The organism is Streptomyces sp. NPDC030893, assembly GCF_055571535.1.
The window spans coordinates 223,514-280,943 of the sequence record NZ_JBVIFC010000005.1 but is presented as its reverse complement, the minus strand read 5'-3'; the positions used below and the strand labels follow the sequence as shown (position 1 = coordinate 280,943).

At 72.5% G+C, this 57,430-nt stretch carries 47 protein-coding genes and 4 pseudogenes (2 of these 51 cut by a window edge); 33 read left to right on the top strand and 18 right to left on the bottom strand.

What is annotated here, in order from left to right; translation table 11 throughout:
- Both nhaA and ACZ434_RS13430 read right to left on the bottom strand, forming a co-directional pair.
- Positions 1–927 carry the start of a Na+/H+ antiporter NhaA gene (nhaA, locus tag ACZ434_RS13435; protein ID WP_468455037.1) on the bottom strand. Its footprint begins 951 nt before the window's first position, so only the first 927 of its 1,878 coding nucleotides appear in the window; the start codon lies at positions 925–927; its stop codon lies beyond the left edge, outside the window.
- 340 nt (positions 928–1,267) lie between these two features.
- Positions 1,268–1,975: a TetR/AcrR family transcriptional regulator gene (locus ACZ434_RS13430; protein WP_468455035.1), complete on the bottom strand. Its 708-nt coding sequence runs from the start codon at positions 1,973–1,975 to the stop codon at positions 1,268–1,270.
- Positions 1,976–2,288: 313 nt separating this feature from the next.
- Between ACZ434_RS13430 and ACZ434_RS13425 the strand changes: the two genes are divergently transcribed.
- From ACZ434_RS13425 to ACZ434_RS13400, 6 genes and pseudogenes are all read left to right on the top strand, one after another.
- Positions 2,289–3,509: a CaiB/BaiF CoA transferase family protein gene (locus ACZ434_RS13425; protein WP_468455033.1), complete on the top strand. Its 1,221-nt coding sequence runs from the start codon at positions 2,289–2,291 to the stop codon at positions 3,507–3,509.
- Complete coding sequence (locus ACZ434_RS13420; RefSeq protein ID WP_468455031.1) at positions 3,509–4,534, top strand: LLM class F420-dependent oxidoreductase; 1,026 nt, start codon at positions 3,509–3,511, stop codon at positions 4,532–4,534. Before ACZ434_RS13425 ends, ACZ434_RS13420 begins: the two co-directional genes overlap by 1 nt.
- 43 nt (positions 4,535–4,577) lie before the next feature.
- Positions 4,578–5,720 (top strand): acyl-CoA dehydrogenase family protein, encoded by a 1,143-nt coding sequence (locus tag ACZ434_RS13415; RefSeq protein ID WP_468455029.1) that lies wholly within the window; start codon positions 4,578–4,580, stop codon positions 5,718–5,720.
- Between the two features lie 43 nt (positions 5,721–5,763).
- Positions 5,764–6,979 (top strand): annotated as a pseudogene (locus ACZ434_RS13410) (acetyl-CoA C-acetyltransferase).
- 40 nt (positions 6,980–7,019) lie between these two features.
- On the top strand, positions 7,020–9,197 hold the full coding sequence (locus ACZ434_RS13405) for a 3-hydroxyacyl-CoA dehydrogenase NAD-binding domain-containing protein (RefSeq protein ID WP_468455027.1): 2,178 nt from the start codon (positions 7,020–7,022) through the stop codon (positions 9,195–9,197).
- Between the two features lie 70 nt (positions 9,198–9,267).
- Complete coding sequence (locus tag ACZ434_RS13400) at positions 9,268–11,088, top strand: AMP-dependent synthetase/ligase (RefSeq protein ID WP_468455025.1); 1,821 nt, start codon at positions 9,268–9,270, stop codon at positions 11,086–11,088.
- 64 nt (positions 11,089–11,152) lie between these two features.
- On the opposite strand, the gene ACZ434_RS13395 is transcribed toward ACZ434_RS13400, so the two are convergent.
- Entirely contained in the window at positions 11,153–12,292 is a 1,140-nt protein-coding gene (locus tag ACZ434_RS13395; RefSeq protein ID WP_468455023.1) for an acyl-CoA dehydrogenase family protein, read from the bottom strand.
- 88 nt (positions 12,293–12,380) lie between these two features.
- Between ACZ434_RS13395 and ACZ434_RS13390 the strand changes: the two genes are divergently transcribed.
- A complete protein-coding gene (locus ACZ434_RS13390) occupies positions 12,381–13,007 on the top strand; it encodes a TetR/AcrR family transcriptional regulator (RefSeq protein ID WP_468455021.1) in 627 nt (208 codons plus the stop codon).
- A 58-nt stretch (positions 13,008–13,065) separates the two neighbouring features.
- On the opposite strand, the gene ACZ434_RS13385 is transcribed toward ACZ434_RS13390, so the two are convergent.
- On the bottom strand, positions 13,066–14,562 hold the full coding sequence (locus ACZ434_RS13385) for an aldehyde dehydrogenase family protein (RefSeq protein WP_468455019.1): 1,497 nt from the start codon (positions 14,560–14,562) through the stop codon (positions 13,066–13,068).
- A complete protein-coding gene (locus tag ACZ434_RS13380) occupies positions 14,559–15,452 on the bottom strand; it encodes an oxygenase MpaB family protein (protein ID WP_468455018.1) in 894 nt (297 codons plus the stop codon). The genes ACZ434_RS13385 and ACZ434_RS13380 overlap by 4 nt, the downstream gene beginning before the upstream one ends.
- A gap of 325 nt (positions 15,453–15,777) precedes the next feature.
- Between ACZ434_RS13380 and ACZ434_RS13375 the strand changes: the two genes are divergently transcribed.
- Positions 15,778–16,680, top strand: coding sequence for an oxygenase MpaB family protein (locus tag ACZ434_RS13375; RefSeq protein WP_468455016.1), 903 nt, complete (start codon positions 15,778–15,780; stop codon positions 16,678–16,680).
- A 41-nt stretch (positions 16,681–16,721) separates the two neighbouring features.
- Here the strand turns inward: ACZ434_RS13375 and ACZ434_RS13370 are convergent, their stop codons facing one another.
- Both ACZ434_RS13370 and ACZ434_RS13365 read right to left on the bottom strand, forming a co-directional pair.
- Positions 16,722–17,603 (bottom strand): pyridoxamine 5'-phosphate oxidase family protein, encoded by an 882-nt coding sequence (locus tag ACZ434_RS13370; protein WP_468455014.1) that lies wholly within the window; start codon positions 17,601–17,603, stop codon positions 16,722–16,724.
- Between the two features lie 85 nt (positions 17,604–17,688).
- Positions 17,689–17,943: a DUF1049 domain-containing protein gene (locus ACZ434_RS13365; protein ID WP_468455012.1), complete on the bottom strand. Its 255-nt coding sequence runs from the start codon at positions 17,941–17,943 to the stop codon at positions 17,689–17,691.
- Positions 17,944–18,219: 276 nt separating this feature from the next.
- Here ACZ434_RS13365 and ACZ434_RS13360 point away from each other — a divergent pair, with 276 nt between their 5' ends.
- Complete coding sequence (locus ACZ434_RS13360; protein ID WP_468455010.1) at positions 18,220–19,419, top strand: oxygenase MpaB family protein; 1,200 nt, start codon at positions 18,220–18,222, stop codon at positions 19,417–19,419.
- 116 nt (positions 19,420–19,535) lie between these two features.
- Here ACZ434_RS13360 and ACZ434_RS13355 read toward each other — a convergent pair whose 3' ends face one another.
- From ACZ434_RS13355 to ACZ434_RS13345, 3 genes are all read right to left on the bottom strand, one after another.
- On the bottom strand, positions 19,536–20,732 hold the full coding sequence (locus ACZ434_RS13355) for a TetR/AcrR family transcriptional regulator (protein ID WP_468455008.1): 1,197 nt from the start codon (positions 20,730–20,732) through the stop codon (positions 19,536–19,538).
- A 73-nt stretch (positions 20,733–20,805) separates the two neighbouring features.
- A complete protein-coding gene (locus ACZ434_RS13350; protein WP_468455006.1) occupies positions 20,806–21,921 on the bottom strand; it encodes an NAD(P)-dependent alcohol dehydrogenase in 1,116 nt (371 codons plus the stop codon).
- Positions 21,918–22,412, bottom strand: a complete 495-nt coding sequence (locus ACZ434_RS13345) for a DUF4334 domain-containing protein (RefSeq protein WP_468455004.1) — start codon at positions 22,410–22,412, stop codon at positions 21,918–21,920. Before ACZ434_RS13345 ends, ACZ434_RS13350 begins: the two co-directional genes overlap by 4 nt.
- A gap of 329 nt (positions 22,413–22,741) precedes the next feature.
- On the opposite strand from ACZ434_RS13345, the gene ACZ434_RS13340 reads away from it, so the two are divergent.
- Positions 22,742–23,764: a DUF6215 domain-containing protein gene (locus tag ACZ434_RS13340; RefSeq protein ID WP_468455002.1), complete on the top strand. Its 1,023-nt coding sequence runs from the start codon at positions 22,742–22,744 to the stop codon at positions 23,762–23,764.
- 204 nt (positions 23,765–23,968) lie between these two features.
- Positions 23,969–24,274 (top strand): annotated as a pseudogene (locus ACZ434_RS13335) (ferric reductase-like transmembrane domain-containing protein); the annotation flags it as partial.
- Positions 24,275–24,428: 154 nt separating this feature from the next.
- On the opposite strand, the gene ACZ434_RS13330 reads toward ACZ434_RS13335, so the two are convergent.
- On the bottom strand, positions 24,429–25,715 hold the full coding sequence (locus tag ACZ434_RS13330; protein ID WP_468455000.1) for an MFS transporter: 1,287 nt from the start codon (positions 25,713–25,715) through the stop codon (positions 24,429–24,431).
- 391 nt (positions 25,716–26,106) lie between these two features.
- Between ACZ434_RS13330 and ACZ434_RS13325 the strand changes: the two genes are divergently transcribed.
- From ACZ434_RS13325 to ACZ434_RS13290, 8 genes and pseudogenes are all read left to right on the top strand, one after another.
- On the top strand, positions 26,107–27,159 hold the full coding sequence (locus ACZ434_RS13325; protein WP_468454998.1) for a FecCD family ABC transporter permease: 1,053 nt from the start codon (positions 26,107–26,109) through the stop codon (positions 27,157–27,159).
- Between the two features lies 1 nt (position 27,160).
- Entirely contained in the window at positions 27,161–27,934 is a 774-nt protein-coding gene (locus ACZ434_RS13320; RefSeq protein WP_468454996.1) for an ABC transporter ATP-binding protein, read from the top strand.
- A gap of 14 nt (positions 27,935–27,948) precedes the next feature.
- Positions 27,949–28,959, top strand: coding sequence for an ABC transporter substrate-binding protein (locus tag ACZ434_RS13315; protein ID WP_468454994.1), 1,011 nt, complete (start codon positions 27,949–27,951; stop codon positions 28,957–28,959).
- Between the two features lie 113 nt (positions 28,960–29,072).
- On the top strand, positions 29,073–29,831 hold the full coding sequence (locus tag ACZ434_RS13310; RefSeq protein ID WP_468454992.1) for a class I SAM-dependent methyltransferase: 759 nt from the start codon (positions 29,073–29,075) through the stop codon (positions 29,829–29,831).
- Complete coding sequence (locus ACZ434_RS13305; protein WP_468454990.1) at positions 29,828–30,637, top strand: Rossmann-like domain-containing protein; 810 nt, start codon at positions 29,828–29,830, stop codon at positions 30,635–30,637. Before ACZ434_RS13310 ends, ACZ434_RS13305 begins: the two co-directional genes overlap by 4 nt.
- On the top strand, positions 30,634–31,638 hold the full coding sequence (locus tag ACZ434_RS13300; RefSeq protein ID WP_468454988.1) for a GHMP family kinase ATP-binding protein: 1,005 nt from the start codon (positions 30,634–30,636) through the stop codon (positions 31,636–31,638). The genes ACZ434_RS13305 and ACZ434_RS13300 overlap by 4 nt, the downstream gene beginning before the upstream one ends.
- Positions 31,596–32,624, top strand: coding sequence for a pyridoxal-phosphate dependent enzyme (locus ACZ434_RS13295; protein WP_468454986.1), 1,029 nt, complete (start codon positions 31,596–31,598; stop codon positions 32,622–32,624). The genes ACZ434_RS13300 and ACZ434_RS13295 overlap by 43 nt, the downstream gene beginning before the upstream one ends.
- A gap of 362 nt (positions 32,625–32,986) precedes the next feature.
- Positions 32,987–33,357: pseudogene (locus ACZ434_RS13290) on the top strand (sigma-70 domain-containing protein); the annotation flags it as partial.
- 89 nt (positions 33,358–33,446) lie between these two features.
- On the opposite strand, the gene ACZ434_RS13285 reads toward ACZ434_RS13290, so the two are convergent.
- Positions 33,447–34,838, bottom strand: a complete 1,392-nt coding sequence (locus tag ACZ434_RS13285) for a hypothetical protein (protein WP_468455309.1) — start codon at positions 34,836–34,838, stop codon at positions 33,447–33,449.
- A gap of 506 nt (positions 34,839–35,344) precedes the next feature.
- On the opposite strand from ACZ434_RS13285, the gene panD reads away from it, so the two are divergent.
- Genes panD through ACZ434_RS13270 form a run of 3 tightly spaced genes read left to right on the top strand, consistent with a single transcriptional unit; the run spans position 35,345 to position 36,803 of the window.
- Positions 35,345–35,767 carry an aspartate 1-decarboxylase gene (gene panD, locus ACZ434_RS13280; protein ID WP_468454984.1) on the top strand — a complete coding sequence of 141 codons (423 nt, stop codon included), beginning with the start codon at positions 35,345–35,347 and terminating at the stop codon, positions 35,765–35,767.
- A 42-nt stretch (positions 35,768–35,809) separates the two neighbouring features.
- A complete protein-coding gene (locus ACZ434_RS13275) occupies positions 35,810–36,154 on the top strand; it encodes a GNAT family N-acetyltransferase (protein ID WP_468454982.1) in 345 nt (114 codons plus the stop codon).
- Between the two features lie 19 nt (positions 36,155–36,173).
- Positions 36,174–36,803 (top strand): aspartate/glutamate racemase family protein, encoded by a 630-nt coding sequence (locus tag ACZ434_RS13270; protein ID WP_468454980.1) that lies wholly within the window; start codon positions 36,174–36,176, stop codon positions 36,801–36,803.
- 641 nt (positions 36,804–37,444) lie between these two features.
- Here the strand turns inward: ACZ434_RS13270 and gndA are convergent.
- Positions 37,445–38,884: an NADP-dependent phosphogluconate dehydrogenase gene (gene gndA / locus ACZ434_RS13265; RefSeq protein ID WP_468454978.1), complete on the bottom strand. Its 1,440-nt coding sequence runs from the start codon at positions 38,882–38,884 to the stop codon at positions 37,445–37,447.
- Positions 38,885–39,251: 367 nt separating this feature from the next.
- On the opposite strand from gndA, the gene ACZ434_RS13260 reads away from it, so the two are divergent.
- On the top strand, positions 39,252–40,496 hold the full coding sequence (locus ACZ434_RS13260) for a transglycosylase family protein (protein ID WP_468454976.1): 1,245 nt from the start codon (positions 39,252–39,254) through the stop codon (positions 40,494–40,496).
- On the opposite strand, the gene ACZ434_RS13255 is transcribed toward ACZ434_RS13260, so the two are convergent.
- Complete coding sequence (locus ACZ434_RS13255; RefSeq protein ID WP_468454974.1) at positions 40,486–41,646, bottom strand: DMT family transporter; 1,161 nt, start codon at positions 41,644–41,646, stop codon at positions 40,486–40,488. The genes ACZ434_RS13260 and ACZ434_RS13255 overlap by 11 nt on opposite strands.
- 229 nt (positions 41,647–41,875) lie before the next feature.
- On the opposite strand from ACZ434_RS13255, the gene ACZ434_RS13250 reads away from it, so the two are divergent.
- From ACZ434_RS13250 to ACZ434_RS13230, 5 genes are all read left to right on the top strand, one after another.
- Complete coding sequence (locus ACZ434_RS13250; protein ID WP_468455307.1) at positions 41,876–42,613, top strand: (2Fe-2S)-binding protein; 738 nt, start codon at positions 41,876–41,878, stop codon at positions 42,611–42,613.
- Positions 42,614–42,651: 38 nt separating this feature from the next.
- Positions 42,652–43,803, top strand: a complete 1,152-nt coding sequence (glgA, locus tag ACZ434_RS13245) for a glycogen synthase (RefSeq protein ID WP_468454972.1) — start codon at positions 42,652–42,654, stop codon at positions 43,801–43,803.
- A 51-nt stretch (positions 43,804–43,854) separates the two neighbouring features.
- Positions 43,855–45,075 carry a glucose-1-phosphate adenylyltransferase gene (glgC, locus tag ACZ434_RS13240; RefSeq protein ID WP_468454970.1) on the top strand — a complete coding sequence of 407 codons (1,221 nt, stop codon included), beginning with the start codon at positions 43,855–43,857 and terminating at the stop codon, positions 45,073–45,075.
- Positions 45,076–45,348: 273 nt separating this feature from the next.
- Complete coding sequence (locus ACZ434_RS13235; protein WP_468454968.1) at positions 45,349–46,848, top strand: wax ester/triacylglycerol synthase family O-acyltransferase; 1,500 nt, start codon at positions 45,349–45,351, stop codon at positions 46,846–46,848.
- 105 nt (positions 46,849–46,953) lie between these two features.
- Positions 46,954–48,447 carry an SDR family NAD(P)-dependent oxidoreductase gene (locus ACZ434_RS13230; protein WP_468454966.1) on the top strand — a complete coding sequence of 498 codons (1,494 nt, stop codon included), beginning with the start codon at positions 46,954–46,956 and terminating at the stop codon, positions 48,445–48,447.
- On the opposite strand, the gene ACZ434_RS13225 is transcribed toward ACZ434_RS13230, so the two are convergent.
- Entirely contained in the window at positions 48,426–48,911 is a 486-nt protein-coding gene (locus ACZ434_RS13225) for a hypothetical protein (protein ID WP_468455305.1), read from the bottom strand. The genes ACZ434_RS13230 and ACZ434_RS13225 overlap by 22 nt on opposite strands.
- A 469-nt stretch (positions 48,912–49,380) precedes the next feature.
- On the opposite strand from ACZ434_RS13225, the gene ACZ434_RS13220 reads away from it, so the two are divergent.
- Positions 49,381–49,554 (top strand): hypothetical protein, encoded by a 174-nt coding sequence (locus ACZ434_RS13220; protein ID WP_468454964.1) that lies wholly within the window; start codon positions 49,381–49,383, stop codon positions 49,552–49,554.
- A gap of 50 nt (positions 49,555–49,604) precedes the next feature.
- Positions 49,605–50,087, top strand: coding sequence for a GNAT family N-acetyltransferase (locus tag ACZ434_RS13215; protein ID WP_468454962.1), 483 nt, complete (start codon positions 49,605–49,607; stop codon positions 50,085–50,087).
- Between the two features lie 15 nt (positions 50,088–50,102).
- Here ACZ434_RS13215 and ACZ434_RS13210 read toward each other — a convergent pair whose 3' ends face one another.
- Positions 50,103–50,498, bottom strand: coding sequence for a VOC family protein (locus ACZ434_RS13210; RefSeq protein WP_468454960.1), 396 nt, complete (start codon positions 50,496–50,498; stop codon positions 50,103–50,105).
- 194 nt (positions 50,499–50,692) lie between these two features.
- Positions 50,693–51,370, bottom strand: a complete 678-nt coding sequence (locus ACZ434_RS13205; protein WP_468454958.1) for a MerR family transcriptional regulator — start codon at positions 51,368–51,370, stop codon at positions 50,693–50,695.
- A gap of 11 nt (positions 51,371–51,381) precedes the next feature.
- On the opposite strand from ACZ434_RS13205, the pseudogene ACZ434_RS13200 reads away from it, so the two are divergent.
- Both ACZ434_RS13200 and ACZ434_RS13195 read left to right on the top strand, forming a co-directional pair.
- Positions 51,382–51,705, top strand: a pseudogene (locus ACZ434_RS13200) (DUF3291 domain-containing protein); the annotation flags it as partial.
- An 84-nt stretch (positions 51,706–51,789) separates the two neighbouring features.
- Positions 51,790–54,807 (top strand): alpha-mannosidase, encoded by a 3,018-nt coding sequence (locus ACZ434_RS13195; protein WP_468454956.1) that lies wholly within the window; start codon positions 51,790–51,792, stop codon positions 54,805–54,807.
- A 4-nt stretch (positions 54,808–54,811) separates the two neighbouring features.
- Here the strand turns inward: ACZ434_RS13195 and ACZ434_RS13190 are convergent, their stop codons facing one another.
- Positions 54,812–56,218, bottom strand: a complete 1,407-nt coding sequence (locus ACZ434_RS13190; RefSeq protein WP_468454954.1) for a lipase maturation factor family protein — start codon at positions 56,216–56,218, stop codon at positions 54,812–54,814.
- A gap of 146 nt (positions 56,219–56,364) precedes the next feature.
- On the opposite strand from ACZ434_RS13190, the gene ACZ434_RS13185 reads away from it, so the two are divergent.
- Positions 56,365–57,430, top strand: the 5' portion of a protein-coding gene (locus tag ACZ434_RS13185) for a SpoIIE family protein phosphatase (RefSeq protein ID WP_468454952.1). It continues 1,022 nt past the right edge of the window; 1,066 of the gene's 2,088 nt are visible here — the first part of the coding sequence; the start codon lies at positions 56,365–56,367; its stop codon lies beyond the right edge, outside the window.

Below are 57,430 nucleotides of genomic sequence, written 5' to 3'. Positions count from 1 at the left end.
GTGCAGCATGAGCTGGAGCCGCTCGTTGACCGATACGGCGCGTTGCAGGCCGATACGGGCCGACGCCCCCACGTCGGCGCGGGGCGACTGGCGGAAGGCGCGGGCGAGCCGGGTGGCGCGGTCCACGGCCTCGGACGCGGGGGGATGGGCGGGGATGAGGAGACCGCCGAGCATGCCGGCGATGGAGGCGTGGAGACCGGCCCCGAGGGTGGCGAGCCACAGCGCGAGAACGACGAGGAGGTACGGGGCCGTCCGCCAGGCACCCAGACGGGTGAGCGCGGCGAGGACCACGCAGAGAGCGAGCGCTCCCAGCAGGGGGAGCAGACGGACGGTGTCCGAGTAGACCAGGCCGATCACGCTGACGGCGACGATGTCGTCGATGACGGTGATGGCCAGCAGGAAGACCCGCAGTTGGGTCACGAACCGGGGCCCCACCACGGCGAGCGCCCCGAGCATGAACGCCGTGTCGGTGCCGATGACCACCCCCCAGCCGCCGGCGGCCCCGCTGCCCGAGGCCATCGCCAGGTAGATCCCCGCGGGAACGACCATCCCGCCGATCCCCGCGATGGCCGGCAGCATGATGCGGCGGCGGCCGGCGAGCGCGCCGACCGAGACCTCGTAGCGCACCTCCAGGCCGATGACGAAGAAGAACAGGGCCATCAGGCCGTCGCTGACCCAGTGCCCGAGATCCATGGAGAGTTCGGCGTCGCCGACCGACACGGACGCCTCGGTCGCCCAGAGCGACTCGTACCCCTCGGACCAGGGCGAGTTGGCCCACACCAGGGCCACCACCACGGCCGCCAGGAGCAGCCCCGCGCTGCCGGCCTCCGTGGACAGATAGGCGCGCACCCGGTCGGAGAGCTGGGCGGCCAGTGATTGCCTCCCTGCCTCGGTCTGGGAGGTCCGGTCGTTCTTCGTGGGCGTCACAGGGTCCCCTCGCCGTCCCGCCGGCATCGAGTCGGTGGGGCACGGACCTTCCGGCACGGCGCGTCGACGGGCGCACGGTCCGGGAAGAGTGCCCGGCGGGGAGTCAGTCCGGGGCGCGGTGCCCGGCGACGAGGACCGTCAGCGGCCGACGCGGTGTGCGATGCATGGGGTGTCCCGTCCTCTCCGGTGGTCTCCTCCGTCCGATCGTTGCCCCTGGCGCGGATCTCAGCGCCCCGGGGGAGCGGTCCGTTGCGCCGTTCAGGTCACGGGGCGCCGGGGCGGGCACGCACACGGCCGGTGCGCGGGGCTCGGGGACGCGACGCCGCCCCGTACGTCTCCTTCAGCGGCGGCCCTTCGGAGTCGCCCGTGTCTTCGAAGGCGTCCCCCTGCGGCCCGCGACGGCCGCCGCCCGGCCGTCCACCGCGCCCGGATGCCCCACCGTGCCGAGGCCGAGCAGCACATGCCGTTCGGCGATCTCCGCCGCGCCGAGCGGACCGTCGGCCCGGTACCAGTTGGCCACGCCCTGGCACATGATGAGGACGGCCCGGACCGCGTCGGCTGGGATGGGCGTGGTGAAGACGCCCCGCGCGATGCCGGCCTCGACCGTGTCGAGCAGCATGTGCTCGAGATAGTCCCGCAGCGCCACGTAGCGGGCACGGTTGTCCGGTTCGAGACTGCGGATCTCGGTGTCGAGGAACGCCAGCCCCTTGCGGTTGGCCATGTAGAGCACGATGGACTCGACCATGGCGCAGAAGCGGGGGAGCGGCTCGTCGCCCGCCTCGGCGGCGGCGGCCCGGCAGCGGTCGAGGACGTCCTTCATCGACGTCTCGAGCAGGGTGGCGAGCAGAGCCTGCTTGTTCTCGTAGTGGTAGTAGAGGGCGGGGACGGTGACGCCCACCCGGCCGGCGATGTCCCGGACCGAAGTGCCGTGATAGCCGTGCTCGTTGAAGGCCTCCATGGCATGCAGGAGGATCGGGTGCAGATCGAGCGGGCCGTAACTGCTCCAGTGGGGTGGGGCGGTGGTCTCCTGGCTTGACTGCGCGCTCAACGGTGCTCCTCCGATGGAATGCCGGGCGAGCGCCATGGTACGTCCGTGGCGCGCCGCTACACCCACCCCATTCTACTTAACGACCGATCAGGAGCGGAGGGTCCCCCTCTCCGGTCCGGCGGGGGCGGACCGGTCCTCCGGGGCGCGGTCATCGGCCAAGTGGGCCCAATTTCCCTGTCGTTACTGTCGTTCGGGAAGTTCGCGGCGCCGCGGTCATTGACCCCTCTCTCACCCCGCTCTACCTTCTTAGCGAGCGCTAAGTAGAGCCCGGTTCGGGGGTTGGCCGCCCACCCCTGCCGCGAGAGAGGGACCCATGAGCTCGACCAGCGACACCGCCGACCGCCACGACGACGCGACCGGTCGCCGGACCACCCCGCCGCCGCTGCGCGCCGGTCCGCTGACCGGCGTGCGGGTGGTGGAACTCGCCGGGATCGGCCCGGCCCCCTTCGCCGCCATGCTCCTCGGCGACCTGGGGGCCGACGTCGTACGCGTCGACCGTCCCGGAGTGCCGCCCCTCGGCATCGAACCCGCCCGCGACGTCACCAACCGCAACAAGCGGTCCGTCCTCGTCGACCTGAAATCGGCGGACGGACCCGGCACCGTACGGGACCTCGCCGCCCGCGCCGACATCCTCGTCGAGGGCTACCGGCCGGGTGTCGCGGAGCGGCTCGGCATCGGTCCCGAGGAGTGCCGGGCCGTCAACCCGGCTCTGGTCTACGGCCGGATGACCGGCTGGGGCCAGGACGGACCGCTCGCGCCCACCGCCGGGCACGACATCGGCTACATCGCCACCGCGGGCGCCCTCGGCATGATCGGCGACCCGGACGGCCCGCCCGCGATCCCCGCCAACCTGCTCGGCGACTACGCGGGCGGCTCCCTCTACCTCGTCGTCGGTGTGCTCGCCGCGCTGCTGACCGCCCGTGCCACGGGCCAGGGGCAGGTGGTGGACGCGGCGATCGTCGACGGCACAGCCCACCTCACCGCCATGATCCAGGGCATGCTCGCCGCCGGCGCCTGGCAGGACGGCCGCGGCCGCAACCTCCTCGACGGAGGCTGCCCCTACTACGCCGTCTACGAGACGGCCGACGGCGGCTGGATGGCGGTCGGCGCGCTGGAGCCCCAGTTCTACGCCGAGTTCGTGAAGCTCCTCGGCATCGACACCGACGACCTGCCCGACCGCTTGGACCCGCGCGGCTGGCCGGAGCTTCGCGCCCGGCTGGCCGCGCGTTTCAGGACCGCGGACCGCGATGCCTGGACCGCCGTCTTCGAAGGCACGGACGCCTGCGTGGCGCCCGTCCTCTCCCTCGGGGAGGCCGCCCGCCATCCCCACCTCGCCCACCGCGGCACCTTCACCGAGGAGCGCGGCATCGTCCAGCCGGGAGTGGCCCCCCGCTTCTCCACGACCCCCGGCACCCTGCGCCGCCCGCCCGCCCCGCCCGGCGCCCACCAGCACGAGGTGGCCGAGGACTGGCGGGTCCCCGCCCTGACCGCCGCCCCGCACCCCACCGGCACCCACCCCGAGGACGGACGCTGATGGAACTGTCCACGCCCCTGCAGTACGCGGGCGACCCGCGCAGGGCCGCCGACGAGGCCGCCGCACTGGAGTCCGCGGGGCTCGACGCGATCTGGGTCGCCGAGGCCTACGGCTTCGACTCACCGACCGTCATGGGATACCTCGCCGCCCGCACCGAACGGCTGCGCATCGGCTCCGCCATCCTCAACGTCTACTCCCGCACCCCCGCCCTGATCGCCCAGACCGCCGCCGGACTGGACGCCCTCACCGGCGGACGCGCCCTGCTCGGCATCGGCGCCTCCGGCCCGCAGGTCGTCGAGGGCTGGCACGGCCGGCGCTACGACAAGCCGCTCGGCCGCACCCGGGAGACCATCGGCCTCGCCCGGCGCATCTGGCGCCGCGAGGTCATCGAGCACCACGGCATCACCGACATGCCGCTCCCCGCGGAGAAGGGCGGCACACTCGGCAAACCCCTCAAGCTCCTCACCCACCCCGTCCGCGACACCATCCCCGTGTACGTGGCGGCCCTCGGCCCCGCGAACGTGCGGATGACCGCCGAGATCGCCGACGGCTGGCTGCCGTTCCTCTACGCGCCCGAGCACGCGGCCAAGGTCTGGAGCGGCCCCCTCGCCGAGGGCACCGCCCGGCGCGACCCGTCGCTGGGCCCGCTGTCCGTCGTGGCGGGCGGACCGCTCGCCGTCGGGGACGGCGCCGAGGAGGTCCGCGACCTGATGCGTCCGCTCGTCGCCCTGTACGTGGGCGGCATGGGCGCCCCCGGCCGCAACTTCTACTACGACCTGGTCTGCCAGTACGGCTACGAGGCCGAGGCCGCCGCCGTCCAGGAGCACTACCTGGCGGGCCGCAAACGGGAGGCCGAGGCCGCCGTCCCGGCCGAACTCTGCGAACTCCTCTGCCTGGCGGGCCCGGAGGGCTACGTACGGGACCGCATCGAGGTGTTCCGCGAGGCGGGCGTGACCATGCTCAACGTCACACCCGTCGGCCCCGACCCGGCCCGGCTCGTCGAGAAGGTCCGCAACTGGCTCTAGCCGGCGGCCCGTTGCCCAGTACAACCACCGACGCGGAGACGACATGCAGCGAGACATCTACACCGCGGACCACGAGGCGTTCCGCGACACCGTGCGCACCTTCCTGGAGAAGGAGGTGCTGCCGCACCACGACCGCTGGGAGCGGGAAGGGGTCGTGAGCCGGGAGGTGTGGCGCGCGGCCGGCCGGCAGGGCCTGCTGGGTCTCGCCGTCGACCCCGAGTACGGCGGCGGAGGCACCGACGACTTCCGCCACAGCGCCGTGCTCATCGAGGAGTTCGCCCGCGCCGGCGCGTCCGGCCTGGCACTCAGCCTGCACAACGACATCGTCGGCCCGTACCTGACCCGCCTCGCCACCGAGGAACAGAAGCGCCGCTGGCTGCCCGGCTTCACCTCCGGCGAGACGATCACGGCCGTCGCGATGACCGAACCCGGGGCGGGCTCCGACCTCCAGGGCATCCGGACCACGGCCACCGACCAGGGCGACCACTATCTCCTCAACGGCGCCAAGACCTTCATCTCCAACGGCATCCTGGCGGACCTGGTCGTCGTCGTGGCCCGCACCACCCCCGAGGGCGGCAGCTCCGGGCAGAGCCTGCTCGTCGTGGAACGCGGCATGGACGGCTTCGAACGGGGCCGCAACCTCGACAAGATCGGCCAGAAGGCGCAGGACACCGCCGAGTTGTTCTTCGACGACGTGAGGGTGCCGAAGGAGAACCTGCTCGGCGGGGAGAACCAGGCGTTCGCCGCGCTCATGGCCAACCTGGCACAGGAGCGGCTGGCCATCGCCGTGGGCGCCGCGGCAGCGGCCGAGCACATCCTCGAACTCACCGTGGACTACGTGAAGGAGCGCGAGGCCTTCGGCCGTCCGCTCGCCCGGCTCCAGCACATCCGGTTCGAGATCGCCGAGATGGCCACCGAATGCGCCGTCACCCGCAGCTTCGTCGACCGCTGCATCACCGAACACAGCGCGGGACGGCTGGACGCCGCCCATGCCTCGATGGCCAAGTGGTGGGCCACCGAACTGCAGAAGCGGGTCGTCGACCGGTGCCTCCAACTGCACGGCGGCTACGGCTACATGACGGAGTACCGGGTCGCCAGGGCGTTCCTCGACGGCCGCATCCAGACGATCTACGGCGGCACCACGGAAATCATGAAGGAGATCATCGGCCGCTCGGTCCTCGGCTGACCCACCCCTCGCGCCGCACATCCTCCCAGTGAAAGGCCTCCTCGTGAGCACCGAAGCGTATGTGTACGACGCGATCCGCACTCCGCGCGGGCGCGGCAAGGCGAACGGCGCCCTGCACGGGACCAAGCCCATCGATCTGGTCGTCGGGCTGATCCACGAGCTCCGTGACCGTTTCCCGGACCTGGATCCGGCGGCCGTGGACGACATCGTGCTCGGTGTCGTCGGCCCGGTCGGCGACCAGGGCTCCGACATCGCCCGCATCGCCGCGATGGCGGCCGGACTTCCGGACACGGTGGCGGGGGTGCAGGAGAACCGCTTCTGCGCCTCCGGTCTGGAAGCCGTCAACATGGCGGCGGCCAAGGTCCGTTCGGGATGGGAGGACCTGGTCTTCGCCGGGGGCGTGGAGTCCATGTCCCGTGTCCCGATGGGCAGCGACGGCGGGGCCTGGTCCATGGACCCGCTGACCAACCACGACACGGGTTTCGCTCCGCAGGGCATCGGTGCGGACCTCATCGCGACCATCGAGGGGTTCTCCCGGCGGGACGTGGACGAGTACGCGGCCCTGTCGCAGGAGCGGGCGGCGACCGCCTGGAAGGAGAACCGCTTCGAGCGGTCGGTCGTCCCGGTGCGGGACCGCAGCGGTCTGGTCGTCCTGGACCACGACGAGCACCTGCGTCCGGGCACCACCGCCGACTCGCTGGGCAAACTGAAGCCGTCCTTCGCGGACATCGGCGAACTCGGCGGTTTCGACGCCGTGGCGCTGCAGAAGTACCACTGGGTGGAGAGGATCGACCACGTCCACCACGCGGGCAACTCCTCCGGCATCGTGGACGGCGCCGCCCTGGTCGCCATCGGCTCCCAGGGAGGCCGGCGAGCGCGGCGGGCTGACGCCGCGTGCGCGGATCGTCTCCGCGGCCGTGTCCGGGTCCGAGCCGACCATCATGCTCACCGGCCCGGCCCCGGCGGCCCGCAAGGCGCTCGCGAAGGCGGGGCTGACCATCGACGACATCGACCTGGTCGAGATCAACGAGGCGTTCGCGGCGGTCGTGCTGCGTTTCGTGAAGGACATGGGTCTGTCGCTGGACAAGGTCAACGTCAACGGCGGTGCGATCGCGCTGGGGCACCCGCTGGGTGCGACCGGCGCGATGATCCTGGGCACGCTCGTCGACGAACTCGAACGCCAGGACAAGCGCTACGGCCTGGCCACGCTGTGCGTCGGCGGTGGCATGGGCATCGCCACCATCGTCGAACGCCTCTGACCGCCCCCAGCGACCCGCCACCTCTAACGGAGACTCCCTCATGACCGAGAGCACCACCATCCGCTGGGAACAGGACGCCGACCAGGTCGTCACGCTGGTCCTGGACGATCCCGGTCAGTCCGTGAACACCATGAACGCGGCGTTCATCGACTCCCTCGACGCGGTCGTCGACCGCCTGGAGGGCCGCCGCGACACCCTCAGGGGCGTCATCGTGGCCTCCGCGAAGAAGACCTTCTTCGCCGGGGGAGACCTGCGCGACCTGAGCGCGGTCACCCCCGAGACCGCCGACCGCTCCTTCGAGGCGGGCATGCGCGTCAAACGCGCCCTGCGCAGGCTGGAGACGCTGGGCGTGCCCGTCGTGGCCGCCCTCAACGGCACCGCGCTGGGCGGCGGTTACGAGATCGCGCTCGCCTGCCACCACCGCGTTCTGCTGGACCGCCCCACCGCCCGGGTGGGACTGCCCGAGGTGACCTTGGGCCTGCTCCCCGGCGGGGGCGGAGTGACCCGCACGGTACGGATGTTCGGGATCGCCGACGCGCTGCAGAAGGTGCTCCTGGAGGGCAAGCAGTACGCGCCGGCGCCCGCGCTCGCCGCCGGCCTGGTCGACGAGATCGCCGCCGACTCGGCCGAACTGCTCGACAAGGCACGGGCGTTCATCGACGCCCACCCCGAGTCCGCCCAGCCCTGGGACCGGCCCGGCCACCGCATCCCCGGCGGCACCCCGGCCCACCCCGCGTTCGCCGCCCACCTCCCCGCCTTCCCCGCCACGCTCCGCAGGAAGCTGGCCGGCGCGCCCTACCCGGCCCCGCGCAACATCCTCGCCGCCGCCGTCGAAGGCGCCCAGGTCGACATCGACACCGCGTTCGTCATCGAGGCCCGCTACCTCACCGACCTGGTGACCGGGCAGACCACGAAGAACATGATCCAGGCGTTCTTCTACGACCTGCGGGCCGTCGACGCGGGCGCCAACCGCCCGCGGGACCTGCCGGCCCGCACCGTGACCAAGGTCGCCGTCCTCGGCGCCGGGATGATGGGCGCCGGTATCGCGTACTCCTGTGCCAGGGCCGGGATCGACGTGGTCCTCAAGGACGTGACCGTCGAGGCGGCCGAGCGGGGCAAGGCGTACTCGGCGCGGCTGCTGGACCGGGCGGTGGCCGCGGGCCGGGCCACCGACGCCGAGCGGACCGCTCACCTCGACCGGATCACGGTCACCGCCGACGCCCATGACCTGGCGGGCTGCGACGCCGTGATCGAGGCGGTCTTCGAGGACCCCGGCCTCAAGGCGAAGGTGCTGAAGGAGGCCGAGAGCGCGGTCGCCGCCGACGCCCTGCTCTGCTCCAACACCTCCACCCTGCCCATCACCTCGCTCGCCGGTGAGGTGAGCCGTCCCGAGGACTTCATCGGGCTGCACTTCTTCTCGCCGGTGGACCGGATGCGGCTGGTGGAGATCGTCAAGGGCGAGCGGACCGGCGACGAGGCGCTGGCCCGCGCCTTCGACCTGGTGCGGCAGATCAGGAAGACCCCGATCGTCGTCAACGACTCGCGCGGCTTCTTCACCTCCCGCGTCATCGGCCGCTTCATGGACGAGGGCGTCGCCATGGTCGGCGAGGGCTACGACCCGGCCACCGTGGAACAGGCCGCCGCCCAGGCGGGCTACCCCGCGAAGGTGCTCTCCCTCATGGACGAGCTGACCCTCACCCTGCCGCGCAGGATCCGCAACGAGACGAAGCGGGCCGTCGAGGAGGCCGGCGGCACCTGGACCGCACACCCCGCCGAGGCCGTCGTCGACCGCATGATCGACGAGTTCGGCCGCCCGGGCCGCAGCGGCGGCGCCGGCTTCTACGAGTACGGCGAGGACGGCCGGCGGACCCGGCTCTGGCCCGGACTGCGGGAGCACTTCGCCGACCCGGCGCTGCGCGAGGCCGACCTGACGGAGCTCAAGGAGCGGATGCTCTTCGTCGAGGCCCTCGACTCCGTGCGCTGCCTGGAGGAGGGGGTGCTGGTCTCCGTCGCGGACGCCAACATCGGTTCCCTCCTCGGCATCGGCTTCCCGGCCTGGACCGGCGGCGTCCTGCAGTACATCAACGGCTACGAGGGCGGCCTGCCCGGATTCGTCGCCCGGGCGCGTGAACTCGCCGCACGCCACGGGGACCGCTTCACCCCGCCCCCGTCGCTGCTGCGCAGGGCCGAGCGCGGCGAGACCTTCACCGACGACTGACACCGCCCACCCGAACCCCCTCGCCACCCCCCGCTCCGACCCCGACCGTCCAGCACGCCAGGAGGCCGTCATGACACCAGCCCCGCGCACCGACGGGGAACCAGCGGTACCGTCCACGCTGCCGCTGCTCGTGGAACACAACGCCCGCACCCACCCGGACCTGCCCGCCCTGTCCTGGCGCACACCGGACGGCAGCGGATGGACCACCCTCGACTGGGCGCGGGTGAAGGAGCACACCACCCTCCTCGCGGCCGGGTACGCGGCACTCGGCGTCGGCCGCGGCGACCACGTCCTGCTGATGATGGCCAACCGCTGCGAGCACTGGCTGTCCGATCTGGCCCTGGTCCGTCTCGGCGCCGTGCCCGTCAGCGTCTACGGCACCTCGGCGCCCGAGCAGATCACCCACATCGCCCGCAACTGCCGGGCCGCCCTGGCCGTCGTCGAGGGCGCCGCGCAGGTGGAGCTGTGGGCGCCGCTGCTGGACGACGCGGCGACCCCGCTGGCCCGGCTTGTCGTCGTGGAACCGGGCGAGGAGGGACCGCACCTGCCCTACGCGGCGCTGACCCGCGACCCGGTCCCCGAGTCGTTCGAGAAGTCGCTGGACACGGCCGGCCCCGACGACCCGCTGACCGTCGTCTACACCTCGGGCACCACCGGGGAGCCCAAGGGCGTGGTCCTCACCCACCGGCAGGTGCTCGCCAACGCCGTCGCGCTCGACGCGGCGGTGGAACTCCCGCCGCACGTCGAGCACATCTGCTACCTGCCGTTCGCCCACATCGCGGAACGCATGCTGGGCATCTACCTGCCCTGTCACCGCGCCTCGCACGTCTACCTGTGCGCCGATCCCACCGCCGTGGCCCAGGCGGTGCGCGAGCTGCGGCCCCGGCAGTTCTTCGGAGTGCCGAGGATCTGGGAGAAACTGGCCGTGGCCGTCCGCGCCGGGCTGGACCGGCTGCCCGAGGAGCAGCGGCAGGGCGTGGAGAAGGCCATGGAGGTGGCGCGCGAGCACGTCGGGTACCGGGAGCGGGGGCAGACACCGCCCGCCGAACTGGAAGCCATGTACACCCAGTTGCGGGAGAAGGTGCTCCAGCCGGTGCTGGCCGCGGGCGGACTCGACCGGGTGACCTGGACCGCCAGCGCCTCCGCTCCCATGCCGCTGGACGTGGTGAGGTTCTGGTCCGGTCTCGGTGTGGTGATCATGGATGCCTGGGGTCTGACCGAGACGACCGGCGTGGCCACCACCAACAGCCCGCGCACCGGTTTCCGGCTCGGCTCGGTCGGCCGGCCGGTCTCGTCCGTCGAGGTGCGGATCGCCGGGGACGGCGAGATCGAGGTGCGGGGCGCCTCCGTCTTCTCCGGATACCTCCAGCCGGACGGCTCCGTACGGTCGGTGCTGGACGAGGACGGCTGGCTCGCCACGGGCGACATCGGCCGGGTCGACGAGGACGGCTATGTGTGGCTCACCGACCGCAAGAAGGAGATGATCATCACCTCGACCGGGAAGAACGTCTCCCCGGCGCTGGTGGAGAACACCCTCAAGGAACACCCGCTGATCGGGCAGGCGTTGGTGCACGGCGACAACCGGTCCTACCTGGTCGCCCTGCTGGTGCTCGACGCGGAGGCCGCCCCCGCCTGGGCCGCCGCCCGGGGCATCGACGCCGGGAACGACCTGGCGGCCCTGGCCGCCCACCCCGGCGTACGCGAGGAGGTCGACCGCGCGGTCGCCGCGGCCAACACCCGGCTCAACCGCACCGAACAGGTCAAGCGGTACCGGCTGCTGGCCCGCGAGTGGGGTCCCGCGACCGGGGAGCTGACACCGTCCCTGAAGATGCGCCGCCGCGTCATCCGCGACCGGCACGCCGCCGAACTGACGGAGCTGTACGACGAGTAGGCGCTCCTCGCAACCGACGGCCGCCCCACGGAATCCCGTGGGGCGGCCGTCGCCGTACCGGCGTCTACAGCCCGTAGCTCCGGCCGATGATGTCGCGCTGGATCTCACTGGTGCCGCCGTACACGGTGGAGACCACCGCGGCCCGCAGATGGCGCTCCATGCCGTACTCGGTCGCGTAGCCGTAGCCGCCCATCATCTGCATGCACTCCAGGGCGACCCGCTTGGCGGTCTCGGTGGCCTTGAGCTTGGCCATCGACGCCTCCCGGGGGAACAGCCGGTCCGGTTCGGCGTCGCAGTCCGCCGCCACCTCACGCACCAGCAGCCGGGTGCACTCGATCTCCGTGGCGAGGTCGGCCACCCGGTGCCGCAGCGCCTGGAAACTCCCCACGGGCCGGCCGAACTGCTCGCGTTCGCCGATGTAGGCGACCGCGTCGTCGAACGCCCTGCGCGCCAGGCCCAGCATGTTGGCGGCCAGGAACAGCCGCTCGTGGTTCAGCCCGGCCATCAACTGCTTCCAGCCCGCGTCGACTTGCCCCACCACCGCGTCGGCGGGCAGCCGTACGCCGGTGAAGAACACGTCGTTGACCTCCCTGCCGCCCATGGTCTCGATGCCGCGGATCTCCACGCCCGGGGTGTCCGCCGGCACATGGAACATGGTGAGACCCTTGTGCTTGTCGGCGCCGGTCCGGGCCACCAGCAGGATGCTGTCGGCGAGGTGGGCGTTGGAGATCCACGTCTTCTGGCCGTCGACCAGCCAGCCGCCGTCCGGCTGCCGTTCGGCGCGGCAGCGCAGCGCGCCCACGTCCGAACCGGCGCCGGGCTCCGACATGGCGATGGCGAGCACACTGCCGCGCGCCACACCACCGAGCACCTCCCGCCGCTGCGCCTCGGAACCGAACGCCTCATAGGCCTTGGCGGTGATGACGGTGGTGACGAAGCCGCCCGCGGGCACCATGCCGTAGGAGGTCTCCTCCAGGAACACGCACGCGTCGCCCAGGCCGCCGCCCGCGCCGCCGTACTCCTCCGGGAGGCAGACCCCGAGCCAGCCCAGGTCGGCGAGCATGCCGTAGATCTTGGGGTTGTGCGGCTCCCGGCCGTCCCGGGTCAGCGCGGCGCGCTGTTCCCGGGTGCCGCACTCGCGCCGGGCGAAGTCCCGGACCGCGGCTGCGAAGTCCGACTGCTCCGCGGTGAGACGACTTCCCATGAGGGCCCTCCGAAGATGTGGGATACAGATGTATGGGCTATGTTTCACTGTTTCTCGGTGGAGGGGGGCCGGTACGGTGAAAGACACCATGAAGACTTCTGGCAACGAATCCCCGCTCGCCCGTGCCCTCGCCCGGCCGGAGACGGAGGAACGGCTGGCGCGGCAGATCCTCGACGCCGCCCTGGAGCAGTTCACGACCTTCGGCCTGCGCCGTTCCTCGGTGGACGACGTGGCCAAACGGGCCGGGGTCTCGCGGGTCACGGTGTACCGGCGCTTCCGCAACAAGGAGGGACTGGTCGAGGCGTGCCTGCTGCGCGAGGTCAGCCGCTTCTTCCGGGAACTGGACGACGCGGTCGCCCCCCTGCCGACCATGCAGGACAGGGTCGTCGAGGGATTCGTCGTCGCCCTGCGGCACACCAGGGCCCACCCGCTCTTCGGGGGCCTGCTGCGGCTGGAACCCGAGGTGGTCCTGCCGTACCTGACCGTCGGCGGCGGCCCCGCCCTCACCGTCACCACCGACTACCTGACCTCCCACCTGAGGCGGGCCCGGCACAGCGAGGGCCGCCCGGAGTCCGACCCGCGGCCGGTGGCGGAGCTGATGGTGCGGGTCGCCGTCTCCTTCCTCCTCAACCCGGCCGGCTGCATCGAGCTCGACGACGAGGAGCAGTCGAGGGCCTTCGCCCGCCGCTACCTCGCCCCGCTGCTCGACGCCTGACCGGGGGCCCCGGGGCCCCCGGACGCCACCGTGCCGCGCGGGTCCGCCCGGCCGGCCCTCAGTGACGGGCGTGCAGCCGTCGCATGAGCGCCACCGCGCGCGCCTTCGCCGCGGGCGGGGCGGTGAACGACGTCAGATCGACCGGGGGAGCGAACCGCCGGACCGTGACCGACTGCGGCGCGGTGAACGCCCGCAGCCCCTCCGCGCCGTGGATCCGGCCGAATCCCGAGTCCCCCGACCCGCCGAACGGCAGGGCCGGAACCGAGGCGAAGCCGAGCACCGCGTTCACCGACACCGCCCCCGCGCGCAGCCGCGCCGCGATCGCCGCACCCGCGCGGCGGCTGCCGCAGAACACCGCCGCGCCCAGCGCGTAACGGGAGGCGTTGGCACGCCGCACCGCCTCGTCGACGTCCGCCACGGCGTTGATCGCCACGGTCGGCCCGAAGGTCTCCTCGGTCATCGCGGGGGAGTCCTCCGGTACGTCGACCAGGACCACCGGCGCCACGAACGGCCCGTCCGGCGGCTCCGGCGCGCCCAGCGGCGCCCGCGCACCAGCCGCCAGGGCGGCTTCGACGTGCCGGCGCACCACCTGGTCCTGGCCCGGCATCGTCATCGGGCCGTAGGCCGCGTCCGGACCGCTCCACGGCCGCAGCGAGCGGGCCCGCTCCACCACCCGGTCGACCAGCTCCGCGTGCACGGTGCCGACGGCGTAGACCCGCTCCACGCCCGCGCAGGTCTGGCCCGCGTTGCCCAGCGCCCCCCACACGATCGCGTCGGCGGCGGCGTCCAGGTCCGCGTCCGCGGTGACGAGGACGGCGTCCTTGCCGCCGCACTCGGCCAGGAACGGGGTGAGCGAGCGGGCGCACTCCTCCATCACCTTGCGCGCGGTCCCCGGCGAGCCGGTGAACGCGAGCTTGTCGACCCCGGACGCGGCCAGCGCGGCGCCCGTCTCCGCGGCACCGGTGACCACGGTGAACAGCCCGGCGAACTCGGGCACCGCCCGGTCGAAGAGCGTGGCGAGCAGCGCTCCGGTGCCCGGGGTGTACTCGGACGGCTTGAACACCACCGCGTTGCCCGCCGCCAGCGCGTACCCGATCGAACCCATGGGTGTGTAGACGGGGTAGTTCCACGGGCCGATCACCCCGACCACACCGAGCGGCCGGTGGACCACGGAGGCCGACTGGTTCGCCGCGGGCAGCCCGGTGCGCACCCGGCGCCGGCGCAGGATCCGCCCGGCGTTGCGCGCGGCCCACGCCAAGTGCTCCAGGGTCAGGAGCAGTTCCAGCTCGGCGTCCCCCAGCGGCTTGCCCGTCTCGGCCGCGACGGACCGGGCCACCGTGTCGAGCTCCGTCGCCAACGTCCGCTTCCACCTGAGCAGATGGGCGCGGCGACGGGCGGCCGGGAGCGCCGCCCAGCGCACACCGGCCGCCCGCCCCCGCTCGACCGCCCGCGCGACGTCCTGCGGCCCGTGGACCGGATGGGTGGCGATCGGGCTGCCGGTGGCCGGGTCCCGGGTCGTGAACGTCTCCGTCGCCGAGTGGGTGGTGTCGGTCATCGTTTCTCCAGCGGTGAGGTTTCGTCGGCGAGCGGTTCGAGAGGTCTGCCGTGTGCCCAGTGCGGGCCCAGGTCGTCCAACGTCCAGCCGAACGGATAGCTACGGGGCCTGGGCCGGTACCCCCACCACGAGGGCCGGGCCGGTAACAGGCGTACGAGGGCGGCCCGGGCCCGCAGGACGCGGTGGGCCGCCGCACGCGCCGCACGCGGCTGCGGCTCGAACCCCAGGGCCGCGAGCAGGGGTTCGTCGAGCAGGGCCAGAATGAACCGCACGGCGAGCGGGCGCAGCGGTCGCGGGTACCACTCGGCGATGACGCGCAAAGTGGCCGCGGCCACCCGCCGGTTGGCGGGATCGGGGGCGAACATCTCCTTCTCGTAGGAGTCCAGGAGGTGTTCAAAGCCGGCGTAGTCGGCGGGCAGGTCGCTGATGCCCATCATCGCGCCCATCCGCCGCCCCACCAGGGCGAGGCTCTCGGTCTCCTGCCAGGACAGGCGGCGCCAGCCGTAGCGGTCGATCCACCGCTTCGGCCCGACCACGGTGGTGGCCAGCACGTACAGGTAGTCCTCGTTCGGTATGCGGTAGCGGCCGTGGATCCGGTTGAGGTGCCGGGCGGCCGCCCGCCCGTGCGGCGAGTCCATGCCGTCGCGGACCATCTCATGGGCGAACAGGACCGTGTCGTCGTACCGCTTCTGGCCGGCGCGCTCGAACTCCTGGGTGCGGTCGAGCAGCCGGGAGATGCGGGGGACCCCGTAGTCGCGCAGGAACGCGGTGGACAGGCCCTGGAGGTAGTCCCAGGGGAACTCGTACCGGGTGAGCAGGGCGAAGATCTCCTCATGGTCCTGCTGCGGGTCCATGGTCCGGATCTGGCGGAGCCGGGTGTAGCGGCCCATCGGTGCTGCCTCCTCATCGGGACGGGGTGCGCGGGCCGGCGTCCGGGCGGCGGCCGGCGGGACCCGCTTGGCGTCGCCGCCGGCGGCGACGGACGATGGGAAGGAGGGGGCGCCGCGCCGGGCGGGCTCCGGGGCGGAGACCCCGGACCTGCTGCCGGACGTCCCTCATGCGCGTTCCTTCACGTCGAAAGCCGTCGCTCGGGGCGGGATACGGGCCCTGCGGACGTGCGGGCCCGGACCGTCGGGAGAGTCGAAGATACAAAAACTATTGACTTGTTTCACCGGGTGCGTCAATAGTCCGGACACGACGGAGAACGGAGTCCTCATGAGCGGCACACCGCACACGTCCGGTGTCCCGGCCGGTCCCGGCGGCGGGGCGGGGCCCCGCCCGGGCGCGGACCGCACCGCCCCCGTCCCGTTCGCACCGGGCGCCATCCTCTGGGACATCGCCGGTGACGTCCGGCTGCTGTTCTCCCTGCCCGCCGCCCTCGTCCTCCAGGTCGCCCACCCCGCGGTGGGCGCCGGCGTCGACGAGCACTCCGTGTTCCGCACCGACCCCTGGGGCCGGGGCCGGCGCTCGCTGGACTCGCTCCAGCTCTGGGTCTACGGGGGCGAACAGGCCCTGGAGGAGGGCCGCAGGCTCCGCACACTGCACAAGAGCATCAGCGGCACCGACACCCGGGGCCGCGCCTACCACGCGCTCGCCCCCGCCTCCTACGCCTGGGTGCACGCCACCGCCTACCCGGTCTTCCTGAGGGCGGCCCAGTACCTCTCCCGCCCGTTCGACGAGTCCGGCGCGCGCCGCCTCTACGAGGAGCACCTCGCCCTCGGGCGGATCCTCGGCATCGCCCCGCGCGACATGCCAAGGACCCCGGAGGAGTTCTGGCCGTACTTCGACGCGATGGTCCGGGACGAACTGGAGAGGACGGCCGTCGTCTCGGAACTGCTCGACCCCCGGCGGTCCGTACCGCCACCGCCCGGCGCCGGCCCGCTGCTGCGCCGGCTCTGGCCGGTGCTCCGCCCGCCCGCGGCCCGGCTGAACGTCTTCGTCGCGACCGGCCTGCTCCCGCCCGCCGTACGGGACCGGCTGGGCCTGGACTGGACGGAACGCGACGAACGCAGACTGCGCCGCTTCGGCGCCGTCGTCCGCACCGTGGTCCCGCTGCTGCCCGAGCGCCTGCGCTACCTGCCCAGGGCTTACGCGGCCCGCCGCGCCGCCCGCGCCTGAGGACTCGGCCGGCGGCCTGCGAGCGCGGGCCGCCGGTCCGCTCACCGTTCGGCCGGGGTGATGCGGCGTCCCGTGAGACGCGCGGGCCGGATCGACACCCACATCCCGCGCTCGCCCCCGGCCCACGGTGTGCTGTGGGCGCGCTCGGCCAGCCGCCGCGCCTCGCAGGGCTCCGTGACGGCCCGCGCGGGGCCTACGGCCAGCACGCTCCAGCCCTGGCTCATGGCCTCGTCCAGGTGGTCGACCTCGAAGGCGACCTCGGCTCCCGCCGCGGCCGCCGGGACCGAGCCCGGAGCGGTCCGGAAGGCGATCGCGTCGTCGACGACCTCGTAGTTGACCGGCACCACGGCGGGTCCCTCGGCCGTGGTGACCGAGACCCGTCCGACCCCGTGGGTGGAGAGCAGGGTCCGGCATTCGTCGGGCTCCAGGTCGCGCAGCCGGGGGTGCGCCAGTGCCGTGCCCTGCCCGGGCGGCAGATCGACACCACCGCCGCGCAACGCCTGGACGCTGGTGTGCAGCGCCTCGGCCAGCCGGATCAGAGTCGCCGTGCTGGGGGCGCCGGGCTGCTCCTCGAGGTAGGCGAGGTAGTCCGGTGCCATCCTGGCGCGCCGGGCCGTCTCCTCCCGGCTCAGGCCCATCCGTTCGCGTTCGGCGGCCACGCGCCGACCGATGTCGCCGGGATCGGGCGGATCGGCGGGCGGGTGCGCGCCCCCGCCCGCGTCGCTTCCGGGTTCGCCTCCGGGATGCCTGACGTGGGCGTCGGGCCCGGGGAAGACGAGCGTCACGTCGTGCGTGTCCGACCAGCGCACGTCGTACGGGGGTGTGCCGTCGTCGTGGCGCAGCCCGACGATCTCGCCGTCGCGCCTGGTCGCGCCGGTGGTGGGACTCTCGATGACGAGGTGGTCGCCGAGGTGGGCTCGCATGACCGCCGCCCCTTTCCTTCAGGTGATCCGCCGCCTGCCCGGGACGGGTACCCCGATCCACCGCACGGCCCGGCCGGCCGTTCCCCTACCGGCGGGCGCGCCGGCGGGCGACGAGCAGGCCGAGGGCCGTGCCCACCAGGAGCGTGACCGTGAGGACGCTCCACAGCGGGAGCGTGACGGTCGGGACCCACAGTCTCATGGTCACCGACGCGGTGTTGGCGGCGATGAACCAGATGGCCAGACCGGCGAGCAGTACGAAACCGATGGTGCGCAGCCTGACGTTCCGCCCCTTGACCGACACGGTCGGCGGATCGTAGGCGTGAGCCGTTCTCCGTGCCATGTAGGTCATTGTCGGACGAACCGCCCGTGACCGCGACAGGAGCCCGCGGTCAACGCGCACCCCGGCGGCCGGCTCCGCCCCCGCGATGCCGCCGTACCGCGGACCGGCAAGGGTGTCGAGCCCCTCGGTCACGACCATTGCCGACGGCAACGCACCCCGCTATGTTAATCCGAAATCACATGTGCGTGGCGGGGTTCCTCGCGCCTTGGTCGCACAAATGGCAAGTCTGCGAGAGCACCTGAAACCATCTGGCCCATCAGGGAAGCAGGTAAGTCAATGCAAAACCTCAGCAGGCGAAAGGCCCTGTCGCTGGGTGTCGCGCTCGGTCTCGTGGGCGTGGCGAACCCCGTCCAGGCGTGGGCGTCACCGGGCCCGGGGACCAGAGCCGCCACCGGGACCGGTCCGGAGTGGATCTGGGACGACGCGGCGGACCCCCTGATGGCCTCGATGCTCGACAACGGCCACGTGCCGGCGATCAACACCGCGTGGGGATCGTGGGTGAACAACAACGACCCGCTGCCCGGCGGCATGCCGGCCGAATTCACCGCGTACCTGCGGCAGGTGAACCGACTCCCGTCCTGGGCCGACCAGGCCAAGCTGACCCGCGCCGCCGACTTCAACCGGCGCCGGGACACGTACCTCTTCATGCTGTACGGCCTCGGCAGCGGCATCATGAGCACGGTGATCCCGCGCGAGGCCAAGAGCGTCTACTGGTCGGCGGGCGGCGCCGACATGAAGGACCGCGCGGCCAAGACGTTCACCTTCGGCTACGACCTGTCCGAGCTGGGAGCCTTCAAGCCGTCGGGGCAGTTCGTCGTCACCGCGAACAAGACGCGCGTGGTGCACGCCGCGGTGCGTCACCTGCTGCCGCAGTCGCCGCACTGGCGGGCGGTCGCCGACGAGACCATCCCGATCAGCGCCGCCGACATCCTGGTCACCTTCCACAGCCTGGGCACCTACGTGCACCGCAAGCTGCTCGACTGGAGGATCCCGTACTCGGCGGCGGACCAGGAGGCGTTCCTGCACTCCTGGCAGGTCGCCATTCACCTGCTCGGTGTGCCCTACGAGCACATCCCCAAGACCTGGGCGGCCGCCGAGAAGCAGTCGGCGCAGGTGCTCACCCCGATCCTCAGCCCCTCCACCGAGGGCATCAGGCTGGCCGAGGAACTGCTCGGCCTGACCGCGGAGATCGACTTGGGCGTCACGCGCGGGTTCCTGAACGAGTTCGTGCGCTACGTCCTCAGCGACGAGGTCGGCGACTGGCTGGGACTGAAGCGCGACTACGCGGCGGCGGCCCTGGTCCGTACCGCGTGGCCGGCGTTCATCCTGTTCCGTGAGGGGCTGTCGCCCGTCATGCCCGGCACCTTCTACATGTTCGACCAGTTCATTCGTGCCCTGGCCATGCTGTTCCTCAACAAGGGCTCCTCCGGGACCACCACGCCCATCACGATTCCCACCGGCAACAGGCCCGGCTGAGCCGTCGATCCGCACCCGGACGCGTACCCGCCCCGCGGCGGACGGACTGAGGGGCGGAAGTCGAAGCGCCCGTCACACAAGGCACTTCACGCCATGCCGCCTCGGCCGTCCGCCGCTCACAGCCCCAGGGCGCCCACGACCAGCGCGGTCACGGCCTCACGACGGCCGGGGCCGTCCTCCCAGCGCAGTCTGCGTCCCGCCTCGACCACCACGCCGAACCCCGCGTGCACCAGCACCCGGGCCTGACGCGGGTCCAGCTCCGGGCGGGCCAGCCGCAACTGCTGCTCCCAGACGGCGATGTGCTCACGCTGCGCGAGCACCACGGGCCGCCGCAGACCGGGCGGCAGCCCGGCGAGCTCGGCCTCGGCGACACTGTTGAGCTCGGTGTACTCGAAGCAGTACGCCACATACGTCGCCGCCAGCGCGACGAGCGCGTCGTACGGCCCGGACACCTCCCGCAGATTCCGCTCCACCCCCTGGGCCAGCAGTCCCGCCGCCTGGAGGCAGGCCGCCGCCAGGATGTCGATCTTTCCGGGGTAGTGACGGTAGAGCGCGGACGGGGTCAGGCCCACCGCCGTGGCGATCTGCCCGTTGGTGACGTTGGCGAACCCGTCCCGGGCGAACAGCGGGACGGAGGCGGCGAGGATCTCCGCGCGCCGGGTGCGCGGCACCGGCCGGCCGGGCAGCTCGACGGGATGCGTACCGAGCCGGCCCGCCGCCGGGTCCGTCCCGGCCACCCCCAGCGCGGAGGCCAGCAGCAGCTTCTCGGCCCGGCGCTGGGCGATGGAGGTGTGATGCATCGTGATGGACCCGATCACGCCGAGGGCCGCCGTGGCCCGCAGCCGCTCGTCGGCCAGTGGGTGCTCACGCTGCACCGCCTCGTCGACCCGCTCGACGAGCCGGCCGAACTTCACCCCGAGACACCGCCGGTCCTCACGGTCGAGGTACCGGGCCTCCCACCGGTACACGCCGCCCGACGCGCGATGAGCGACGGTGACCCGGGTGACGGCGCTGAGCACCTCCGTCAGGGCCGCCTCGGACGGCACCTCGTCGAGGGTGGCGACCAGTCCGTCCACCATGAGATGGGCGCACGCGGCGAACAGCGCGTACTTGTTCGGGAAGTGCCGGTACAGAGCGGTCGCGGTGATGCCCACCCCGGCGGCGACCTCCTCCATGGACGCATTGTGGTAGCCGCGCTCGCTGAAGACCCGCCCGGCCGCGGCGAGGATCAGCTGCTTGCGGTTACGGGGCCGGGTGGCCGGGGCCGGATCGGCGGTCGCGGCCGAACGGGCGGACGGGGAGGCGGGGGCCATGCGCGTCAGTCAATCACAGGCCCCGGAAGGCCGGACGCCCTCGGCCGGGACCGCGCGGGAGGTGACTCCGGGATCACTTCCCGGATGCCTCCCCGTCCCCGGTGAAGGTGAGGACCGGCTTGACCACACTGCCGTCCCCCATGGCGGCCACGGCCGCGCCGATCTCCTCGAAGGGGAACGTGGTGACAAGCCGGTCGAGCGGGAGCAGGCCGCGCCCGTACAGGCCGATCAGCTCGGGGACGAAGCGGCCGGGATCGGAGTCGCCTTCGAGCACGCCGTGGACACGGACGCCCTTGGCGAGCAGGCCCATCACGTCGAACGTGACCTCCCCGCCGAGTCCGAGGAGGGCGAGTTCACCGCGCGGGTGCAACGCGCCGACGGCCCGGCGGGCCATGTCCGCACGCCCGGTGGTCTCGACGACGTGGTGCGCACCACCGCCGGTGAGGTCGCGCAGCGCCGCCACCAGGCCGTCCCCCGGTGCCAGGGCAGCCTTGGCGCCGAGTTCGGTGGCCAGGGCGCGGCGGGAGGCGACCGGGTCGACGGCCACCACCGGGTCGCAGCCCACGGCCACCGCGGCCATCAGCGCGCTCAGCCCGACGCCGCCCGCGCCCAGGACGACCAGCGAGGAGCCCGGCTCGGGGCGCAGACGGTTGAGCACGGTGCCCGCGCCCGTCTGCCCGCTGCATCCCAACGGCGCGGCGACCGCGGCCGGCAGATCGGACGGCACCACGACCACACCGCGTTCGTGGACGACGGCGTACGTGGCGAAGCTGGACTGGCCGAAGAAGCCGGCGTGGAGCGGCTCTCCGCCGACGGAGAGCGGACTGGTGCCGTCGGCGCGTCCACCGGAGAAGTTCAGCGCCTGTGCGGAGCGGCAGTAGGCCGGATGACCCGCCCCGCACTGCTCGCAGGCGCCGCAACTGGCGAAGGTGAGGCAGACCCGGTCACCCGGCGCGACGCCGGTCACCTCCGCGCCGACCGCCTCCACGGTCCCGGCACCCTCGTGGCCGAAGACCATCGGGGTGAGCCGGCGCGGCCAGGTGTCCCGCATCCCCAGGTCGGTGTGACAGATACCGACCGCGGTCATCCGCACCAGCACCTCGCGCGGCCTCGGATCCCCGAGGTCCGCCTCCCGGACGGTGAACGGGGCGCCGGGCGCCTCGGTGACAGCGGCGCGAACGCGCCTCACGAGCCCTCTCCGGCGCGGTCCCCGGGGACGCGCTCGAGGAAGAAGTAGTAGAAGGGGCCCTCGGCGGGTACGCCCTTGGCGCGCATGATCCCCATCAGCGTGGTGTCGTCCACCTGCTTGAGGTGGTCGAAGACGGGCTGTCCGTCGTAGACCATGGTGGCCGTCACCTCACCGCGGAACTCGACGCTCCACAGGCTGGCCTCGCCCTTGCCGAGCTCGACGTTGGAGTACAACTCACCGTTCGCGTCACGGCACATCAGAGGCTTGGCGTCGTGCACGCCGGCGAACGTCTTGCCGTACCAGCCGGCCTTCTCCAGCATCCCGTCGAGGGGGTGGCCGGTGGTGAACTCGCCCCCCTTCCACTGACCGAGTATGTCCTCGGGCCGGACGGTGGCCAACACCGCCCAGATCTCGTCCAGTTGAGAGGGGTCGACGGGGCCGTCCCTCCCCTGCAACTCCCGGAACAGAGCGCGGGCCTCGGTCACGTCCATACGGGGTGTCCTCTCGTCGGTGCCGACACGACTGGTGCTGCGCCGGGCCCGGGCCGAGCGGCCCCCTCCCTCGCGCTTAGCGATCGTTCAGGAGAACCCGACATCCGGCACCCGACCCGAAGTCACTCTCCCGGTATCGATCCACAAAAACAAGTGTCAGTACAAGAGTTGACCGCCCGAGCGCCACCACCTTTCCGCGATGTCGAGGCATCAAGGTTCGTTGAGCGCCCGCTAAGGGAGGGAGCCGCCCTTCATCACGGTTGAGTTCCGAGCCGGAACTATGGCTTCCATCACAGCCAGTAGTAATCTTGTCCTGGTGTGATCGCCGGATGCTCGGTTTCCTCGTCCGTCTCCTGCCCTTCTGGGTCCGTGAGCCCCTGCTCATCGTGGTCGGGTCCGTCTTCGGCGTGCGCATCATGTATCTCGCCGTGCGCGACGGGGAGTGGGTGCCGGCCGTGATCGGCACGGTCTTCCTGGTGTTCACCGCGGTGCGCGTCCGCGCGGTCCTCCGTGCCCTGCGCGCACGCCGGACCCCGAACCCGGCGGCCCCCGAGGGCGGGACGGTGTCCGACACCGCTGCCCAGCCCCAGCCCCAGCCCCAGCCTCCGGCTCCGGCGCGGCAGCGTCCGGCCCCGGCCGCTGCGGAGAAGGAACCCAACGCGTGGGGTCAGGCCCTCGCGGCCGTGGCCGTGTTCGCGGCACTCGGGGCCGCTGTGTGGCTGGGACCGCGATTCCTGCCCGCCGACACCACCGGCGCACCGCGGGCCGTCTCGTGCCCGAGCGGGGAAGGCGAGGAGCTGCCGAGCGCCTACACCGAGACGCCCCAGGTGGTGACCGGAGACGAGCTGTGCAAGGCGCTCAACGGCTCCGACCTGGCCCGACTCCTCGGAACGCCCACGGAGACCGCGACCGCGGCGTCCGGCACCAGCAACACCGCGCCGCTGACCGACGGGAAGGTCGCCCAGCCGGAGGCCAAGGTCGAGTTCGACACGTACACCGTGCACGTCTCGGTCACGTACAACGAACTGTCGATCGCCCAGTACGTGAAACTGATGGAGTTCGGGGACGAGACGGACGTCAGGACCCTCTCGGTCCACGGCCGCCCCGCGGTCCTCTTCTCGGACCACACCATGAAGATCGAGATCGACCTCGGAAGCGGCGGATCCGGCGGACCCGTCCAGCAGGGCCCCCAGGCCAGAACGCTCACCGTGGCCCTCGACGGGAAGGACCGCGGCGGCTACTACGACATCACCGTGTGGAGCACATCCGGAACCGGCGCCCTCCCGGCCGACAGCGTCCTCCTCGACATCGCCGGGAGGATGCTCCCGGCGATCCCCGAACGGACCGCGTGACGAGGCTCCCGAGCCCACTCACTCCGCGGTCCGCCGGGTCGGCACGCCCACCGTCGTGAGCCGGCGGTGGGCGTGCCGGCCCGGTTGCCGCAGCGAATCCGGCCGGATGGCGACTCCGGTGATCGCCGCCCCGTCAGCCAGACCTGTTGCGCCACTGCGGCGCTGGTCGTCACGGCGCTCGTGTTCGCGTTCCTGTGGGCGCGCATGGAGCCGGGTGCTTAGGACACGGTCGCGGTCATGCCGTTCATGGACGATGCCGGTACCTACTGGATGTACGTGCTCAGCCGGGCCTTCGGCTGGTCGGGGCTGCTGTGGGCCCGGGGCACGGTCGTGCTCGGCCTGTTGCTGTCGGGGCCGCGGTCCGCCCGACTGCCGGTCTCCCGACCGGTGTTGGAGCGCTGACACCGCACCACGAGCCTGACGACGATGGCACTGATGTGCGCGCACGCGCTGATGGTCGCGGCGGAACTCGTCCGCTACGAGACGAAGGTGGACTGGGCCGAGCGGCTGGGCGGGCCGAGGGGAGACGGACTGACCGCTCCGTGCCGCGTCGTCTGTCCCGCACCGCTGCTGCGGCAGCCCCACAGGGACCGGCGCCGGCCACGCGGCCCGGACCGGCGGACGCGGGCCGCCGCGCCAGGGGATGACTTCTTCGCCGCGGCCGTCAGTGGGCGTCACTGGACCGTCGTACGGTCGAGAAGGTGCGGGCGGTGGGGACGAGGGCGGCGGTGGCGGGTGCCGCGAAGCAGACGAACGCGCAACCCGCCAGGACCGCCGTGGCGCCGAAGGCGTCGATGGCGGGGGCGATGACGGCGAGTCCGACCGGGGCGAGACCGTAGGAGAGCAGGAAGTCCAGTGAGGAGACACGGGCCAGCTTGTCCGGGGCGACCTCGCGCTGGGCGGCGGTGAACCACGGCACGTTGAAGAGTTCGATGCCCATGCCGGCGACGGCGTAGGCGGCCATCACGGCGACCGGGTGCACGGGGAACACCAGGCTGAGCGGGGCGAAGCCGTAGCAGGCCAGGCCGGCGAGGGCGGCCCGGCCGGGGGAGCGCGGGCGCCAGCGCGCGATGAGCAGCGCACCGCCCAGCGCCCCGGCGGTGTAGGCGGTCATCGCGCCGGCGAGGACCACCTCGGTCCCGTACTCGTCCCTGCTGACCATGGGCAGGGCGACGCCGGTCGCGGAGTAGCCGGTGGCTATGACGGCCGTCAGCGCGCCCAGACCGGCGAGGAACCAGGGGTGCCTGCGTGCCTCGCGGACGCCCTCCGCGAACTCGGCGACGAAGGACATCCGGCCCGCACCGGCCGAAGGCTCCGACGTGTTCTCCACAGCCGCCCCGGGCCGTGCGCCGCGTCCGGGAACGCAGGCCGCGACGAGCCAGAGCAGCCCGATGCCCACCAGCAGTGCCCACGTGTCCAGGAAGACGGCGAGCAGCGCGGCCAGAGAGGGGCCCACGAGCGTGGTGACCCGCACCGCCAGGGTCATGGCGGCGTTGGCCTGCTGCCTGCGGCCGGCGTCGACCACCTCGGCGGTGAGGGCCTGGTAGGCGGGTCGGCAGGCGCCCTGGCCGGCTCCCGCCACCGCGGCTGCGGCCGCCATCAGCAGCACCGAACGTTCCAGTCCGGCGGCGATCACCGGTGCCGCGGCTCCGGCGGCCAGCCCCGCCCACAGCACGACGCCCCGGCGGGAGTGCCGGTCGGCGAGCACCCCGGCCACGGGAACCGCGGCGAGGAAACCGACGGTGCGCGCTGCGAGCAGCAGGCCGAGGTCGGTGGCGGCCAGGGTCCGGTCGAAGACGGCGAGGCCGAGGACGAAGGGCAGGGCCCAGGTGGCCAGGCCCGATGCGGTGGCGCCCGTCCAGAGGCGGAGGAACGCCAGGTCGAGCAGGACCGAGGGCTGATCCGGGGGAGGGGGCCCGGTGGCGGTGGAAGGGGCGGAGGGGGTGGGCACGAGGGAGTACTCCAGTCCTGTCAGTGGCGGCGGTCGGACGCGAACCGGCTGCAACACCCTTGTCCCAACAGTCGGGTTGTGCGACGGGACCGGCCGGGTCGAGCGGCGGGGGCGGCGCCGGCAACACACTATCGCAGTGATAATCATTTCCATTAAGGTGCTGCCGGTCGCCCTCGGTGGCGGGCGCCGCGACCCCGTGCTGCCAGTCGCTCCGCACTGCCTGCCGGGCCGGAGGGTGTGCTAGGTTCCTGAACATGAACATGATTTTCATTAGCGAGGGAAAGTGAAGGTACCGCACAAGCCGGCGCCCGCGGGCCCTGCGTCCTCGCCGCGCACGGGCGCGGACGCGGCCGGCCCGGACGGGGCGTCGGCGCCCCGGCCCGGGAAGCCAGTGCGAGCTCAATCCGCGTCCCGCAAGGGGCTGTTGCTCGGCTGCGCGGTGTCGGCCGCCGTCCTGCTCGTGTCCGTCGTCGTCGCCATCGGGCTCGGGCCCGCGGTCGTCACCCCGGGTGAGACCGCCCGCCATCTGTGGGCGGCTCTCAGTGGAGGGCGCATCGGCCACGACGAAGTGACGACCTATCAGATCATCTGGCAGATCCGTACGCCGCGCGTGCTGCTCGCGGCACTGGTGGGGGCCGGCCTGAGCGCGGTCGGAGTGGCCATTCAGGCCATGGTGCGCAACGCCTTGGCCGATCCCTTCGTCCTCGGGGTCTCCTCGGGCGCCTCCGTGGGTGCCGTCGGGGTCACGGTCACCGGTGGGCTCGCGGTACTCGGCATCCACGCCGTCTCCGTCGGCGCCTTCATCGGTGCACTCGTCGCCTCGCTCCTGGTGTACGCCGCCTCCTCCAGCCGGGGCGCGCTGGCCCCGCTGCGCCTCGTGCTGACGGGCGTGGCCATGTCGCTGGGTTTTCAGGCTGTCATGAGCCTGATCATCTACTTCGCTCCGGACAGCGAGGCGACGAGCATGGTCCTGTACTGGACCATGGGCAGTTTCGGTGCCGCGACCTGGGGCGCGCTGCCCGTCGTCGCCACCGTCGTGTCGGCCGGAATCGCGGTTCTGTACCGGTACGGGCGGGCGCTGGACGTGCTCTCCCTCGGGGACGAGACCGCCGCGAGCCTCGGCTTCGATCCCGACCGGTACCGCAAGGTGCTGCTGGTGCTCGTCTCGCTGGTGACGGGCGTCATGGTCGCCGTCAGTGGCGCCATCGCCTTCGTCGGACTGGTGATGCCGCATGTGGTGCGGATGGTCGTCGGTGCCACGCACGCCCGCGTGCTCGCTGTGGCCCCACTGGTCGGGGCGATCTTCATGGTGTGGGTCGACCTGACGGCACGGACCCTGGTCGCCCCGCGTGAGCTGCCCCTCGGGGTCATCACCGCGCTGGTGGGAGTGCCCGTCTTCATCGCCCTGATGCGGCGCAGGGGTTACACCTTCGGAGGGCGCTGACGTGGACCTGGAACTCGATGAACTCTCCGTGGTGACGGACGGCAGGAGCCTCGTGCGCGAGCTGTCCCTGACGGTGCCGGACGGCCAGGTCGTGGGGCTCGTGGGGCCCAACGGAAGCGGCAAGTCCACCGCGCTGCGATGCGTGTACCGGGCGCTGCGCCCCAGCTCCGGAACCGTCCGGGTGGGTGAGCAGGACCTGACCCGGCTACCGATGCGCCACAGCGCACGGACCATCGCGGCCATGACCCAGGACGGCGGCGTCGACTTCGACTTCACGGTCGAGGAGGTCGTCGCGCTCGGACGCGCGCCCCATCTGCCCGGCAACCGGACGCTCAGTGGCCGGGAACGCGCGTTGTGCGAGCGGGCGATGGACCGGCTCGACATCCGGCACCTCGCGCACCGGGGCGTTCTGACGCTGTCGGGTGGCGAGCGCCGGCGCGTCCTGCTGGCCCGCGCGCTCGTGCAGGAACCGGAGATCCTCGTCCTGGACGAGCCGACCAACCACCTGGACGTCCGCCACCAGGTCGACCTGCTCTCGCTCCTGCGTGCCTCCGGACTCACCGTCCTGGTCGTCCTGCACGACCTCAACCTCGCCGCGGCGGCCTGCGACCGGCTCGGCGTGCTCTCCCGAGGCCGCCTGGTCGCCTCCGGCGCGCCCGCGGACGTGCTGACGACGGAACTCGTCGGTGACGTCTTCGGTGTCCGGGCCAGCGTCGTCCCCCACCCGCTGACGGGTGGTCCCCAGCTCCTGTATTCGCTCGACTCCACCCGCTGAAAGGCTGTTCACGCATGCGTACAACCCGAAACCTCACCACGGCCCGCCGGCCCGCCGCTCTCGGCTCCGCCCTGGCGGCGGCCCTGGTGCTCGGCGGGTGTGGTGCCGAGGTCACCTCGGACGCCAAGGAGTCCGGCAAGGTCACCGTCAAGCGCTGCGGCGAACCGGTGGAGTACACGGTGCCCGAGCGGGCCGTCGCCTACGAAGGGGGCAGCGCGGACAAGTTGTTCGCCCTCGGTCTGACCGAGCACGTGCACGGCTATGTGATGCCGCCCGCGAACCCGCCGGTGAGCGAATCCCCGTGGGCGTCCGAGTACGCGAAGGTGACGATGCTCAGCGACGACCTCCTGAACAAGGAGGTCGTGGTCGAGGCCAAGTCCGACTTCGTGGTGGCCGGCTGGAACTCCGGCTTCAAGGACGAGCGGGGCATCACCCCCGAGATCCTGGACAAGCTCGGCATCCAGAGCTTCATGCACACCGAGAGCTGCTTCAACTATCCCGGCCACCCCGAGAAGAAGACCCCCTTCGAGGCCCTTTACACCGACCTCGAACGACTGGGCAGGATCTTCCGGGTCGAGGAGAAGGCCACGGAAGTCGTCGACGGGTTGAGGAAGCGCGTGGCGGAGGTCAAGGCGAAGGCCCCGGGCGGCGACCCGGTGCCCGTCTTCCTCTACGACTCCGGTACCGACCAGCCGTTCACCGCGGGCAACCAGGTACCTCCCCACGACATCATCGAGACGGCAGGCGGCAAGAACGCCTTCGCCGGCCTCGACGAGCGCTGGACCCAGGTCAACTGGGAATCCGTGGCCGAAGCCGAGCCCGAGGTCGTCGTCATCCTCGACTACGGTGACCTGCCCGCCGAGAAGAAGATCGACTTCCTGAAGAAGTCCCCCCACACCAGGGAACTTCCGGCCGTGAAGAGGAACAACTTCTTCGTCCTCGACTACAACGAGGGCATCAGCGGCCCCCGCAACATCGACGGCCTGGAGAAGTTCGCCGCCTACCTGCGCGAACTCAAGGGCTGATTCCTCGCACGCCACGGCCTGTCGACAGGCATCTGTCGGCAGGCCCGAACGCCGCCGGACCGTCCTGCGGCGTGACCGCGCGCCATCCCGTCGTGTGACAAGAAAAGGACCCCATGGACATCGACCGTGCCTCGACCGGCCGGGCTCTTCTGGAGCAGTTGCCCCCACCGCTGCCCGCCGACCTGATCATCTCACTCAACCAGCCCCGGGCCGACCTGCACACCACCCGCCTCTACGAGTGGAACGACTGGACGTTCGACGTCCCGCCCGGCGTCTTCATCCCCGGCTGGACCAGCCGCCTGATCCACGAGCGGCTGCTCGACGGCCGTATCGAAACCCGCGGACTGCGGTACGCCGCCATGGGCGTCGGCCTGGGCGTCGAGGCCGTCGCGGCGGGTGTCCGGGGCGCCCGGGAGATCCACGCGCTCGACGTCCACCCGGAGAGCGTGGCCGCCACCACCGGCCACTACCGGCGCCTGGTCGGCGAGCGCCCGGACACCACGTTCCTCCCCGCGGTGAGTGACGTCTTCGACGCTCTGGCCGACGACGTCCAGCTGGACGTCGTCACCTTCAACCCGCCCGCCGTCAGCCAGACCGTCAGCGACGACCCCGACGTCGTACGCAACGTGTGCGTGGGCGCCCCGCTGCTGGCGAAGTTCTTCGCCCAGGTCACGGAGAAGGACCTGCTGGCCCCCCGCGGCGAGATCCACGTCATCGCCTCCAACACCGCGGATCTGCGCGCCCTGGTCCAGCACGCCCTGGACCACGGGCTCAGTCCCCGGATCGACCACCTCCACGACTGGCAGGACGGCGTGCTGACCTTCCTCTTCCGCATCACCCACGACACGCCCCGCACCGGAGGACAGCGATGAGGAACACCGGGGAACTCCTGGCCGCCGTTCTGGCCGGCGAGCACGGCCCCCGCCCCGCCGACCTCGTCGCCACCAGTGTCTTCTGGGTGCACCACGGCACCCGGCTGGCGGGCGGGAACACCACCTACCTCAATCAGTACGTCCTCGTCCGCCTGGGCGACTCCTTCGGCGGCTGCGCCTTCGAGCCGGGCGAGGCCGACCCGTCCCTGTGCCGCGACGCCTCCGGCAGCCCCGTCGACACACTGCTGTGCGAGGCGCCGGGGCCGCTGCGGATCGCCGCGCTCGACGCCTACCTCGGCTCCGTCCGCCCGCACCGGGAGGCGAGGGAGGCCGAACCGGTCACCCTGCCGGCCGGGACACCCGAGACCCGGGCACTGGCCCGGGACGCGGCCGTCGCCGGGCTCCTCGACATCGACGCCGGGGCCAGGGTCGGTCTGATCGGAGTGGTCCACCCGCTCGTCGCGGCCATCCGCGAGCGCGGCGGTGAACCCCTGCTCTGCGACTTCAACCTGACCACCACCCAGTGGGGCGACCCGGTCACCGACGACATGCACGAGGTCCTCGACACCGCCGACGTCGTCGTGGCCACGGGCATGACACTCGGCAACGGGAGCTTCGACACCGTCCTGGCCCGCTGCGGCGAACGCGGCGTGCCGCTGGTGGTCTACGCCCAGACCGGCAGCGCCGTGGCGCGCGCCTTCCTCGGACGGGGCGTGACCGCCCTGGCCGCGGAGCCCTTCCCCTTCTCCCAGTTCAGCGCCGAACCCACCACCCTGTACCGCTACCGGGTGGCGGCCGGCGTATGACGGCCGCCACCCGCCGACCGGGGGCGCCCGCCCATGACACGGAGGGCACCGGACGCGCCGCCTGCCACCACGGCGAAATCCTCCAGGGCGTCTTCCCCGACCAGCGGCGTCGCCCCGTCCACGCACTGGTCACGCTGCCGATGCACGGACCGGGCAGCACCGCCCGTTTCACGCCCCGGCCGGGCACGTCGCCGGACGAGGTGACGGTGACGCCCGCCGGCCGGACCAAGGCACGGGCGGCGGCCGTCCTCGCGGCACGGGAGTGCGCCGCACGCCGCGGCACGGAGCCCTGCGGCGGGGAACTGGCCCTCACCGGGAACCTCCCCATCGGCCTCGGCATGGGATCCTCCACCAGCGACGTCATCGCCACCGTGCGGGCCGTCGCCGACTCCTGGGGCGTGCCGCTGTCCACGCGGACGATCGCCCGGATCGCGGTGCGCGCCGAAGGCGCCAGCGACCCCCTGATGCACGGTCCCCGCCCCCTGCTCTTCGCGCAGCGCGAGGGCCGTGTCCTCGAAGTGCTGGGCCCCGCGCTACCGCCCGCCGTGGTGGTCGGATGCGCGCTCGGCGGCGGCGCACCGGTCGACACCCTCGCCCTCCCCACCCTCCACCACGACGACGACCTCGCCGCCTACGCACACCTGCGCCGCATGCTCCGCAGGGCGGTGACCGACGCCGACCCCGCCCTGCTCGGCCGGGTCAGCACCGCCAGCGCCCGCCTGCGCCAACGCGTCCTGAGGCACCGGGAGTTCCCCTCCCTCACCGGCATCGCCGACAGCACGGGCGCCGTCGGTGTGCAGATCGCCCACAGCGGCAACGTCGCCGGCATCCTCTTCGACCCCCGCGCGCCCGGCCTGCGCCACACGCTGCGCCGGTGCACCCGTGCCCTGGAGCGCGAAGGCATCGCACCGACCCGGACCTTCACCACCTTTCCGTCCCCCATCAGTGAGGAGTTCCCGTGGACGACCACATCTCGGAAGCCATCGGCCGCCCGGACCTGATACGCCTCGACGACGGCCTCCTCTGCCTCCGCTTCGAGACCATGAAGGTCGTCTCCGCCCTGGCCGCCGTACGCCATCTGCTCGACACCGGAGCCGTACGACGCGGGGACACCCTTGTCGACAGCTCCAGCGGCATCTACGCCTACGCACTCGCCCTGGCCTGCCACCGCTACGGCATGCGCTGCCACATCGTCGGCTCCACCACCGTCGACCGGACCCTGCGCACCCAACTCGACGTACTCGGTGCTCACCTGGAGCAGATGCCGCCCAGCAGCAGCCTCAAGCTCGACCAGAACCGCCGTGTCGCCCGCGTCCGCCAGATCCTGCGGGAGCACCCGGACCACCACTGGATGCGCCAGTACCACGACGACATCCACTACCTCGGCTACGAAGCCGTCGCCGAACAGCTGCACGACCGGACCGGTGGCGACTCCCTCACCCTCGTCGGCGGCGTGGGCTCCGGGGCCTCCACCGGCGCCCTCACCCACTATCTGAGGAAACGCTCCGTCGATGTACGGCTCGTGGGCGTCCAGCCGTACGGAAGTGTCACCTTCGGCAGCGCGCACGTCGCCGACCCGGAGATCATCATCGCCGGGATCGGCAGCTCCATCCCCTTCGGCAACGTCCGCCACGACCTCTACGACACCCTGCACTGGCTCGCCTTCGACGCCGCCCTCGCCGGCAGCGTCGACCTGCTGCGCCGCCACGCCGTCTTCGCGGGCCTGTCCACCGGAGCCGCCTACCTCGCCGCCCAGTGGGAACGCCGCGAAGAGCCCCGTCGCACCGCCCTGTTCATCGCCGCCGACACCGGCCACCGCTACGCCGACACCGTATTCGCCCGCCACCGGGAGGCCGCCCGGATCGAGGACCTGGCCCCTCGGGCGGTGAGCGGCACGGACGAACTGTCCCTCCCCTGGTCCCGCATGAGCTGGGACGGGTCACCCGCGCCGGAAGGAGCACTCCTCACGGGAACGACCACCGCATGATGCTCCACGGGGCCTGCGGGTCGCAGCCCTGCCGATGCACAGTGAACAACGCCCTTGACCTGCACAAAGCAGGCAGGGAGCCGTCTTCCGGGAGTCCAAACATGCTGCGCACCATGTTCCAGTCCAAGATCTAGCGTTTGGGTGTTTCCGCAGGTCAGTTTCTGTAACGGTCAGGGGAAGCAGGTCGGGGAGGGCGGGGGCGACACGCAGGATGACATGATCGAGCGCTCGACACAGATCTATGCGGAGAAGAAGCGCACGGCGCCTTCTGTGGCGGAAGCGCGCCGGGAGGCGAGGCAGCAGACGGGCTGTGATTACGCGAAGCAGTGGCTGCCCCGTCAACGCCGGATGACTGCGGGACGCGTTTCGACCCGGACCGGGGCGTGGGGTTCCCCGCGTACGCGACCCCAACGGCCGTGGGCGAGATCAAGCGGCACTTCCGGGACAAGGGCTCGGCGGTGCGCGTGCCGCGCCGGCTCCCGGAGCTGCGGCTGGCCCTGACCAAGGCCACGGTGGAACTCTCGCAGACGCACGGTGGCTCGTTCACGGTCCACGAGCTCGCCGAGCGGCTGTCGATCTCGCAGGAGGAGGTCCTGGAGGGCCCGGAGCCAGCCAACGCGTACTCCACGCTGTCCCAGCCGAAGATCGCGCAGGAGCCGGCCTCTCACGGATGCACGTTTCCCGGTTGCTGGCTCGCACACTGGCGCGGCTGTGCGAGCGGCTTCTCATCGAGGGACAAGCACCCTGGAAGGGGCGGCCCGGGCCGGCGGGAGCAGGCCCCGCCGGCCCGCCGGCCTTGAGGAGGCAGCCGGGTGGGGTGGTTCAGTTCACGGTGAAGAAGTAGTCATAGGGCGCCAGCTGAAGGCCCGAGCGGGTCGTCGCGTAGACCGTGAGGTCATGCCAGCCATCCGTGGTCGGGGTCCACTCGATGCTCGCGTTGTGATCAGTGCCGGCCGGGACGGTCACCTCCGGGTCACCGTTGTTGAAGGTGTAGGTGTAGCTCACGACATCCTTCACCTTGGGCGTAAACGTGAAGGTGCCCGGCACGCCGACGCCACCGCCCGAGCCGTCTTCCGGGTAGGTGTCGGAGGAAACGGTGGGTGCGGTGTCGTAACTGACACCCCACCACGCCCCGTCGCTGATCCAGCCGTTGGCACTCTTGCTGGTCACCTGGAGGTTCTCGCCGTAGAGGCCGTCCAGCGTGAGCTCCACAGTTGCTGTGCCGTCCGATCGCGCAGTGATGTCGAAGGTCCTGTCGCTCTGACCGCCGATGGTCTTGACGGAGTAGCTCACGACGGGACTCTTCGCCTGCAGCTCCGGATCGGGACGGAGTGTGAATTCGGTCGGCTGACCGAACTCGGGTTCCGGGACCGCCGGTGAGATACTGGGCGCCGTGGACTTGACGTTGAAGTCGTACCGGGCGATCTCCGACCAGTTGTAGGCGCGATCCAGGCTGCGCACCCACAGCGTCATCGGACCGGAGCCGGCTGGCGGCACCAGACTGAGTGTGGCCGAACCGCCGAGCGTGTCAGCGCGCACGCGGTACTTTGTGTCGGTGTACGGGTCGACGGGCTGCGGAATGCCGTAATCACCGATGCTTGTGCCGATCACCGGTAGGACCGACTGCCAGGAGAACACAAAGCCCTCGACGTCGGTGGCGCCGTTCGCGTTCAGCGTGAACTCGACCGGCTCGCCGCCTTCGTTCCACGTCTCGGCAGCGTAGTTCGACGAGGTGATGGTCGGGGCATTCGTCGGCCTGCTGTTGTCGATGGTTACGTAGCACGGTGCCGACCAGTCCGAGACCGCGTTCCCGACCACTGTCTGCGCCTGCCACGCGTAGCTTTGCCCGTCGGTGAGCGCGCTGGCCGGCAGAGTGGCGGGAGCCTCGAATCCGGGAGTGGCGTATTCGCGGGTGACCGTGGTGATTTCCGAGGGATCGGCTACCGGCCAGACCTGGTACCGCACGCTGACGCGGGAGCCTTCCGTATTCTCCGTGACCCCGGGGATGCCTTCGACGACCAGGCCTTCGCGGGCCGACCGGTATGAAGGCCGGTCCGCGTCTGTCGCGCAGTGCCTGTACCCGTTGAACAGGTGAGTCGGTGGGGTGAGCGTCCCATCAACCGCATGAGCCGGGGTCGCGACGCCAGCGAGCGTCAGGCCAAGGGCGGCCCCTAAAGAGGTGAGAACCGTGCGTGGTCTCGCGCCAAGGAACATGGTCAAGTGATCCCTCCTTCTGAACGCCCGCAACGACACCCTGATGGGCACAGATGTGCGAGCGGCGAGGGGATCATACTGGTGCGTTACAGGTCAGCGCCTGGGAATTGACCGCCCGGGGGGGGTGACCGCCGAGCTGGCTGCCCGGATGGCGGTCCAGGGCGGCCAGTGTTCTGGAACCGGACGAAGTCCCGGCTGCCGGGTGTGTTGAACGACCTCCAGGTCGATGCGGAGGATGGTTCCGTGCTCGACGGAGTGCTTGACTGCCGGATCGTCGGACAAGTCAGCATCTGGTCAGCATGAGCCCCCGCACACCCCGAGACAGGTACTTGGCGGGCGATAGTGCGACAGCCTCATTTTCCGCGGAAGTGCAGGTGAGGAGCCTTCTTGCCCGAGTGGGATCGACGTTCCTGGGAATCTTCGAGTCCGAGGAGTGCCGGTGTACAGTGAACAACGCCCTTGACCTGCACAAAGCAGGCAGGGAGCCGTCTTCCGGGAGTCCAAACATGCTGCGCACCATGTTCAAGTCCAAGATCCACCGCGCCACCGTCACCCAGGCCGACCTGCACTACGTCGGTTCGGTGACCATCGACGCCGATCTGCTCGACGCCGCCGATCTGCTGCCCGGTGAGCTCGTGCACATCGTCGACATCACCAACGGGGTCCGGCTCGAGACGTACGTCATCGAGGGGGAGCGGGGGTCCGGTGTGATCGGGATCAACGGGGCCGCCGCCCATCTCGTGCACCCCGGTAATCTGGTGATCGTCATCAGTTACGCTCAGGTCACCGACGCCGAGGCGCGGGCGCTGGAACCCCGGGTGGTGCATGTGGACGCCGACAACCGCATCGTCGCCCTGGGTGCCGACCCGTCCGAGCCGGTGCCGGGGTCGGACCAGGAGCGCAGCCCGCAGGCCGTGAGCCCGGCCTGAGCTGCGCGGAGCGAGGCGACCGAGGCGGGAGTGTGAGGTGCCGTGACTGACATCGAGATCCGTGACGACCGGGCTGCGGGCCGGCTCGAAGCCGTGGCGGACGGTGAGGTCGTCGGGCGGATCGAGTACTTCGAGCTCGACGCCCCCGAGCGCGCGCTCGTGCCGGTGCACACCGTCGTGGAGCCCGACCACGAGGGCAAGGGCATCGCGGGCTCCCTCGCCCGGGAGCTGTACGGCCTCGCCGCCCGCGAGGACAGCGCCGTCGCCCCGCTCTGCCCGTACGTCGTCAAGTGGGCCGAACGCCATCCCGACCGGGCCCCCGCGGCCGCTCCGGAGCTGATCCGCGCGGCGAAGGAGTGGCTGGCGGCGCATCCCGGACGGTTCTGAGGGCGGGGAACGTCGTCTCGTGCTCGCGCTTCTGCACACCTCGCCGGTCCATGTGCCGGTCTTCGACGCCCTGCGCGACGAGGACCACCCCGGGCTCCGGCTGCAGCACGTCGTCGCCGGGGATCTGCTGGAACGCGCCCGTGCCGCCGGTCCCGCCGCCGTCGCCGCGGACGTACGGGCGCGGGTGCGGGAGGCCGTCAACGCCGGTGCGCGGGCCGTGCTGTGCACCTGCTCGACCATCGGCGGGGCCGCCGAGGCGGCCGGCGCCGAGACCGGCGTTCCCGTGCTGCGGGTCGACCGGCCGATGGCGGGCGCGGCCGTGGCCGCAGGGCCGCGTGTGGTCGTGCTCGCCGCGCTGGAGAGCACCCTGCGGCCGACCGTCGCCCTGATCGAGGAGGAGGCCGGCCGGGCCGGACTGCCCGTCGAGGTGCGGACCGTGCTGGTCGAGGGCGCCTGGGAGCGCTTCGAGGCGGGCGATCCGGAGGCGTACGTACGCCGGGTCGCCGACGCGGCCGACACGGTCACCGGCGCCGACGTGATCGTCCTCGCCCAGGCCTCCATGGCCCCGGCCGAACGGCTCACCACCACCTCGCTCCCCGTGCTGTCCAGTCCCCGGCCGGGACTGTCGGCGGCGGCGGGCCTCCTGTGACGGGACGAGGGGCGGCAGCCCGGCCGCTCCCGGCGGATGCGCCGCCCGGCCCCGCGGCGTCATGCGGGCGGGTGACTGGAGCCGTGGCCGCCGGGTAGGCGGGGGAGTAGTCCAGAGCCGACGTCGACCGACAGGCCGGAGGACACGCGCCATGACGAACCCGTACCCGGATCCCGTCCCGCCGGGCCCCACCCCCGGACCGGCCCCGGGCCCGGACCCCTCGCACCCCGAGCCCTTCCCCGACCCGGTGCCGTCCCCGGAACCGCCTCCCGGTCCGGGCCCCGCGCCCACACCTCCGCCGCCCGGGCCGGGGCCGGAACCGGCGCCCCCGGGGCCCGGCCCCCAGCCGCCCCCGCCGCACCCGGGCCCGCCCGAGCCGTCCCCGTCACCGATCCCGCCGGGCCCGGAACCGGTACCGAACCCGGAACCCGGCCCGCCACTGCGCTGACGGACGGCTGTGCGATGACGGGGGCTGCGGCAGGGGCTGTGACGGGGGTCCGTGGAGGTGCGACCGCGAAGCCGTCCGGGTCGCCGATCTCCGTACCCGTGCCGAACGCCGGGCCCGGCCGTCCGGCGCACGCCGCACGCCGCGGCAGGAGGGCGGTGGACGAACCTCGGGCCGTCCACCGCCCCGCGCGGTGTTACGCCGTCAGCTCCGACCGGTCCCCGCCCCACAGCGTGTGGAACGAGCCGTCGCGGTCCGTGCGCCGGTAGGTGTGCGCGCCGAAGTAGTCGCGCTGGCCCTGGGTGAGCGCGGCCGGCAGGCGCTCCGCGCGCAGGGCGTCGTAGTAGGCGAGGGCGGCGGCGAAACCGGGCGTCGGCACGCCCTGACGGGTCGCCGCGATCAGGACCTCGCGCCAGTCGTCCTGCGCGTCGGCGATCTCCTGTGCGAACGTCTCGTCGGACAGCAGGCTCGGCAGGTCGGCGCGGGCGTCGTAGGCGGCGCGGATGCGGTCCAGGAAGGCCGCCCGGATGATGCAGCCGCCGCGCCAGATCGCGGAGACCGCGCCGAGGTCGATGTCCCAGCCGTACTCCTGGCTGCCCGCGGCGACCTCGTGGAAGCCCTGGGTGTACGACACGATCTTCGACGCGTACAGCGCCTGCTCCACCCGGTCCGCGAACGCCGCCGCCTCCGACTCGCTCATCGGCGTGGCCTTCGGGCCGGCCAGCCCGCGCGAGGCCTCACGCAGCGCCGCGTGGCCGGACAGGGAGCGCGCGAACACCGCCTCGGCGATGCCGGACACCGGCACGCCCAGGTCGAGCGCGATCTGCACGGTCCAGCGGCCGGTGCCCTTCTGCTCCGCCTGGTCCACGACCACGTCCACGAACGGCTTCCCCGTCGTCGCGTCCACGTGCGACAGCACCTCGGCCGTGATCTCGATCAGGTAGGAGTCCAGCCGGCCGGTGTTCCAGGTCCGGAAGATCTCCGCGATCTGCGCGGGGGAGTACCCGGCGACATCGCGCAGCAGCTGGTACGCCTCACCGATCAGCTGCATGTCGGCGTACTCGATGCCGTTGTGCACCATCTTCACGAAGTGCCCGGCGCCGTCCGGGCCCACGTGCGTCACACACGGGGCGCCGTCGGCGGCCTTGGCGGAGATCTTCTCCAGCATCGGGCCCAGCGAGTCGTACGACTCCCTCGGGCCGCCCGGCATGATGCTCGGCCCGTTCAGCGCCCCCTCCTCGCCGCCGGAGACGCCCATGCCGACGAAGTGGATGCCCTGCTCGCGCAGCGCCTTCTCCCGGCGGCGGGTGTCGGCGAAGTGCGCGTTGCCCCCGTCGATGATCATGTCGCCGGGCTCCAGCAGCGGTGCGAACTCCTCGATCACCGCGTCCGTCGGCTCACCTGCCTTCACCATCACGACCAGCCGCCGCGGCCGCTCCAGCGCCGCCACGAACTCCTTGGCCGTCTCGGCCGCCACGAAGCTGCCCTCGCTCCCGAACTCCTCCACCAGCGCATGGGTGCGCGCCGCCGTCCGGTTGTGCACGGCGACCGTGTAGCCGTTGCGGGCGAAGTTGCGCGCGAGGTTGCGGCCCATGACCGCGAGTCCCGTGACGCCGATCTGCGCTGAACTGCTCATTGGGTGGCTCCTAGTGACCTCGGTATCGGTACTGCCGGTGCGCCGGCGCTGCCGGACGATGTCCGCCAGTCCTGCCGCCGACCATCCTGACGTGCCGCCTTTGCGCGCGCACGCGCGGTTCAGCAGTCGAGATTGCTCAGGCACATACGCGCGGACGCCCCTCACCCACTCAGCGGGCGCACGCACAGGCGTGCCCCCGCGGCCGGGGGCATCCGCCCGCGCACGCTCCGCACAGGGCGCCAACGGGGGCGCAACGGGCGAAAAGTACCGGCCACTTGGCGCATCCGTGCGGCCGATAGGCGCCTTGTCACGGCCAGTTCGCAGCGCTTACTTTTGCCCCTCCTGACGCATTGTCGAGGGGGATTCCATGGCCGTGCGCGGCCGGCACCGCCGGTATCAGCCGAACAGGATCAACCGGGCCTCGCTCACCGTCACCGCCGGCGGTGCCGGGATGGCGCTCCCGCTCATGGGCACCGGCGCCGCCCAGGCCGCCGACGTGGAGACCTGGGACAAGGTCGCCGCCTGCGAGTCCACCAGCAACTGGGACATCAACACGGGCAACGGGTACTACGGCGGGCTCCAGTTCAGCCAGTCCACCTGGGAGGAGTTCGGCGGGACCCGGTACGCGCCGCGTGCGGATCTGGCCACCAAGGACCAGCAGATCGCCATCGCCGAGAAGGTCCTCGACGGACAGGGGCCCGGCGCCTGGCCGGTCTGCTCGGTACGGGCCGGACTGACCCGGGGCGGCGACACCCCCGACATCCGGCCGGCCGCCGCCCAGAAGACCGGCGGCGAGACGAGCGGTGACAAGAAGACGGGCGGCAGGACGGGTGCACAGAACCGGCCCTCCGTCGAGGACGTCAAACCGCACACCACACCGCAGTCCCGCGCGGGCCGCGCCGAGATGTACACCGTGGTCCGCGGCGACACCCTCTCCGGCATCGCGGAGGGCGAGCGGCTGCGCGGCGGCTGGCGGGGGCTGTACGACGCCAACCGCTCGACCATCGGCGCCGACCCCGACCTGATCGTGCCCGGCCAGCGCCTCTCCCTGCCCGACGGGACGGCCAAGGCGCCCGCGGCACCGGAGAAGAGGAAACAGGCCGCACCGGCCGGGAAGCAGCCGGACAAGAAGCCGGCAAACAAGACAGAGAAGAAGCCGGCCAAGAAGCGCACCGAGGACCGCGCCGACCGCTCCGCCCAGACCGGCGCCGAACGGGTCGCGCCCGTCAGCGCCGCCCTCGGCACGCCGTACCACAAGGCGGGGTCCGCCTGGTCGAAGGGCTATCACACCGGCGTGGACTTCCCCGTCCCCACCGGTACGTCCGTGAAGTCGGTCGGGGCCGGCACGGTCGTCAGCGCCGGCTGGGAGGGGTCGTTCGGCTACCAGGTCGTGGTCCGGCACACCGACGGACGCTTCAGCCAGTACGCGCACCTGTCGGCGATCTCCGTGAAGAACGGCCAGTCCGTCACCGCGGGCCAGCGCATCGGACGTTCCGGCTCGACCGGAAACAGCTCGGGCCCGCATCTGCACTTCGAGGTGCGGACGGGGCCCGGTTTCGGATCGGACATCGACCCGGTCGCCTACCTGCGGGCGGGCGGCGTCAGGATGTGACACGCGCCCGGTGCCGGTCCACGACCGGCACCGGCACGTACGGCCCGCCGTAGAAGGGCGCGTACGGCACCAGCGGCACCAGGGCACGCTCCGCGTCGTCGTCCGGCCGCCCGTCCGCCGGGGCGGGCGCGGGCAGGGCCGGAAGGCGTACGTCCTCGGGGAGCGTGAGCTCGGCGAGCAGCAGCTCGGCGGGGTCCGCCGCACGCCGGTCGGCGGGCTGCGCCGCGTCCCGGGCCGCGGGTACCGGCACCGACCCGGAGCGCACGGCGTCCACGGCCGTAGCGCCGGAGCGCACCGCGTCGGCCGCCTCCTGCTGCTCGCGCGCCAGCCGCTCCGTCGTGAGCAGGATCAGTCCGCCCGCCGCCACCACGCCGCAGCTCAGCGCGAGCGCCGTGCCCGTCGTGCCGTAGCGGAACGTCTCGCCGAACATCGTGATGCCGACCGCGGCCGCCACCACCGGGTTCACCACCGTCAGCGTGGCCAGCGGGGCCGCGAGCCCCGCGCCCCGGTACGAGGCCTGGGACAGCAGCATGCCGGCGGTGGCCAGGACGCCGATCACTGCGAGGGACGGCACGTTCGCCGCCGAGACGCCGCCGGTCCAGTCGACCGCGACCGTCTTGGTGAAGACGGAGGACATACCGAACGCGACACCGGACGCGGTGGCCAGCAGGATGCTGCGGACCGCGGGATGCCGGTGCACGGCCCGGGCCGCGGCCATCAGCGCCACGATCGCCCCGGCCGTCCCCAGCGCCGCCGCCACCCGCTGCGCGCTGTCCAGCGACTGCGCGTCGGCCGACCCGACCAGCGAGAGCAGACCCGCGAGGCCCGCCGTCGCCATGACGGCGCCCCGCCACGCCGTCGCCCCCGCCCTGCGGCCCACGAACAGCGCGGCCATGGGCAGCGCGAACACGATGGTCAGCGCGCCCAGCGGCTGCACGAGGCTCAGCGGGCCGTAGGCGAGCGCGACCACGTGGAGCAGTCCGCCGAGGCCGTTGAGTCCGACCGCCGCCCACCAGCCCGGCCGGCGCAGCGGTGCGTACTGCTGTGCGCCGGGTGAGGACACCGCGACCTGCTCCTGCACGATCGCTCCACCGGCGTACGCCACGGCAGAGACGAACGACAGCAGCACGGACAACGCGAGGGCGCTCATGGGCTGCTCCTCTGCGTGAGGCCCGGGCGGTGGGCCCGGCGCGGCGAACGGTCGGCTTCCATGACCAACACGATGCCGTGTCGGACTGTTCCCGTCGTCGTCCCTGAGCACCCAATGAGTCCTACTGCCGATGGAGTACGAGGACACCGCCGTCATCCCCTGGGTGGGTGCCCCACGGACGGAGGCCCCCTGGCGGGCACCGCCGGGGGACTTGGTACTACTGCACCTCGTGGACCTCGACCCCCGCCTCACCGCCCTCCACCGGCTCGGTGGCTTCTTCGTACTGCGCACGGCAGGAGCGCCCGGCCGGCCCCTGCCCACCCTCGCCCAGGCATACGGCCCCGGACGCCCGGACGTTCAGGACGACGCCCTCGCCGCGCGGGTGCGCGGGGTCGCCGGCGCGCTGCGCACTCCCGAGGAGCGGGTCGCCGCCTCCGTGGCCCAGCAGGGGCTCGCCGCGCGCCTGTGGTCCGTGGCCCTCGGCTCCGCCGCCCTGTACGGCGCCGTCCCCGACCTCGCCCCGCACCTCATCGGCTGGGACCCCGGAGCCGGCGCCCCCGACGACCTGTGGCTGACCGAGGTGCGGCCGCTGCCCGGCGACGCGGAAACGCTCGCGGACCTGGTACTGCGCGGCCACCTCGAACCGCTCGCCGCCGCCCTGCGCTCCCGCCACCGCCTCGCACCCGGCCTGCTGCGCGGCAACGCCGCCTCCGCGCTCGCGGGCGCCGCCCGCGAACTGGACCGCTGGGGGCGCGGCCACGGCCGTACGGACGTCGCCGCCCGGGCCGGCTCCCTGGCCCGGGAACTCCTCACGGACCCGTCGCTCGCCGGGACCGGAACCCTCGCCGGTACCGGCTTCCGGCGGCGCAGCTGCTGTCTGTACTACCGGGTGCCCGGCGGGGGCGTCTGCGGCGACTGTTGCTTCGTACGGCCGCCCCGCTCTTCCCCACGCGCCCCATCCGGGTGACCATGAGAACAACGTCCGCGCAGACAGGGGGTTCACGGGTGCGAGTGGGACTGCTGACCCGGGAATACCCCCCGGACGTCTACGGCGGCGCGGGAGTCCATGTGGAGTTCCTCGCCCGGGAGCTGCGACCCCTCGTCGACCTGGAGGTGCACTGCTGGGGCGAGGGCCGCACCGACGGCGTCCTGCGCCACCGGCCCTGGTCCGCGCTCGACGGCGCCAACGACGCGCTGCGCACCTTCTCCGTGGACCTCGCCATGGCCGCCGCCCTGGAGGGCCGCGAACTCGTCCACTCCCACACCTGGTACGCCTGCCTCGGCGGCCACCTCGCCAAGCTGCTGCACGGCGTCCCGCACGTGGTGACCGCCCACTCACTGGAGCCCCTGCGCCCCTGGAAGGCCGAGCAGCTCGGCGGCGGTTACGCCCTGTCGAGCTGGGCCGAGCGCACCGCGGTCGAGGCCGCCGACGCGGTGATCGCCGTCTCCGGTGCCATGCGCGAGGACATCCTCGGCTGCTACCCGGCCCTCGACCCCGCCCGGGTGCACGTCGTGCACAACGGCATCGACACGAGCCTGTACCGCCCCGACCCCACCGCCGACGCCCTGGACCGGATCGGCCTGGACCGCTCCCGTCCCTACGTGCTGTTCGTCGGCCGGATCACCCGGCAGAAGGGTGTTCCCCAGCTGCTGCGCGCGGTGCGCGGCATCGATCCGGCCGCGCAGGTCGTGCTCTGCGCGGGCGCTCCGGACACGCCGGAGATCGACCGCGAGTTCCGCGAGCTGTACGAGGAGCTGAGCCGGGTCCGCGAGGGGGTGCACTGGATTCCGCAGATGCTGCCCCGCCCGGAGGTGATCCAGCTGCTCACCCATGCCGCCGTGTTCGTGTGCCCGTCGGTGTACGAGCCGCTCGGCATCGTCAACCTGGAGGCCATGGCGTGCGGCACCGCGGTGGTCGCCTCCCGCGTCGGCGGGATCCCGGAGGTCGTGGCGGACGGCTCCACGGGGGTACTCGTGGACGCGGACGACGACTTCGAGGCGGGCCTCGCGCGCGCACTCGACTCGGTGCTCGGCGACCCGGCCACGGCACGGCGCATGGGCGAGGCGGGACGGGAACGCGCGGTCGCGGAGTTCGGCTGGGACGCCGTGGCCCGGCGCACCGCCGGTCTCTACGAGGAGGTCCTCGAACAGGCTTAGTCCCGCCCGGCCGGGGCAGCCTTGGGAAAATTCGGCGTGAGGGGAGCGGCCATGCGTCGTGGAGGTCCTTCGGTCCTGGGAATCGTGCTGGCGGGCGGCGAGGGCAAGCGCCTGATGCCCCTCACGGCGGACCGCGCCAAACCGGCGGTCACCTTCGGCGGCACCTACCGGCTGGTCGACTTCGTGCTGTCGAACCTGGTCAACGGTGACATCCTGCGCGTCTGCGTGCTCACGCAGTACAAGTCGCACTCCCTGGACCGGCACATCACCACCACCTGGCGGATGTCGAGCCTGCTCGGCAACTACGTCACCCCGGTCCCCGCCCAGCAGCGCCTCGGCCCGCGCTGGTACCTCGGCAGCGCCGACGCCATCCTCCAGTCGCTGAACCTGGTCCACGACGAGCAGCCGGAGTACGTGGCCGTGTTCGGCGCCGACCACGTGTACCGCATGGACCCGCGCCAGATGCTCGCCCAGCACATCGAGAGCGGCGCCGGGGTCACGGTCGCCGGCATCCGGGTGCCCCGCTCGGAGTCCTCCGCCTTCGGCGTGATCACCCCGGGCTCGGACGGCCGGACCGTGGACCGCTTCCTGGAGAAGCCCTCCGACCCTCCCGGCCTCGCCGACGACCCCGAGTGCGTGTTCGCCTCCATGGGCAACTACCTCTTCACCACCAAGGCGCTCGTCGAGGCCCTCCACCGCGACGCCGAGGACGAGAACTCGGTGCACGACATGGGCGGTTCGATCCTTCCCCAGCTCACCGAGCGGGGCGAGGCCCACCTGTACGACTTCAGCTCCAACCACGTACCCGGCGAGACCAGCCGCGACCAGGGCTACTGGCGGGACGTGGGCACACTGGACGCCTACTACGAGGCGCACATGGACCTGATCGCGGAGCGGCCCGCCTTCAACCTCTACAACCGGCAGTGGCCCATCTACACGCACTCCGGCCAGCTCTCGCCGGCCCGTTTCAACGCGGGCGGCATGGCGAGCGAGTCGATCATCAGCGCCGGCTGCCTGATCCGGGGCCAGGTCACGCGGTCCGTTCTGTCACCGGGCGTGGTGATCGACCCGGGCGCGGTGGTGCAGGGATCGGTGCTGCACGACAACGTGCACGTGGGGAGGGGCGCGGTGGTGCGGGGGGCGGTGCTCGACAAGAACGTCGAGGTGCCGCCGGGCGCGACGATCGGCGTCAACCCGGAGCGGGACGCGGAGCTGTACACGGTGTCCAAGGGCGGCGTGATCGCGCTCGGCAAGGGACAGCGGGTGCCGTAGTGCCGTAGGCCCCGGCCGGCCGAAGGAGGATCCGGGCGGTGCGGGGTCCCCGGGCGGGCCGCGCCCGTCCGGGTGGCATCCGTCACCCCGGGAGGCGCCGGTCACCCTCGTCCGCCCCCGTGTCCCTCCCGTTCCGCCCGTTCCGGCGCACTCGCGGGGCGGGCGGAGAGGTCACATGATGTTAACCATGTGTAGCGAGATCGTACTTGACCGTAATCGGCCGGGAGCGATTGACTGCTGATCCGTTCCCGTCGTCGACGCGAGGCCCCGCCCATGACCGCAGACCCGCTCGCCCCTCTCGACCTGGCGTTCTGGAACATCGAGTCCGCCGGTCACCCGATGCACCTCGCGGCGCTCGGGGTCTTCTCCGCCGGCTCGCCCTCCGCGGCGGCCCACGCGGCGGATCTGCTGGCCTCCCGGGCCGCCGCCGTGCCCGGGCTGCGGATGCGCATCCGGGACACGTGGCAGCCGCTCGGCCCGCGGCCGGCACGGTCCGCGCCGCCGGACATGCCGCCGGACACGCCGCCGGACACGCCGCCGGACACGCCGCCGGACACGCCGCCGGGCCCCGGCGAACGGGCCGGCGCCGGGCCCCGGCAGCAGCTCACCGCCCTGCTGCGGCAGCCGCTCGCCGCGGCGGTGCGCCGCTCGCTCGCCTTCGGCGGCGCCTCCCGCGAACCCGACCCCGGATTCGACCCCCTCGACCACGTCCGGCTGCACCCGCCGTCCGACGGCTTCCACACCGCCGCCGGAGGGCTCATGGGCCGCCCGCTGGAGCGCACCCGGCCGCCCTGGGAGGCCCATGTGCTGCCGGGGGCGGACGGCAGGTCCTTCGCCGTCCTGTTCAAGTTCCACCACGCCCTCGCCGACGGGCTGCGCGCCCTCACCCTGGCCGCCGCGCTGATGGACCCGATGGACCTGCCCACACCCCGGCCCCGCCCCACCGACCCCCCGCGCGGACTGCTCCCCGGCGTGCGCGAGGTGCCCGGCCTGGTCCGCGACGCCCTGTCCGACGCGGGCCGGGCCCTGGACATCGGCGCCGCCGTCGCCCGCTCCACCCTCGACATGCGCTCCTCGCCCGCGCTGGCCTGCGCGCCCAGCGGCACCCGCCGCACCGCCGGCGCGGTGATCGACCTCGACGACGTGCACCGCATCCGCAAGAGCGCGGGCGGCACCGTCAACGACGTCACGATCGCGGTCGTCGCCGGCGCGCTGCGCCGCTGGCTCGACGAGCGCGGGGACGGCAGCGAGGGCGTCGCCCCGCGCGCCCTCATCCCCGTCTCCCGGCGCCGGCCGCGCACCGCCCACCCGCAGGGCAACCGGCTCTCCGGATACCTGGTGCGGCTCCCCGTGGACGAGCGGGACCCGCTCGCCCGGCTCACCCAGGTGCGTACCGCCATGGACCGCAACAAGGACGCCGGACCGCACCGGGGCGCGGGCGCCGTCGCCCTGCTCGCCGAGCACGTGCCGCCGCTCGGCCACCGGCTCGGCGGGCCGCTGCTGGGCCAGGCGGCCCGGCTCTGGTTCGACGTCCTGGTCACCAGCGTGCCGCTGCCCGGGTTCGGCCTGCGGCTCGGCGGCGACGCGCTCGGCGCCGTCTTCCCGCTCGCGCCGCTGGCCCCCGGCCACTCCCTCGCCGTCGCGGTCTCCACCTACCGGGGGCGCGTCCACTACGGCCTGGTCGCCGACGGCGCGGCCGTCCCGGACCTCGACCGCCTGGCCCACGCGCTGACCGAGGAGGTGGCGGCGCTGACCGCCGTCTGCGATCACTGAGGAACGGATTTGCCGCCCCCGCCGGGGGCTGAAGTAAAATCCGCCGTTCGACAGCGGATGCGAACGGAGCGCCGCGAGAGAACAGAGCGGGAAGCGGCAGCGGCGATGACGGTGACACAGGACGGCCCCGGGGCCACGGACGCGGTGGCATACGGGCCCGGCATCGACCCGGAGCGGCTCGCCGTCTGCCTCGGCGTGCTGGAGGAACTCGACAAGCTCGACGTCGACCACCCGGACGCGATCCTGGTCCGCCGGGCCACCTCGCACATCTACCGCACGGTCAAGCAGCGCCGCCGCCAGGAGCGCCGGGCCGCCAAGACCGCCCACGACAAGGCCGTCACCGAGGCCACCGCCACCGGCTCCGCCGAGCGCATCGACGACGAGACCGAGGGCATCCTGCCCTCCTCGCGGGTGGAGCCGGGAAGGATCGCGGGGATACTCCAGCGCCCGCGCTCCTGCTACACGTGCAAGACCCGCTACGTCGAGGTCGACTACTTCTACCACCAGCTCTGCCCGGCGTGCGCCGCCGAGAACCGCGCCCGGCGCGACGCCCGCGCCGACCTCACCGGCAAGCGGGCCCTGCTCACCGGCGGACGCGCCAAGATCGGCATGTACATCGCGCTGCGGCTGCTGCGCGACGGCGCCCACACCACGATCACCACGCGTTTCCCCAAGGACGCCATCCGCCGCTTCAAGGCCATGGACGACTCCGCGGAGTGGATGCACCGCCTGGAGGTCGTCGGCATCGACCTGCGCGACCCCGGCCAGGCCGTCTCGCTCGCCGAGCGGGTCGCCGAGCAGGGCCCGCTCGACGTCCTGATCAACAACGCCACCCAGACCGTGCGCCGTCTGCCGTCCGCGTACGCCGCGCTCGTCGAGGGCGAGAGCGCCCCGCTGCCGGCCGGTGAGCTGCCCGCCCACCACGTCATCGGCGCCTTCAACTCCGGCGCGGTCGACGGACTGACCGCGCTGCCCGTCGGCACCGGGGGCCTCGACGCGCAGAAGGTGGCCGACCTGGCCCTGGTCGCGGGCAACGCCAGCCTGGTCCGGCACCGTGACGGCACCGCCATCGACGCGGGCGGCCTGCTCCCCGACGTCGTCGACTCCAACACCTGGGTGCAGACCATCGAGCAGATCTCCCCGGTGGAGCTGCTGGAGACCCAGCTGTGCAACTACACGGCGCCGTTCATCCTCATCAGCACGCTGCGTCCGGCCATGGCCGAGGCCGCCCGCCGGGCGTCCACCGGACGCGCGTACGTCGTCAACGTCTCCGCGATGGAAGGCGTGTTCGACCGCGGCTACAAGGGCGCCGGGCACCCCAACACCAACGCGGCCAAGGCGGCCATGAACATGGTGACGCGGACCAGCGCGCAGGAGATGTTCGACACCGACCGCATCCTGATGACCTCGGTCGACACCGGCTGGATCACCGACGAGCGGCCCCACTTCGACAAGCTGCGCCTCGCCGAGGCCGGTTTCCACGCCCCGCTCGACCTGGTCGACGGCGCGGCCCGGGTCTACGACCCGATCGTGCGCGGTGAGGCGGGCGAGGACCTGTACGGCGTCTTCCTGAAGGACTACGCGCCCGGCCGGTGGTGAGGGCGGCGGCCGAAGGGCCGCCGGCCGACCGTGCTCAGCCGTGCGTTGCGCGCCGCGAGCAGTTCCAGCACGGTACGCCAGTCCTCCAGCACGCCGGCGTCGAAGCAGGCGGTGCGGGCGTCCTCGTCGGCCGTGCGCAGGGCGAGGAGGTCGTCCCCGGCGGGCAGGCCGTGCCGGGGCCGGCCGCGGACCAGTCCCGCGACGCGCTCGCCGAGCAGCGCCCGTACCGCCTCCGCCGCGCGGTCGGCCCCGGCCGCCGGTCCGCCGGGCCCCAGCAGCCCGCCGACGGGCCGCACCAGTCCGGCCACCTGGAGCTCCTTGTCCGCGGGCCGGACCCGGCGCAGCAGCGCCGCGGTCCGCAGGGCGTGCCCGCAGGCGTCGACCGGGGCGCCGCCGCGGCCGTCCCGGATGCCGGGGCCGGCGTGCAGCAGATCCATCAGCTCCTCGACGGTGCGCAGTTCCATGCGCCGGTCCTCCCGGGAGACAGCCGTTGCCGTGCGGCAGCAGACCATGGCGAGTTTGCGGGCCGGCCAACGGGACCTGAACTGCGTCATGACCGGCTTGCCTTGTCGAAAACGTCGACGCCCATATAGTCCGAATGGGTGAATGGAGAAGCCCTCGTCATGCTGAAACAGCCGCATATGGGGCTTGATTGCGCGCACCCCGCCGCATGATTGTCACCGGTGGTTTCGAGCCCCATCGAGCGGGGGGCCGCTCATTTGGTTACCCTGAGGCGGACGGACAGCAGCAAGGGTTCTACCCGCACCCATGGTCCGTCCGGGACCAGCCGGTTCACAACGGCCTGCTCTTCCCCGAGTTTCCGGCGCCACCGCGTCCGAACGGCTTTCGACTCAGACCCGAGCGGACGTCAGACGCCAGGCGCAGGGCCGACGCAGTACGTCCCTAGGGTGACCGACACATAAGGAGTGCGCGGTGACACCGGAGCAGACGCAGCGCGAACAACGCCCCGACGAACGCCCAGAGCGTTCCCGCCGCAGGCCCGGGGAGCTCGGCAGTCTCGACGTGTGGGCCCGCTCGGCCCCGATCCGCCTCGCCGGCTACGAGGACGACCTCGCCGAGCCGCACATTCTGCCCAGCGTCGACTGACCCGGGACCACGCGCCCGGCCGGCCCCGCCGCCGTGCCACACTCGCACCCATGCTGATCAGGGAAGCGTCGCCCGACGACTGGCCGCGCATCTGGCCGTTCTGGCACCGCATCGTCGCCGCCGGCGAGACCTACGCCTGGGACCCGGGCACCTCCGAGGAGGATGCCCGGGCCCTGTGGATGAACCCCGCCAAACAGGTGTACGTCGTGGAGGACGGCACCGGAGCCGTCGTCGCCTCCGCCTATGTCACCCCCAACTACGGGGGTCCCGCCGCGCGGATCGCCAACGCCGGATTCATGGTCGACCCCGACCGGGCCGGCCGGGGCACCGGACGCCTCCTCGCCGGGCACGTCCTGGCCGAGGCGCGGAACGCCGGCTACCGGGGCATGGTGTTCAACGCCGTCGTCGAGACCAACCCGGCCGTGAAACTGTGGACTTCACTCGGCTTCACGATCCTGGGCACGGTGCCCGGGGCGTTCGACCACCCCCGGTACGGGCCGGTCGGACTGCACATCATGCACAAGGCGCTGTGACCGTGGCGCCGGGCCTCAGGGCCGGGCGTACGGGCGGGTCATGATCTCCATGTTGTGGCCGTCCGGGTCGTCGAAGTAGGCGCCGCGTCCGCCGAAGAGATCGTTGACCCGGCCCGGCTCGGTGTGGCCGGGATCCGCGTAGTAGGTGACGCCGGCCGTCTCCAGACGCGTGATCATGGCGTCGAACCGCTCCTCCGGCACGAGGAACGCGTAGTGCTGGGACTGGATCGGCTCGTCCCGCATCTCGTAGTAGTCGAGGGTCACGCCGTTCCCCAGGTCGAGCGGGAGGAACGGACCGAACGGGGCGCCGGCCTCCAGCCCCAGGATCCCGGCGAGGAAGTCGGCGGAGGTCCGCCGGTCACGGGCGTGGACGACGGTGTGGTTCAGCTCGATGTGCGGTGCTTCGGGCATGGGTGGATGCGTCTCCGGTTCTGGATTCCGTCGAGGGGCCGCGCGGGAAGGCGCGGCGGGGAGGGGAACGCGGAGAAGGGGGGCGGGCCGCGGGCCCGCGCGGGCGGGGGCGTGCCCCGCACCGGCCTCACACCGAGGCCGGGTTCGCCTTACGTGTATGGCCCATGGCCGACCCGGCAGTCACCCGGCCGACTCTATGCCGTCCCGCCCGGCCGGGGCAATGTCCGTACGGCCGCCCAGGGTTGTCCGCCGCCGGTGTGGCGCGCGGTCGACTCGTTCTCCTGGGCGAGCCGGCGCAGGGCCGTCAGGGCCGGTTCCAGCAGGAAGGTCAGGAGCACCGCCTGTTCGGCCTTCTCCATCGGGTCCGCGATCGTCTCGATGCGGTCCAGGTCGTGCCGGGCCGTCCGTTCCGCGAGTTCGGCGTAGGGGAGCAGCGTCCGCCAGTCGTACTCGATGTCCAGCTCGCGCAGGGTCCGCAGGGTCCGGTCGATGATCTGCCGGGCCGGGTTGGAGCCGGACACCGACCAGCCCATGGCGTCGACGAGGGCGGCGGCCCCGGGGTTCGCCCCTGCCCCGGCCGTGTCCGGCGCGTCGCCGTCCGGCGGCCGGATGCCGAAGGCGATGCCGAGGACCTCGTGCGGGTCGCTCCGGCGCTCGGTCATGGCGTCCAGGACCTGCTTGGCCTCCGCCACGGACAGTCCGCGCACCCCGATGAGCACGCGGATCAGCCGCAGCCTGCGCAGATGGGTCTCGTCGTATTCGGCCTGGGCCGCCGCGGTGGCTCGCCCGGGCGGCAGCAGGCCCTCGCGCAGGTAGTACTTGATCGTGGCGTTGGGCACCCCGCTGCGGCGGCCGAGTTCCGAGATTCTCACATGCTTCTCCGCTCCCCCGCTTCTTCCTCAAGTCGCTCTCCGCCTGGGGCCGGGTCCGCAAGGCGCCCGGAGCGCTCGGCGCCTCCCTGGAGGCCAAGCCCTTCGGCAAGGTCTTCCACACGCTGTCCGCGTGGGAGAGCCGGGAGGCCCTCTACACCTACGCGCGCACCGAACCGCACAAGAGCGTCATGACCGGACTGCGCTCGACGATGCGCGACTCGACGTTCACCTTCTGGGAGGTGCCCGTCGACCGGCTGCCGGTCGACTGGGCCGAGGCCGAACGGCGCCTCGACGCCCAGGCGGCCGCCCCGGACGGTCACGGCACCGCGCACTGAACGGCTCCCTGGTTCGAACGGGCGGGAGCCGGGGGAGGGGTACCCCTGGTGACCCCGCCCGCCCTCGACCCCGGAGCGCCCCGCATGCATGACGACCGCACCCTGGTCGAAGCCCGCCTCGAGCGCGTCCTCGACGAGCGTATCCGCCCCGCCGTGTACCCCGAGTCCGTCCCCCTGGAGGTCGCGGTGTGGCATGCCCCCGGGGAGCCGGTGCCCGTCGCCGAGGGACTCGCGGCGGAACCCGAACCGGTGCGGGTGGGCACCCGCTGGGGCGCGCCCTGGGGCACCAGCTGGTTCCGGGTCACCGGAACCGTCCCCGACGCCTGGGCCGGCAGGACCGTCGAGGCCATCCTCGACCTCGGCTTCGACGAGACCATGCCCGGCTTCCAGTGCGAAGGACTGGTCCACCGGCCCGACGGCACTCCGGTGAAGGGTCTCAACCCGCGCAACCAGTGGGTGAGGATCGCGGCGCCCGCCCGGGGCGGGGAGGAGGTGCGCCTGCACGTCGAGGCCGCCTCCAACCCCGTCGTCCTCGGCCACCGCCGCCCCTTCCTGCCGACCCGGCTCGGCGACAAGGACACCGCGGGCGGCGAACCGCAGTACACCCTCGCCCGCATGGACCTCGCCGTCTTCGACGAGGCCGTGTGGCAGCTCGTCATCGACCTGGAGGTGCTCGGCGAGCTGATGGCCGAGCTGCACGCCGACTCGCCCCGCCGCTGGGAGATCCGGCGCGCCGTCGACCGGGCGCTGGACGCCGTCGACCTCCAGGACGTCAACGGCACCGCGGCCAGGGCCCGTTCCCGCCTCACCGAGGTGCTCTCCGCGCCCGCCGTCCCCTCCGCCCACCGCATCAGCGCCGTCGGACACGCGCACATCGACTCGGCGTGGCTGTGGCCGTTGCGCGAGACCGTCCGCAAGGTCGCCCGGACGGCCGCGAACATGACCGCCCTGCTCGACGACGAGCCCGGGTTCGTCTTCGCCATGTCGCAGGCCCAGCAGTGGGCGTGGATGAAGGAACACCGGCCCGAGGTGTGGGCGAGGGTGAGGAAGGCGGTCGCCGGGGGACGGTTCGTACCGGCCGGCGGCATGTGGGTGGAGTCGGACACCAACATGCCCGGCTCGGAGGCGATGGCCCGCCAGTTCGTGCACGGCAAGCGGTTCTTCCTCGACGAGTTCGGCATCGAGAACGACGAGGTGTGGCTGCCGGACACCTTCGGATTCGCCGCCGGACTGCCCCAGATCATCAAGGCCGCGGGCGCCAAGTACCTGCTGACGCAGAAGATCTCCTGGTCGCGCACGAACACCTTCCCGCACCACACCTTCCGCTGGGAGGGCGTCGACGGCACCCGGATCTTCACCCACTTCCCGCCCGTCGACACCTACAACTGCTCCATGACGGGCGGCCAGATCGCCCACGCCGTCCGCAACTTCAAGGACAAGGGAGCGGCCCGCCACTCCCTCGCCCCGACCGGCTGGGGCGACGGTGGCGGCGGCACCACCCGCGAGATGGTCGCCAAGGCGGCCCGGCTGCGCGACCTCGAGGGCTCGGCGACGGTGACCTGGGAGACACCGTCCGCGTTCTTCGCCAAGGCCGAGGCCGAGTATCCCGAACCGCCCGTCTGGGTCGGCGAGCTCTACCTCGAACTGCACCGGGCCACCCTCACCAGCCAGGCCGGCACCAAACAGGGCAACCGCCGCAGCGAGCACCTGCTGCGCGAGGCCGAACTGTGGGCGGCCACCGCGGCCGTGCGCACCGGATTCTCCTACCCCTACGAGGAGTTGGACCGGATCTGGAAGACGGTGCTGCTGCACCAGTTCCACGACATCCTGCCCGGCTCCTCCATCGCCTGGGTGCACCGCGAGGCCCGCGCCACCTACGCCCGGATCGCCGGGGAACTGAACGGCATCATCGACGCCGCCCAGCGCGCCCTCGCCGGCGAGGGGACGGTCCCCCTCGTCTTCAACGCCGCCCCGCACCCCCGGGCGGGAGTCCCGGCGGGCGGTGCGCGTCCGGTGGCCCCCGAAGGCCGTACGACCCTCGAACCGCGCCCCGGCGGCGGGCACATCCTCGACAACGGCCTGCTCCGGATCGGGATCGACGCCCGCGGCCTGCTGGTCTCCGCCCACGACATCCCGACCGACCGCGAGACCGTCGCCCCGGACCGGCCCGGCAACCTCCTCCAGCTCCACCCGGACCTGCCCGCCATGTGGGACGCCTGGGACGTCGACGCGTTCTACCGCAACACGGTCACCGATCTGACCGGCACCGACGAGGTGACGGCCGGCGCGGACGGCGCCTCGGTGCGGATCGTCCGCTCCTTCGGCCGCTCCCGGGCCGTGCAGGTGCTGACGCTGCCGCCGGGGGAGCGACGGCTGGTGGTGGACACCGAGGTCGACTGGCACGAGACGGAGAAGTTCCTCAAGCTCGCCTTCCCGCTCGACCTGCACGCCGAACGCTACGCGTCCGAGACGCAGTTCGGGCACTACTTCCGGCCCACCCACACCAACACCTCCTGGGAGGCGGCCAAGTTCGAGGCGTGCAACCACCGCTTCGTCCACCTCCAGGAACCCGACTGGGGCGTCGCCCTGGTCAACGACTCGACGTACGGCCACGACGTCACGCGTACGGTCCGCCCCGACGGCGGCACGACCACCACGGTCCGCGTCTCCCTGCTGCGCGCCCCGCGCTTCCCCGACCCGGAGACCGACCAGGGCGTCCACCGCTTCCGGCACGCGCTGGTGCCCGGCGCGTCCGTCGGCGACGCGGTGCGCGAGGGCTGGCGGATCAATCTGCCCGAGCGGCGGCTCAGCGGGGCCGGGGAGGTCGCCCCGCTGGTGACGGTCGACCCGGACGCGGTGGTGGTCACGGCGGTCAAGCTGGCCGACGACGGCGGCGGCGACGTGGTCGTCCGCTTCCACGAGGCGCACGGCGCCCGCGCCCGTGCCGTGCTCACCCCCGGCTTCGCGGCCACCGGCGTCGAGGTGACCGACCTGCTGGAACGCCCGCTCGCGGACACCGGGGCACCCGCTCTCGACGGCGGCCGGATCACCGTACGCCTGCGCCCCTTCGAGCTGATGACCCTGCGGCTGAAGCGGGCCTGACCGGTCAGCCCTCCAGCCGGGTGGGCGGCAGGAACTCCCGTACGTACGTCCGCTCCCAGCACGCCCCCGTCCGCCGCAGCTCCCGCCAGGTCGTGTAGCGGTAGCGGAAGAGACGGGCGCGGACGTGGCGGGGCGGCGCGTCCGCGGGGAACGGGGAGCGGCGCAGCAGCCTCAGCGTGTCCCGGTCGTTCTCCAGCAGCCGCTCCACCAGCGCCCCGAACCACGGGCCGGCGTACGCGGGCGACAGCGCGGCGAACCACATCAGCCAGTCGAGCCGCAGATGGTACGGCGCGAACTGGCGCGGCCAGCGCCGCGGATCACCCGGCTTGCCCTTGAACTCGTACTCCCGCCAGTCGCCGTCCTCCCTCGGCACCTCGTCCGCCGTGCCCTCCACGACCACCTCGTAGCGGATCCGGCTGACGCTGCCGAACGCCCCGTAGGTGTTGACCAGGTGCAGCGGGTCGAAGGAGCGGTTCATCACCTGGCGGCGGGAGAGCATGTTGCGCACCGGCTGCCAGGAGAGCCCCAGCAGCAGGGCGGACACCGCGAGCACGACCACCACGTACCACAGCGGGGCGCCGGGCACGGCGGGCGGATCGGCGGGGAACGCGACCACCGGCAGGGCCAGCACGATCGTCACCCAGTTCAGCCAGGCGAAGTTGCCGGACAGCACCAGCCACAGCTGGGTGACGATCATCAGCGCGGCGGCGGCCGTGGCGACCGGCTGCGGGGCGAACAGCAGGAACGGCACCACCAGCTGGGTGACATGGTTCGCCGCCACCTCGATCCGGTGCAGCGGCTTGGGCAGACGGTGGAAGAACCAGCTCAGCGGCCCCGGCATCGGCTGCGTCTCGTGATGGTGGTCCAGACAGGTGAGCTTCCGCCAGCAGGCGTCGCCGCGCATCTTGATCAGCCCCGCCCCGAACTCCACCCGGAACAGCACCCACCGCAGCAGGAACAGCACCACGACCGGCGGAGCCACCTCGTCGTTGCCCAGGAACACGGCGAGGAAGCCCACCTCGAGCAGCAGCGACTCCCAGCCGAACGAGTACCAGGTCTGCCCCACGTTGACGACCGACAGGTACAGCGCCCACGGCACCAGCCACAGCAGCATCCCGCCCCACAGCGGCACCAGCGAGTCCGCTCCCGCGAGCAGCGCCGCCGACACCGCGCAGCCCGCCCAGGCGCACCCCGCGAAGAACCGGTCCGAGTAGTGCCAGTGGAACAGGCTCGGCGACCGGCGGAACGGCACCCGTGCCACGTAGCGCGGCACCGGCAGCATCCCGCGTTCCCCGATCAGGGCGCGGAACTGCAGCGCCGCCGTCAGGAAGGCGACCAGATACAGCCCGGCCAGCGCCCGCTGGAAGACCAGCCGGCTCAGCCAGTAGTCGGATGCGGTGAACCACTCCACGGTCCCGCGCTCCCTCCGCCGCCGTCACGCCCGGACCACTGTCACCCTCCGTATACCACCGGGCGGTGCCGGAGGCCCCCGCGGGAGAAGCGCGAGGACGGGGCCCAGCGGTCGAAGAATCGCGTGAATCCTGGCAAGGTGGCCCCATGTCTGATCGGGGAGCGAGCCCCCTGTCACTCCCGGACGACTGGCCGGACCACCCGGATCCGATCCTGGTGCTCAACCGTATGGGCAGCTTCGACTGGGACCTGGACTCCGGGGTGATGCAGATGGACGCCCAGGCGCACGAGATCTTCGACGTGCGCCCCGACGAGTACGACGACCGGCCCGGGACCCTGGCGAAGCGGGTACCGCCCGGCGAGGCCAGGCGGCTGGACACGGCCGTCTCGCAGGCGCTGAAGAACGGCAGCGAGAACTACGGCGCCTACTTCCGGGTCCGCCGCCGCGACGGCGAGCTGCGCTGGACCCACACCCAGGGCTACATCCGCCGGGACGAGACCGGCCGGCCCCGCCGCATCATCGGCATCGTCCGGGACGCCACCCAGGAGCTGAGCGACACCGAGGCCCGGCGCGCCCGGGCCGAGCAGGAGGACGCCCGCCGGGAGCAGACCAACATCGTCCAGCTCACCACCGCCGCCCTCGCCCACGCCCGCACCGTGCGGGAGGTCACCGACGCCCTCAAGGACACCCACGGGCTCACCCATCTGGGGGCCACCAGCCTGGTCATGGGACTGGTCGAGGCGGGCTGGATCCGGCTCATCGCCGAGGGACCCGACGGCAGCTACGTCGAGGGCACCCGCATCACCGGGATCGACGAGGCCTACCCGATGAGCGAGGCGGTGCGCACCCTCAGCCCGTGCTTCATCGAGTCACCGGAGGAGTTCGCCGAGCGCTACCCGGGACTCTGGCAGGGCATCACGGGACTGAACATCACCTCGGCCGCCTATCTGCCGCTCATCGTCCAGACCCGCCCGATCGGCGCCATGGGACTGCTCTACAGCGACCGGCGCGGCTTCACCGCCGAGGAACGCAACATCCTGGTCGCCCTGGGCAGCAGCATCGCGCAGAGCCTGCAGCGGGCGATGTTCTACGAGCAGGAGATGGACCTCGCCCAGGGGCTGCAGCAGGCCATGCTGCCCCGCACCATCCCCAGCGTGCCCGGCGCCGACCTCGCCGTGCGCTACCGAGCCGCCACCTTCGGCGGCGCTTTCG

What these genes read in the sequence shown, in the direction of transcription:
- ACZ434_RS13425 (WP_468455033.1), top strand. Translation starts at nt 2,289, where the DNA reads ATGAGCTCGACCAGCGACACCGCCGACCGCCACGACGACGCGACCGGT.
- ACZ434_RS13420 (WP_468455031.1), top strand. Translation starts at nt 3,509, where the DNA reads ATGGAACTGTCCACGCCCCTGCAGTACGCGGGCGACCCGCGCAGGGCC.
- ACZ434_RS13415 (WP_468455029.1), top strand. Translation starts at nt 4,578, where the DNA reads ATGCAGCGAGACATCTACACCGCGGACCACGAGGCGTTCCGCGACACC.
- ACZ434_RS13405 (WP_468455027.1), top strand. Translation starts at nt 7,020, where the DNA reads ATGACCGAGAGCACCACCATCCGCTGGGAACAGGACGCCGACCAGGTC.
- ACZ434_RS13400 (WP_468455025.1), top strand. Translation starts at nt 9,268, where the DNA reads ATGACACCAGCCCCGCGCACCGACGGGGAACCAGCGGTACCGTCCACG.
- ACZ434_RS13395 (WP_468455023.1), bottom strand. Translation starts at nt 12,292, where the DNA reads ATGGGAAGTCGTCTCACCGCGGAGCAGTCGGACTTCGCAGCCGCGGTC.
- ACZ434_RS13390 (WP_468455021.1), top strand. Translation starts at nt 12,381, where the DNA reads ATGAAGACTTCTGGCAACGAATCCCCGCTCGCCCGTGCCCTCGCCCGG.
- ACZ434_RS13385 (WP_468455019.1), bottom strand. Translation starts at nt 14,562, where the DNA reads ATGACCGACACCACCCACTCGGCGACGGAGACGTTCACGACCCGGGAC.
- ACZ434_RS13380 (WP_468455018.1), bottom strand. Translation starts at nt 15,452, where the DNA reads ATGGGCCGCTACACCCGGCTCCGCCAGATCCGGACCATGGACCCGCAG.
- ACZ434_RS13375 (WP_468455016.1), top strand. Translation starts at nt 15,778, where the DNA reads ATGAGCGGCACACCGCACACGTCCGGTGTCCCGGCCGGTCCCGGCGGC.
- ACZ434_RS13370 (WP_468455014.1), bottom strand. Translation starts at nt 17,603, where the DNA reads ATGCGAGCCCACCTCGGCGACCACCTCGTCATCGAGAGTCCCACCACC.
- ACZ434_RS13365 (WP_468455012.1), bottom strand. Translation starts at nt 17,943, where the DNA reads ATGGCACGGAGAACGGCTCACGCCTACGATCCGCCGACCGTGTCGGTC.
- ACZ434_RS13360 (WP_468455010.1), top strand. Translation starts at nt 18,220, where the DNA reads ATGCAAAACCTCAGCAGGCGAAAGGCCCTGTCGCTGGGTGTCGCGCTC.
- ACZ434_RS13355 (WP_468455008.1), bottom strand. Translation starts at nt 20,732, where the DNA reads ATGGCCCCCGCCTCCCCGTCCGCCCGTTCGGCCGCGACCGCCGATCCG.
- ACZ434_RS13345 (WP_468455004.1), bottom strand. Translation starts at nt 22,412, where the DNA reads ATGGACGTGACCGAGGCCCGCGCTCTGTTCCGGGAGTTGCAGGGGAGG.
- ACZ434_RS13340 (WP_468455002.1), top strand. Translation starts at nt 22,742, where the DNA reads ATGCTCGGTTTCCTCGTCCGTCTCCTGCCCTTCTGGGTCCGTGAGCCC.
- ACZ434_RS13315 (WP_468454994.1), top strand. Translation starts at nt 27,949, where the DNA reads ATGCGTACAACCCGAAACCTCACCACGGCCCGCCGGCCCGCCGCTCTC.
- ACZ434_RS13310 (WP_468454992.1), top strand. Translation starts at nt 29,073, where the DNA reads ATGGACATCGACCGTGCCTCGACCGGCCGGGCTCTTCTGGAGCAGTTG.
- ACZ434_RS13305 (WP_468454990.1), top strand. Translation starts at nt 29,828, where the DNA reads ATGAGGAACACCGGGGAACTCCTGGCCGCCGTTCTGGCCGGCGAGCAC.
- ACZ434_RS13300 (WP_468454988.1), top strand. Translation starts at nt 30,634, where the DNA reads ATGACGGCCGCCACCCGCCGACCGGGGGCGCCCGCCCATGACACGGAG.
- ACZ434_RS13285 (WP_468455309.1), bottom strand. Translation starts at nt 34,838, where the DNA reads ATGTTCCTTGGCGCGAGACCACGCACGGTTCTCACCTCTTTAGGGGCC.
- panD (WP_468454984.1), top strand. Translation starts at nt 35,345, where the DNA reads ATGCTGCGCACCATGTTCAAGTCCAAGATCCACCGCGCCACCGTCACC.
- gndA (WP_468454978.1), bottom strand. Translation starts at nt 38,884, where the DNA reads ATGAGCAGTTCAGCGCAGATCGGCGTCACGGGACTCGCGGTCATGGGC.
- ACZ434_RS13260 (WP_468454976.1), top strand. Translation starts at nt 39,252, where the DNA reads ATGGCCGTGCGCGGCCGGCACCGCCGGTATCAGCCGAACAGGATCAAC.
- ACZ434_RS13255 (WP_468454974.1), bottom strand. Translation starts at nt 41,646, where the DNA reads ATGAGCGCCCTCGCGTTGTCCGTGCTGCTGTCGTTCGTCTCTGCCGTG.
- glgC (WP_468454970.1), top strand. Translation starts at nt 43,855, where the DNA reads ATGCGTCGTGGAGGTCCTTCGGTCCTGGGAATCGTGCTGGCGGGCGGC.
- ACZ434_RS13235 (WP_468454968.1), top strand. Translation starts at nt 45,349, where the DNA reads ATGACCGCAGACCCGCTCGCCCCTCTCGACCTGGCGTTCTGGAACATC.
- ACZ434_RS13230 (WP_468454966.1), top strand. Translation starts at nt 46,954, where the DNA reads ATGACGGTGACACAGGACGGCCCCGGGGCCACGGACGCGGTGGCATAC.
- ACZ434_RS13225 (WP_468455305.1), bottom strand. Translation starts at nt 48,911, where the DNA reads ATGGAACTGCGCACCGTCGAGGAGCTGATGGATCTGCTGCACGCCGGC.
- ACZ434_RS13215 (WP_468454962.1), top strand. Translation starts at nt 49,605, where the DNA reads ATGCTGATCAGGGAAGCGTCGCCCGACGACTGGCCGCGCATCTGGCCG.
- ACZ434_RS13210 (WP_468454960.1), bottom strand. Translation starts at nt 50,498, where the DNA reads ATGCCCGAAGCACCGCACATCGAGCTGAACCACACCGTCGTCCACGCC.
- ACZ434_RS13195 (WP_468454956.1), top strand. Translation starts at nt 51,790, where the DNA reads ATGCATGACGACCGCACCCTGGTCGAAGCCCGCCTCGAGCGCGTCCTC.